The following is a 46761-nucleotide window of genomic DNA, read 5'->3' as shown; positions in this document are numbered from 1 at the left end:
ACACTCATCATTTTAACAGAAGGCAGAAGGGTGTTGCTTTGCTTAAGCATTGAATCCCACCCGCATAGCGGGCGGTTTTTTGTTCTCCAGGCTAAAACCATGCCAGGAGAACTTACTGAAGTATAATAAAAATAACTTGGGTACCCGGTACCCAAGTTACTAAGTTTTCCTGGAGGAAAATCTCCAGGTTTCTCTTTTGCACAGTTTTAAGACTATTAATGCTGTCCTCCTGTAGGGCGGGATTTATCCCGCCATTCCAATCGGGGATTAATTGAGTCGTGGTTAGTGTGTCTCAAACGGTTTGTCCCCGTTCCTCAGTCCGGCTTTCATCTTGTAGGGTCGGATTTATCCGACATACGTTGGGGACATTCCTCAGCCTTAGAGCCAAGCTTCAAATAGAGGTGTGTCCCCTTTCCTCTAACCGGCTGAAGCCGCACCTACATTCCCACGTCCCACGTCCCACGTCTCACGTCTCACTTCTCACTTCTCACTTCTCACAGCCCGGCCTCCGGCCGGGTTTTAGACTCCTCATGTCCCGCCGAAACCTATCCTTATGTTTCCGCCTTCCACAATTACCGGTACCTTTTGGGATCCGCCGGTTATTTTAAGCATCACAGCATAAGCTTCCCTGTTTTTTTTTACGTTGTAATAATGATAAGGAATTTTTTGCCGGGCAAATTCTTTTTTTGCTTCCACTGTGTAAGGGCAATCATCTTTGCCGTATATTAAAATATCGCCGGGCATTTTATATCCTCCATCACTTATTTGTTTTTCAGCTCTATTTTTCCCACAGCCGCCGCGGCGAGGGCCACTTCCTCCATCTCGTGGGTTTTACCCCTCGTCATGAGCCTTTTTACCGCGACAGCGGGAGACAGCCCTTCAAAAAGCACCTGGTGTATCTGTTCGGTGATGGGGATCTCCACCGCTAAACTCTGTGCCAGGCGCCTGGCGGCCCGTGTTGTGCGCACACCCTCAACCACCATTTTCACTTCAGCCAGGGCTTCATCAACAGATTTTCCACTGCCTATTGCTATACCGGCGCGGCGGTTGCGGCTGTGCATGCTGGTGCAGGTGACAATCAGGTCTCCTACCCCGGCCAGGCCCGCGAATGTCAGCGGGTTGGCGCCCATCGCCATCCCCAAGCGGGATATTTCCGCCAGCCCCCTGGTCATCAGGGCCGCCTTGCTGTTGTCGCCGTAACCGAGGCCGTCCGCGATACCGGTTCCCAAAGCGATAATATTCTTAAGGGCGCCGCCGAGTTCAACCCCGGTAACATCAGGATTTGTATATACCCTGAAAGTTTCACACATAAACAAATCCTGGACATACACCGCGCTTTCCATACAGGCAGAGGAGGCAACAACAGCGGTCGGCACCATCCGGCCAACCTCTTCCGCGTGGCTGGGGCCGGAAAGGGCTACATACCGCCGGGTCATATCCAGGCCCGCTTCCTGTAGAAAGACCTGAGACATGCGACTGAGGCTGTCCTCCTCAATGCCTTTGGCCACGTTTATTATTATGGCGCCTGCAGGTATATATGATACCGCTTTGCGCACGACTTCACGAAAAGCGTGTGAGGGAACGCCAAATATTACCGCTTCAGCGCCGGCAACCGTCTGCTCAAGGCCGGCCAGCGCTTCGACACCTGAAGGAATAGTTACACCTGGCAAGAAGGATTTATTCTCCCTGGTCTCGTTAATTTCTGTAACTTGTTCAGGCATGATCGACCACAGTTTTACCTCAAGGCCCTTTTGGGCCAGAAGCACGGAAATAGCCGTCGCCCAGCTTCCCGCACCCAGAATGCCTATTTTTTTGCCCACACCAAAAGACCTCCGTTTAACTCTTTTTAAAAACGACTTTAGGCTCTGTCCCGGCTATAAGCCGTTTAATATTCGGGATATGCTTGTACACGGCAAAAACAGCGGCAAACCCGCCGAGTACCAGGAAAGGAGGCTCCAGGTGAAAAGCATACATTAAAAACGGTATTAGTACAACAGCTGTTATAGAGCCTACCGATACGTATCGGGTAATGCCAGTAACCATGATCCAGGTCAGCATAGCGGTTATACCAACATGTAGCGAGATAGCGGTAATCACGCCAACACCGGTTGCGACCAGCTTGCCCCCCTTGAATCCCAGAAAAACGGGCCAGCTGTGCCCAACCAGCACCGCTATACCGGACAGCGACACGATCAAGTCGTTTCCGTACTGCCTGGCCAGCCAGACTGCCAGCATACCCTTGCCGAGGTCCAGGACCAGCGCTGTTATGCCGGCCGCAGGCCCGGCATTTCGCCAGACGTTGGTCATGCCCACATTACCGCTGCCGCACTTGCGGATATCAACCCCCGCCCACAAGCGTCCCACAATGTAGCTGAACGGTATTGACCCGATCAGATAACCCGCAATGATAACCCAGTAATCTGTCATATCTCTCTCCCATCATAAGCACACACGTAAACACACGAGGACGGTTCCCGTGTGCTAATTCTATGCAATGCAATTTTCATAAGCACAGAGGGACTGTTCTCTTGTGTTGAATCTATGAAATATAAGTTTCATTATTAAATTTGTAATTGCCTTAGGACTTTTTACCTTTCTATATCTATGAATTAGTAATTTCATTATTAATAATGTATATGGGGACGGCTCACACCGTCTCCCTGGTCCTTTTGCGAAGGACAAAACGGATCGGGGTCCCCTCAAAACCATATGCTGACCGCACCTGGTTTTCCAGGTAACGAAGGTAAGAAAAATGCATCAGTTCCGGGTCGTTTACGAAAATTATGAATTTCGGCGGCTTTACCCCACCCTGGGTTACGTAAAGAATTTTAAGACGCCTGGTTTTATCAGTCGGCGGCGGTGTCTGCATTACCGCTTCCTTGAAAAGGTTGTTTAAATCCGGAGTAGCTATACGCGTGGCGTGCTGCTCGGCAACAAAGTCCACAAGCTCCAACACTTTGGCAACTCGCCTGCCTGTAGTGGCAGATATGAAGATCACCGGTGCATACTTCATAAAACTTAATTCCTGGCGTACTTTTTCAGTATGACGGTTCATAGTCCTGTCATCTTTTTCCACCAGGTCCCATTTGTTCATTACCAGAACCGCTGCCTTGCCGGCCTCGTGGGCATAGCCGGCGATGCGCTTATCCTGATCGGTTACTCCCAGCGAGGCGTCCAACATCACCAGGACTACGTCGCACCTGTCCACAGCCCTCAGCGTGCGGATCACGCTGTATTTTTCCGCGGGTATTTCGATCCTGCTTTTGCGCCTGATGCCTGCCGTGTCAATAATGACGTAATGCCTATCTTCCAGCTGGAACAGCGTGTCCACGGCATCCCTCGTTGTTCCGGGAATATCGCTGACTATAACTCTCTCCTCACCCAGGAGGGCATTGACCAGAGACGACTTGCCTACATTCGGACGGCCGATTACAGCGATCCTTATCACATCCGGCGGATAATCTTCCTCTTCGGTGTCCGGCAGCAGTTCAACAATCCTGTCCAGCAGGTCGCCGGTATTCAATCCTTCCGCGGCTGAGACCGGTATCGGGTCGCCCAGGCCAAGCCGGTAAAAATCAAATGTGTCGTTTTTATTGAAATCAAAGTTTTCCACTTTATTAGCAACAAGTATGGCTGGCCTGCCGGAACGCCTGATGATAGAGGCGACTTCCTCATCATCCGGGTTGAGTCCGGCCCGGGCGTCCACTACAAAGAGGACCGCGTCAGACTCGGCTATGGCCAATTCCGCCTGCCGGCGTATCCCAGCTGTTATCTCTCCGCTCTCCTGAAAATCCAGACCTCCGGTGTCAACCAGGGCAAAGCTGCGTCCCGCCCACTCGGCGTCCTGGTAAAGTCGGTCCCTGGTCACACCCGGCTGGCTTTCCACAATAGCCACCCTGCCGCCTACTATTCGGTTAAAAAGGGTCGATTTGCCGACATTCGGCCGCCCTACTATCGCCACTACCGGCTTAGTCAATATCTCATCCTCCAAAATAGATATCACATGATTAAAAGGATTATCTAGATTTACAAGATTATTATATAATATTTAAAATCATAATTTCTTACTTGATTTAGCATAAAGAAGCATAGGATTATAAAACTGCGGTATTCACTTTTTTATAATATAATTAATATTTTTTAAATCCTGTTAATCTTATTAATCTTGTAAATCATGTGAAAATTGTTTTTGTTAATCCTATTAATCTTGTTAATCCTGTGAAAATTATTCCTGTCAATTTGTTTTTAATGTTTTATATCTTTATATTTTACCCCGGATTTATGTGAAACTAACTTCTTTTATCTATAAATATTTCGGCTTTTTGTGGGCCCTCGACTAAAACATCAACCAGTTGGCGAGGCCCAGAAACAACAGCCGCCGCTGCTTTCATCCGTTCAGCCAGGTCTGCCAGGCTCACGTTGTCCAAAAACACTGTCTCGTCCTTTTTAAGCATCACAGAAGGAAGCACAAGCAGGCCGCCGGCTTCATCCGGCGTCACCTGTTTTAAAATATCACTCCCGGTTACCAGTCCGGTTGCCGTCACCTGTCTCCCGAAGTAATCGTTTTCAATAACTCTGACCTTAACCTGCAGACCTGCAATTTTATTTAATCTTGCCGCCACCGGTTTTAGAATTTTTCCTCCCAGCACGCCCGTGGCCAGGATAATTTTTTGTTTAGCAGCCTCACGCGGCAGGCTGGCCTCCGCCTCAGCCCATTCATCCAAAAAAAGCCGGGCCAGGCCGACCCCGTTTTCAATTTGCGGGAAACCATCGTATTTGTCCGCTCCGGGTATTGGTTCCCCAGCCAGCAGGTAAAATTCGTCCGAAGCAAAAATAAAGGGGTGTTTGAACCTGGTTATGTATTCTTTTTGCCTGGCATGGATCCAGCGGACAAGAGCGCGGGCCTGATCAGGGGTAAACATATCCAGCGGGTACAAGTTTTCTCTGAAACTGGTCAGCCCCACCGGCACTACGGCCAGCGACCTTACAGCAGGCCACAGGGCGGACAGGTCACCCGCGGTCCTGTCAAGCTCCCCGGCGTCATTTAATCCCGGGCACAGCACTACCTGGGTGTGCATCTCGATGCCGGCTTCAGCCAGAAAACGCAGCTGCTCCATTATGGACCCGGCCCTGGCGCTCCCCAGCATCTTTTCCCTGAGCGAGGGGTTTGTAGTGTGGACCGATATGTAAAGCGGGCCCAAGCGCTGCCTGGCAATTCTTTTCAGTGAATTTTTACTGAGGTTTGTCAGTGTTATAAAATTGCCGCTCCAGAAGGAAAGCCGGTAGTCGTCGTCCTTCACATAGAGGGTCTTGCGCATACCCGGAGGCATCTGGTCGACAAAACAAAAGACGCATTTATTTGCACATCGCAAGGTTGGCCCAAACCCATCCGGGCCGAAATCTATCCCCAGGTCCTGGTCGAAATCCTTTTCTAACTCCAGCACCCACTCATCCCCGCCGGTTTTTGTTACATCGATATATAGCAATTCATCGGCTGCCAGATAGCGAAAATCTATTAAATCCCGCACCGGTTCTCCGTTGATCGCCGTTAACCGGTCACCCGCTGCAAGGCCCATTTCATCCGCGATGCTGCCAGGCTCCACCATGAATATTTTTAACCCGCGGCCCTTCATGGGACGACCTCCCGTGTTTACTCTTAACAATTATCTATAATTTCCATTATATAGTCAAGGAAGATTTGCCCCGCCCGCTTTTACTTCGAGCGCCCACCGGGCCAGCCCGCCATATAAATATTTAATGCCGGTCCTGGCCAACAGGAATCCCAGCGGAGCTAGAACTGCAAAGCGGCACAACATTTTGCCGGACTTTAAAAAAATGTTTTCTTTGAACTTACTGTCCACCATCCTCAGTTCAGCTTCCGGTATTTTATAAATACTGAGGAAGCTTTCCACCAGCCGGTAGACCATACCCCGCTCACCTTTTACGGAAAGAGCGTACACTTTGTTTCTGTAGTCGTCCTCCCCCAGCGAGATAATTTTCCCTTCCCCGCCTCTTGTATTCAAAGACAACAGGTCCCATAACTGTTCCCGGGACGGCAGTTCTCCCGCCGGTATCCTGCCCGTGTGGATCGCTCCGGCCAGTGCCGCCAGCGGAAACTTGCTGTCGCTGAAGTAAAGTATTTTCAAAACGCCCACCCCTCACCATGTCTTTAACTTTTCGGACAAGATTTACCACACGAAAATAAGCGATCTGTGTCCCCATTGTTACGATCGGCCGGCCGAGATCGATAAATCCCCAGCGGCGGGAGAGAAAACCACCGAATTTCATGGTCAGGTTAACATTATTCATTACATTTACAAGCAGGTAGTCATCTCCGGGGACGGCAAAAACATCCGCCAGTCCTTCAAAAACGTTTTCCAGTATCTGAGGCCTGCCGCGGCGCGCCGACAGGTAAATTTCATTTCCGTATTCGTCTTGGCCCATGTAATAAATATGCCCGTGCTGATCGGCCTCCTGGCGGTCAAAAAGCGGTAACTTCCAGAACATTTCCCGGCTGGGAACCCGATCCACAGGCAGCAGTCCCAAATGAACAGAAGCGGCGGTAACGGAAGAATGGCTTCCGCCGTAGCAGTGGTATATGATTTTCATTAATGCCTCACCACGACATAGCTGCCGTTGCCCAGATCATGCACCATGGCGTCCAGAATTTTTGACAAATGTCCTGCTACCTTTTCCATCTCTTCCTCGTTCCGGGCAAAAAAAATGGGCGCTCCCCCGCTTACCAGTTCCATATTAAGGGTTATCACTGCCAGGATATTGCTTACCTCAATTTCCAATGATTAACCCACCTTCTTTTTGGCTTTTATAATTGAAGAACCGGCTAAGAGCGGCTTGCTGCTGGCGCTTTCCAGGACAGGAGTCAGTTTGACGGCGGCGATCAGCTGCTCCATGTCCCTCTCCACAGGCATGATATAAAGCCCGGCCTCCCCGGTGTCAGGGTTCTTGCGCACCAGGGGCGTGTATTCAGGTATATCCACGTCTTTTTTAGTACCGAGGATTACGGCTGCTGTAAAAGCTATGGCTTTCCGCTGGCCCATGTCATGGATGATCGCCCTGGCGTTGCCGTCTTTAGGCTTTAGTTTTACTGCCAGGCCATTTTTTAATATATCTTCGCGCATTTCTTTTAAGCCTACATTGATCAAGCCTATTTCGTCCACCATCAGTACCGGTCCTTCGAAGCTCAGGCGAGCAGGCACGACTTCACAGATATCTGCCAAAATATCTCCCGACATCAGACTGCGGCTGAGGAGGATTGTAATAACAGCCACAATCCCTCCAGCCACCAGCCCGCCGAACTGTGTCGCCAGGCTGGTGGCAAACGCGGTCGCCATGACCAGGTAGTTTCTGGCCTCAAAAGTCCGGGCAATCCCCTCGATGTAATCCAGCCCTCTCTTGATTAATTCGGTCCTCTCCAGGCTTTCCAGGGTGCGCCGCTCCATGTCCCTGATCTCCCGGAACTGCTGGGCCGCCAGGGCTAGAAAAGTGACCGCCGTATATTCCGGCTTCAAAACCGCTGGTACTGCCACTGCTCCCAGCGCTGATGCGATAAAGCCCAGGAGCAGGTGGGACAGGTATCCGTGCGGGTAGCCTGGATATTGCCTGTAGTCGCTCCTGAGCAGTATGATCCGTGAAATAGTGCCTGCAAGGATGCCGGACGCTATCACGATAAGGTATTCAGGCATATAATCCGGCATCCTCCTCTTATAGTTCTAACTTTCCTTGTCTTTATCCTGGTCCCCGCCCGACATACCGGGTTTGCGCGCGGCGCGGCGAGGGAACAACCCGGTAATCTCCCTGGCGAAACCGGAAATGTTATTTTTCGCGTTACCCAGGCTGCCGGAGTTGATCAGGATAAAGCCCAGGCCCAGGACCACCGTAATCCCAAGTATCCAACCGGCCGCTTTCCATCCTCCGCCCGCCCCCGTGGTCCTGCCCGGCTCTGTCGGGGCGGCAGCCGGAGCACCGCTTATGCCTAGCGCTGCCGGAACAGCCTCGGTAAAAAATGCGACTCCCTTTTCAGCCTGCTCTTTGCTGTTTGTGTGAGTTCCGGCTTCAATCAGAAGGGCTGTAGGCGAAAGATCCTGGTTATAATCGCCCTTGGCGACGAATATTTCCTTAACCACTTTCGGGTGCAAATTATTGGCTGCCGCCATCATCCGCTTGGCAAAGTCCATATTTGAATCCATGCGGGGATTTTGCCTGCCTACAACCAGGCGCAGTTTCGCAACATCTTTCCCGCTTACTTCCGCCCGGTAGTAAGCCGGATCCGGAACACCGTCGCGGTGTACGTCAAAAATGGCGGCAGGGTTGCTTTTCATTAGATTTGCGGCTGTCCTTCTGGAACGGACATATGCGTTGTTATCATGCGGGTCGTGAGCGGTCTGATCATAATTTACCGTAACACCCTTGCCCTGGAGTTTGTCGACCATGGCTTTGCCCACCTGGTAGATGCCGCCCTTAAAAGGGATAGTTTCGGTACCGTCCGAAGGCACATAGGACTCATCGGTATGGGAGTGATAGACAGCTATGTTTCCTTTTTTCTCTGCAACATTCGTTGCCACCGGAACTTCCTGGGCAGAGAAAAAATCATTATAAGCGACAATTTGGGAGTCCATCCCCAAAAATACCGCTTCCGCAGTGTCACCCTGCACCTTACTTACCCTGTAGCTATTTCCTTCCGAGGTGTATAGCTCGTCACCTACATAGGCGTTCCGCGACATCATGCTCAGCATGTTCCCCTGCTCATCCAGGATTGTAGTGAAGGTGCCGCCGATGTGGTCAGGAGTTTCTTTATTGAAAAGCCCCGCTGTATTAACAACCGGCCAAAGCTGCATATCCCTGTTTGCGCTGTATATAAGGAGTGACAAACCCACCAGCAGAACCCCCGTATAAAAGACGAAACCGTACCTGCTGTTTTTCATCTCAATTCGCCCTCCTTTTCGCTTTCCGCCTCATAATTTTCTTTATCTTCGCCGAAGCCCGCCTGAACAGGCCGGCCCGGTTTCTTCAGGCCTTTAACCAGTTCCGGCGGCCGACCTTCAGTCTTAGGGCCGCCTGTAAGTCTCTCCAGCGACTCTCCGATTAATTCGGCCAAAATTACCGCCACAATACCCGCGAGCACAATTGCGTCAAACGCCCCGGCGCCCCCTATAATCATAGTATAGCTGGCAGGAGCGCCCTGGTTTATAAGCCACACATACTGAAATATATCCACCAGCAGGACGCCGAGAGTGGCTGAGATAAACGCGCCCCGCCTGGACCTCCCGAACAAGTAGGCGACTATGCCGCCCACCAGGGGATAAAGATAAATAGCGTCAATTACCGCCCAGCGGCCGGCCGGCTCCATCGTAGATCCGGAATTAATCAGGGAGCCTACGACATAGACAACAACGGCCGTGGCGGCTGTGCCCACCAGAGCCCTGATCCACTCTTTGCTGGTGCCCGCCCTGGCCAGAAGGTAAATTGCCAGCCCGACCGGGATCAGCGCTCCCCCGACATTCAATGATGTGTTGTAAGGAAGAAACGGCAGGGGAATATTGATAAATCCTCCCAGTATTATTAAGCCGATCACCAGTAAAGCGCCCCTGTCGGACAGCCTCATCCGGTCAAGTGCCCTTTGGGCCAGACCGAGGTAAATGAGTATGGAAACGACAATTAGAATAATAATACCTATGGAATTCTGTTCCAAAATATCCGCCCCCTTATTCATGGAAATTTCATGAATAGGCTGTCCAATCTGACTAAAAATATGCAAAAAAAAAGAGCGGTTATTCACCGCTCAGGAATCCTTCTATACTATTCTTGTTCTCCTTTTTTTTCAAACAGATCCCCGACCATGTCGCCTATGGTAACGACGTCCGCCTGCTCCTGCGCTTTGGCGGAGGTGTTTTCCTGGTATTCCCGCTCCTGTTTTTCCTTCATTACTTCCCGGATCGAGAGGCGGATCCTTTTTTCACCGGTGTCAATGCTCAGCACCTTGACATTTACTTCTTCCCCTTCTGAAACCACCTCATCAGGCTTGGCTATATGCCTGTCCGCCAGGTGGGATATATGGACCAACCCCTCCACACCGGGCTCCAGCTGCAGGAAGGCGCCAAACGGCGCAAGCCTGACGACCCTGGCCGTGATAACAGAGTCCACCGGGTATTTTTGTTCCACTGTATCCCATGGGTTTGGCAGTACCTGTTTCAAGCCGAGGGATATCTTTTCCTTTTCCCTGTCTATTCTTAAGACCTTAACCTCGATTTCGTCATTGACCTTAACCACTTCAGACGGGTGGTTGATACGGTGCCAGGACATCTCGGAAATATGCAGCAGGCCGTCAACACCGCCGATATCCACAAAGGAGCCGAACTGGGTCAGCCGGCGGACTATACCTTTAACGACCTGGTTTTCCTGCAGGTTTTCCAGCATTTCCTCCCGCAGCTTGGCGTATTCTTCTTCCAAAACTGCTTTGCGGGATAAAATCACCTTTTTCCTGCCCCGGTTCATCTCGATGACCCTGCTGGTAATATTTTGGCCCAGGTATTTTGAAAGGTCCTCGACATAGCCTCTTTCTACCAGGGACGCCGGTAAAAACGCGCGCACCCCGACGTCAACGAGCAGGCCGCCCTTGACCACGTCCCTGACGACACCATCGACCGGCTCGCCGGAATTCATTGCTTCCTCCAGCTTTACCCAGGCTTTTTCAGCATCGGCCTTTTCTTTTGAAAGGATCAGGCGGCCCTCGTTGTCTTCAGCTTTTAACACATAAACTTCTATTTCATCCCCAAATTTAACAATGTCCTGGGGTGAATTAACTTCGCAGCATGACAGCTCTCTTATAGGTACGACTCCTTCGGACTTGGCCCCGATGTCCACCATAACTTCATCCGGGCCAATATGGACAACCGTGCCCTTTAAAATCTCGCCGTGACGAACAGCTTTTACCTCAACTGTGTCTTTCATTTCCTCTTCTTGTTCCTGGCCGTTCAGATCTTCAATCTCACTCATACGTCTCCTTACCTCCTCTATAATCCAGTCTGGTGTGGATGCCCCCGCTGTCAACCCTGCGCACTCAACCCCTTGAAACCAGGACGGATCAATTTCATCCGCCGTCTCAATGAGATAAGTTTCAGTCCCGGACTTGCGGCAGATGCTGGCCAGCTTCCTAGTGTTGGCGCTGTTCGCACCGCCGACCACGACCATCGCACCGACATCCCGGGCAAGTTCCAGCGCGGCCTGCTGCCGTTGGTTTGTAGCGCTGCAAATGGTATTGCACACCTTGTAACCAACGCCTTTTTCCCGAATTACCCCGACAACAGCCTCGAAGTTCTCCAGCGTCTGAGTTGTTTGGGCTATGATCCCAAATTCATCATCGTTATTTAAAAGAGCCGCTTCTTCCGGGTTCTCCACAACCACTGCCTTGCCGTTCGTCCATCCCACAATTCCCTGCACTTCCGGGTGATCCCTGTCGCCCACAACCACAACCTGTATGCCCTGTTCAGTGAGTTCACGGGCCAGGTCCTGCGCTCTGCGCACAAAAGGGCAGGTTGCGTCCACAATATTTATACCCAGCTCCCTGGCCTCATCCAGCACTTCCGGACTCACGCCATGAGATCTGATAACAAGAGTGCCCTCATGAATATCTTTTACATCGTTAATTTCACTTATGCCCATCTCAGCCAGAGACGCCACAACCTGCGGGTTGTGGATCAGCGGCCCCAGGGTATAAATAGGGCCTTTATTTTCTCTGACGGTATCCTTGGCCAGCTCTATAGCTCTCTTGACGCCGAAGCAGAAACCGGCTTTAGAGGCTATCTTTACTATCATAACATCACCGTTTTTTAGTCATCAGAAAGGATTCGCTCAAAAACATATATTTTCCTTCTTATATATCGCTTAATCTGCAGAGTTTTCATATTATTGTTTCACTTACTATTTTTGATCATGGAGGCAATCTGGTCCATTACCAGGTCACTCGCTTTTTCCAGGTCAGCTTTGCTGCTTTTCTTTGATTCCTGGCTGACAATGGGTGTGCCTACAATCATCTTGATCCTGCCGAATACTCCCCTGGTCCCGATCAAAGCGATGGGGACCATGGGTACCTTTGCTTTTGAAGCCAGCATAGCCGCGCCGAGATGAGGTTTTAGAAGTTCACCGGTGTTGCTTCTGGTCCCCTCGGGAAAAACACCCACTACCTGTCCTTCTTCCAGCAGCCTTACCGCGGTCCTGATCGCTTCGCGGTCTGATTTGTCCCGCCGCACAGGAAAAGAACCGGAAATCCTCAGGACATACCCGATCACCGGTATATTGAAAAGTTCCGACTTGGCCATAAAATACACATTTCTTCTTAAAGCGCAGATAACAACAACCGGGTCCCAGTAACTGGTGTGGTTCGCCACCAGGAGGACCCCGCCGCTGGCGGGAATGTTTTCCCTGCCCCGCACATCCCAGCGTCTTACTGTTATCAATATCATCCTCGCCATAAATTTAAGCAGCCTGTATATCATGGCCGCTTTTCTTCCGCTGTAACAAGGGCCATAATCATGTCCACAACTTCTTTCACCGAGTAGGATGTGCTGTCAATTGCCACCGCGTCCGCAGCCTGAACGAGCGGGTCCGCTGCGCGGGTTGAATCAATCTGGTCCCTCCTGAGGATCTCCTTTTCCATCTGTTCCTGGTCTATTAAATTACCCTTGGCGGCCAGCTCTTCCCTTCTTCTTTTCGCCCTTTCCACGGAAGAAGCGGTCAGAAATATCTTGACCGGGGCGTCCGGCAAAACAACCGTCCCTATGTCGCGCCCCTCCATTACAACGCCCCCGCGGGAGGCCATGGCTCTCTGAAGTTCAACCAGCCGTTTCCTCACTCCCGGCACCATTGCCACCAGGGAAACATTTTTTGACACTTCCTGGCTGCGGATATCTTCAGACACGTCATCACCGTTCAGCAGCACCTTCAAACCGCCGTTACCGTCAGGCATAAGCACTACCGAAACTGACTGGGCCAGCCTGGTTAAACCTGCCTGGTCTGTCAAGTCAACGCCTTCACGAAGCGCCATCAGGGTCACAGCGCGGTACATTGCCCCGGTGTCAATATATATAAAGCCAAGCTTATTGGCCAGCGTCCTGGCGACTGTGCTCTTTCCGGCGCCGGCCGGCCCGTCTATGGCCACGTATGGATTTGAAATCATTACAGCACTCCTAAAATATTGTCAGTTTCCACTTGTAATATAGATTATTTATTTTCGACATTGAATTTATTTTTCCTTTATTTTCATGATAAGAAGTCGGGCCGCTGATATACAGTCCAGTATTATTTTACCCGGATTATTGGCGATCCAATTACATGCAGGGCAAGGCTTTTATTCAGCCGTTAAGCATAATGGGGACATACCTTTTGAGACGTGCAAAAAAGAGACGTGAGAATGCATGACATTTTAAAGGGTTTTAAGACCCTGAAGAAATGCAGGATATACTCACGACCCACGACCCACGTCTCGATCACTTCACGTCCAACGTCTCACGACCCACGACTCATATAATGTCCCCGATTGGAATCGGGTTAACCCCCCCAGGTTGTGAAGTCTCCATGGTGTTGAATCCGCTTGGCTCCGTGCTTCGCGCCGAGTAAACTTAGCGCTTGCTTCGGGCTCAAATGGGCCGGCCTTCAATTCGCCATCCGGGCGATGAAGGCCTTTCGCTGTATTCGTTGGGGACATTTCTCGGCCCCAGAGACAGGCCTCAACTTAGAGATGTGTCCCCTGACCGCTGTCCAGCTCACCCAATTTCACACCTCAGCTTCGCTTAGTTTACTTTCGACGCTGCCGCAATGGAGCAGTCGGTTTCAACACCATAGATTATCCAGTATTATTTTGTCAACACTCTGTGGCGGGTTAAAACTTGCTCTACAATGGAATACCTTCGATACTCATAACTCACGCCCCATGTCCCATGACCCAGTTAATCCTTTGACTTAAAGCACTGAAGAAAGTCCCCGATTAAATGAACAGGGACATATCCTTTCTGTGATATGTCCCCGGTATTTAATTGCTATATGACTGTGACGCTCTTTAATAATTCGCTGAACCCGGGGAAAGAGACGTCGATGCACTCAGCGCCGCGCACCACGGTCTTGCCGCCTGCTATCAGGCCGGCTACAGCGGCTGCCATCGCCATGCGGTGGTCACCCTGGCTATCGCAGAAACACCCTTCAAGAGCACGCCCACCCCTGATCATCAATCCGTCATCCAGTTCTGCCACAACAGCCCCGAATCCGGACAGCATCCGGGCCGCGGCGGCAATACGGTCGCTCTCCTTAACTTTCAGCTCAGCCGCGTCACGTATCTCTGTTTTCCCTTCCGCTGCCGCGGCGGCAACAGCCAGCACCGGTATTTCATCTATCAGGCGGGGGATTATTTCCCCTCCTATACTGATTCCCCGCAGGCTTCCCGCGTAACGCGCCCTGATATCCGCCACCGGTTCTCCGCCGTCTTCTCTCGGGTTAATTATCTTTATATCCGCACCCATCATTTGCAGCACTTCAATGATGCCGCTTCTGGTTGGGTTTACCCCCAATCCCCTGACAGTCAGGTCCGATCCGGGCAGCAAAGCGGCAGCCGCCAGCAAAAACGCGGCCGACGATATATCTCCCGGAACCCTTAATTTTTTCCCGGTCAGCCGGGGTCGGCCGTTGATATATACGGACTTATCTTCAATACCAAGGACAGCCCCAAAATATCTGAGCATCAATTCTGTATGGTCCCTGGACCGGTATGGCTCTGTAACCGAGGTCTGACCGTCCGCGAACAGTCCCGCCAGCAGCATAGCTGATTTCACCTGGGCGCTTGCCACCGGTGAAACATGTGAAACAGCCTTTATACAGCCGCCCCGCACTGACAGGGGCGCGCAGCTACCGCCTTTTCTTCCGTCAATGGAAGCGCCCATCTTTTTCAGAGGGCCTGTCACCCTGGCCATGGGGCGCCGGCGCAGGGAGTCATCACCGGTGATCACGCTGAAAAACTGCTGTCCTGCCAGGATGCCCAGCGAAAGCCGCATGGTAGTGCCGGAATTCCCCGCGTCCAGAATGTCAACAGGTTCTCTCAGCCCATCAAGGCCTCGTCCGGCAATTCTGACGACACCCCCCCGCGGACCTTCAATTTCAATGCCAAGTTTTCTAAAACAGCCGATTGTCGACAGGCAGTCTTCACCCGGAAGGAAGTTTTCGACCACTGTTTCGCCCTCGGCCAGGGCGCCGATCATAACCGCCCGGTGAGAAATGGATTTGTCGCCCGGCACGCTTATATCGCCCCGCAGGCAGCGTGCCTTTTCAATTCGCAGGTCCACAAAAACCCTTCCTTTGCTGAAATCGTGTCAAGAGCGTGTCAAGAGAACCGTCCCCATGACACGATCGTGTCATGGGGACGGTTCTCTTGACACGATTTATTTTTTTCGGACTGTGTAACCTTTCTCTCTGAGTACCCGGATGGCGTTTTCCTGCTCCGGCTCAGTGGCAAACCCCACCCGGATCGTGCCGCCTTCACCCTCGCGCACCCTTAATATTTCAATTTCAGTAATATTGACGCCGCTTTCAGCCAGGCAGATCGTAAAACCGGCGATAATGCCGGGCTGGTCGGGCACTGTCAAAATTACTTCAAAAAGCGATGGCAGGTAGCCCCTGGTTTTTGCCGGCAGTGCGGTCCGGGCAGCCCTGGCGTCTTCAAGAGCGGACTGGATTAAGTCCATTTCTCCCTCCTGGAGAAACCTTTCCAAAAGGTCAAGTTCACCCCTGAAGTTATGGATCATTTTAAGTACCTGGGCGCGGTTGGACGCGAAAATATCGCGCCACATCAGCGGGCTGCCGGCAGCTATCCTGGTGGTGTCCCGGAACCCCCCCGCGGCGAAAGGCAAAACCGACTCGCTTTCAGGCATGCGCGCCACGGTGTTGACCAGGGCCGCGGCCAGCAGGTGAGGCAGGTGGCTGACCGCCGCCACAGCCAGGTCATGCCTTTCCGGGTCGATCTCAACGACTTTGGCGCCGACACCAACGGCCAGTTTTTTTACTTTTACCAGCGCCTCCTTTTGTGTTGCAGCAGTAGGCGTAATCAGGTAAAACGCGTTTTCAAACAAATAGGGGTCGGCGCCGCTGACACCGTTATGCTCCGAGCCGGCCATGGGGTGTCCGCCCACAAAACTGATCCCGGGCGGCAGTATTTTTTCCGCCGCCCGCACTATTTCTGACTTGGTACTCCCGACATCAGTCACCACCGCTTCCGGCTCAAGGTACGGCAGTATATCACGCAGTACAGGCAGGGTGGCGCTTACCGGTGTGGCGATGATTACCAGGTCCGCACCGGCCACTCCTTCTGCCGGGGAACCGGCATACCTGTTCACAGCGCCAAGTTCCACCGCCAGGCGCAAATTTTCCACACGTGATCCGGCTCCCACGACCTCTCCGGCCAGCCTCCTGCTGCAAAGGGACATGCCGAGGGAGCCGCCGATGAGCCCGACGCCTATGATTGCCGCCCTTTTAAAAACAGGGTTCAAGGCATTTTCCTCCCCATAACACCGGCAATATTCTTCAGGTTTGCCATCATCGCTTTAAAATTTTCCGGGGTCAATGATTGCGGGCCGTCACAGAGAGCTTCTGACGGGTTGGGGTGCATCTCCACGATCAGCCCGTCAGCCCCGGCGGCAACAGCTGCCCCGGCCATCGGTGAAACAAACCTCCACATGCCGATGGCGTGGCTGGGGTCAACAATTACCGGGAGGTGCGACAGGTGCTTTACCACCGGCACCGCCGTCAAATCCAGGGTGTTCCTGGTGTAGTTTTCAAAACTGCGGATACCGCGTTCACAGAGGATCACGTTGTAGTTGCCGCCGGACATGATGTATTCCGCTGCCATCAGCCATTCTTCAATGGTACCGGACGGCGCTCTTTTCAAAACGACCGGTTTATCGATCTTGGCGACCTCCCGCAATAAAAAGAAGTTCTGCATGTTGCGGGCGCCGATCTGTAAAATATCGGCGTACTGTGCCACCATGGGCACCGTACGCACGTCCATAACCTCGGTGACAATTAAAAGCCCTGTTTCCTCACGCGCCTCTGCCAGGAGCTTCAGCCCCTCCTCCTCCAGGCCCTGGAAGGAGTATGGCGAAGTCCTCGGCTTGAAAGCGCCGCCGCGCAATATGGTGCCGCCTGCATCGCGCACCAGCCTCGCCGCCTGCATGAGCTGTTCCCTGCTTTCCACGGCGCAGGGCCCGGCCATTACGTGGATGGTGTCACCGCCGATTTCCAGGTCCCCCACCCTGACCACGGTATTCTCCTCCTGGAAGGTCCTGCTGGCCAGCTTGTAGGGCTGCAGGATCGGCACTACCTTCTCCACGCCGGGCATGGACTCCAGGCTTATGTCGCCCAGTATGTTCCTGTCTCCGATGGCCCCGATAATGGTGCGTTCAACTCCGCGTGAGAGGTGGATTTGAAACCCTACTCTCTCCAGGCGGACCAGCACCGCTTCTATTTCACCATCACTGGCGCGATGGCTCATCACAACGATCAATTTATAACACTCCTTTAATCCATTTTATAATTTATTAATACCACCAGAAAATAAAAAAACACTCAAAGAGGAGTGCTAAAACAGACTATAAGCAAACAAACTTATCGCCTCCCCGCCGTACTGCCGTTCTTCAAATGTCCCGCTTGCCGTAAAAATCCCGGAAACCGTCCGCCGTACTAACCATCCTTCAAAGAACGTGCCGCTAAACCCTAAGCCCAAAGGCACATCCTTCCTTCGTAGCGCTACTTAATTCTAGCATACATGCCATCCTCTGGCAATGTTTTGCTATTTTACAACCATAACCGGGCAGTCAAGATCAGCCGCCAGGTGGGCTGACACGCTGCCCAGCAAAAATCTTTTTACAGCATGCCTGCCGCGGGCGCCCACGACAACCAGGTCGAACTTGTTGTCCACGGCAAAGCGATAAAGCGTATCCGTGACACCGCCCCTCAGCATGTGAGTCACTACCGGCACATTCTCCTTGCGTGCAATTTCAGCCGCCCTCTCCAGCTCACCCTGGTAGGAGGTCCCTTCTCTCCTTAACTCATCACCCGCAGGCATGTCGGGAAGATTTACCGCCATGGCCACATTGAGCAAGGCGCCGTATTTTTTGCACAGATCTATAGCTATTTTCAAGGCTTTTACCGCGTGTGCGGACCCGTCGTAGGCTACAAGAACTCTCTGGAACATAATAATTCACCACGCATAAGGACATCGCTCATGCTTATATTATAGCACCATGAATGGCAATTATTACCGCATATTATTCTTCACTTCAAATATTTTATTACCGACTCACCCAGCTTCGCTATCAAAAATCCATAGCCAAAATACCTCAGCGATTTTCCCAGCGTGAGAAAAGAAATGACAGTCAATGGTCTTTGTTTGAGACAGCCGGATATTATTACCAGGATCCGGTACGGAAACACCGGAAACATTGACGCGATAATAAGAGCCCAGGGACCGTACCTGGAAAATATGGACACCCCGTTTTCAATCTTTTCCTGTGAAATATATTTTTCAATAAGTGTCTGGCTGTAGAAATAAGAAATGAAATACGTCACCATCAGGCCAAGTACGCTGCCGATCACACAGTAGGTGGCGTAGGGTATGAATTTGCTGTAGCTGACCATAAGAATAGGTATAAAGGCCACTTCGGGTCCGACAGGCAAAAAAATAGCGTTGGCGAATGATAATACAAACAAAAATATCCCCTGGTCAGTGTTTTGCAGCCAATTCAAAAATTCCACAAATATTCACCTTTAAAACCTTTTTATACCGAATTTCTATATAATTTCTATTAATCCTTTTTTATTTCGGTACCGGGTACCTAAGTTATTAAGTTATTTAGCTTGAGCATTGAAAGGGACATGCCCCTTTTCAGGGAATGTCCCTTGTCTTCACTTGTTTACCGAAATAATCAACAGCCAAGATGCGCGCGGATGAAGTTTTTGCAACTGAAGTAACCGCGTCCGTTCAGATCAGTCTTTTTTCAGGTCATCTCTCAGCCGGACTGCTTCCTTCAGATATATATGCTTTATATCCCGCTGCGGCTTATCGGTATTGACATGGACCAGTATTCTGATGCACCTGGCCAGGCTGCCGGGAACATTTATTTCTAAAGCGCAAAGAAGAGGGACATACTTAAAACCCTTATCCCTTGCGGCCTTAGCCGGAAAACAGGCGTCCAGGTCCGCTGTCACCGTAAAAATAATGCTGGCTATATCTTCCGGGTCAATGTCGTTTGCCTTGACCACGGCATCCAGCAGTTCGCCGGACGCGGCAAGGATCTCTTCCGCTGCATTCCGCTCCACCGTGATTGCCCCACGGACGCCTCTCATAACTATTTCAGCCAAACTGCCGTCCTCCCTGCTATTAAGACTGAACGGCCCTGTGCCCCAACCCGATAGCGACCTCGTCAAGGTGCAGCAGTCCCACTCCAAAGAATATGGCCACGCTGATATGGTCCTCTCTCCTGGCAATACCTATTTTACCGCCGACGTTAAAACCTATCGCTTTTGGCATTACCTGTGAAAGAGCTTCCCGGGTGGCGCCGGCCACAGCGCCCTCGTCAGCGTGCTGCTCCTTGATTACGCCTTCTCTCTTTGATGCTACAACAGCGCGTTCGATGATTTTGTTAACCGATGAAATAAAATCACCGCCGTAATCTACCGCCGCCGTTTTAAATCCTTCCCTGGAAAAACGCTGCTTATATTCTTTTTCCTGTTCCCTGCTGTCGGTAAGGGCCATCTCTATCGCTACACTTGCTACCTTGCGGCTACCGTATAGTGTCATTAGATACCACCTTGTCTTGTGAAATTAAAATACACTCCGCTTAAGGAGTGCTGGAGCCTTTTTCTGGCGTCTCCTAGAAATATTATACTTTAGAGGCGTAACAAAAGCAAACCAACCATATTTATCTGGACATACGCACCACGCCGACAGCACCCACGCCACCATTGACCTTGACACTCAACCCGGGCTGCGGATCAACCACTCCCCTGCCTACATCCAGCACTTCAATTTCAAAGGGGCGGTTATAACGTGTCCCGTCGATTTCCAGAGTATCTCCTTCCCCGACAAAAACAGTAACATAACGCTCGCTGAAAACCCCTGCCGATTTACCGTTTACAAGCACCCGAGCCAGCGGCAGCGAAGAAAAACCCTTCAATTTAAACGTGACAACGGGCCTGCTAAAGTCCCTTGCGGCGGCAGCACGCGGCGGCGCAGTAAATTCACGGGACATTACAGGTTCAACATTCTGCTCAAACGGGTCGCCGGTTAAAAAAACCTGCGCGGCCAGCACCAGCAAAGCCACCACGACCACAACCCTGACCAGATATATATCCAGTTTTTGATCCCAGGGCTTTGAAGGCTGTATTCTCACCCTGACTTCCCCCTTAAAAACTTACCAGTAAAATTGTATGAATTTTACTGGTAAAGTATTCCTCGGGAGAAGGTATGCAAACTTACTTCAGATTATACTTTTTTTCCAGCCTGGACCTGGATTCTTTCATCTCTTCGTGTACTTTAAAAAGGAGCCTCTCAATTTCCGAATGGTTCAATGTAATGAACGCCGGATCAAGTATTTCAATTTTTCTGAAATCGTCCCTGGTAATAAAACGGATTATACTCTCCAGGGCATCCGCTTTAATGGTGAGAATCAACGGGGCATAAGCGGTGTCGCTGTTGTTTATATCGTCATATACGGTGTAAACATCAGCGCTCACATCAATATCTATGATCTGCATGCCCTGCAGCGGCACGTTGCGAAATATGGCAATCTGCTGCTCCCGCGCTTCTTCCGCGGCTTTGTCCGTAGGTTTGCCGCCAAACAAAAACCGTCCCGGCTTGCCGGCGCCTTTAAAATCAAGTCGTACTTTTATTAAAATACCGTCCCTGTCGCCTGTGCCGTCAGCAGCCTGGCTTATTGACAACAGAATCCCTCCCATCGCCGTTGGGTGTTATATATTGTAATTCTATTTTACAGAAGGAATTCCTTCTTAATCCCGCCAGTATATACTATTTGAGCCGCATTCCGATCAATATTTATCTGTATTCCCCAATCCGGATTTTTCTTTGAGCATTTTCAGCTCATCACCGCTCAGGGGTCGGTACTGACCCGGTTTAAGCCCATCAATATTTAGATTTCCGAACTTAATTCTTTTTAAACGAATTACCGGATGGCCGATGTGCTCGCACATACGCTTGACCTGGTGCTTGCGCCCCTCGTGGATAGTAATCTCCAACAGGGCGTTTCCTTCTCTCTGGCTTTTTAACCTAACCCTGGCCGGGGCTGTAAGGCCGTCTTCAAGCGGCAGGCCGGACTCCATTTGTTTTAGCTTAACCGGTTCCGGCACTCCCGACACCCGCGCCTGGTATGTCTTCGATACCAGGTGCTTCGGGTGGGTCAGGGCGTAGGTCAAATCCCCGTCGTTGGTCAGAAGGAGTAATCCCTCGCTGTCATAATCCAGCCTGCCCACCGGGTAGACCCGGCCGGTATTGTCTTTTAAAAGAGCAGTGACCTTTTTCCTGCCCTTCTCGTCACTCATGGTCGTAATGTAACCCCTGGGCTTATACATTAGTATGTACTGCCTGGCCGGCGAGAGTTCGAGAGGCTCACCGCCTACCCTGATCCTATCTGTGGCCGGATCAACTTTCACTCCCGGCTCCGTTATAACCTTCCCGTTGACTTTTACCATGCCGGAGGCGATCAGTTCCTCGCAACGCCTGCGCGATGCCACACCCGCCCTGGCCATAACCTTGTGCAGCCGTTCCATTCAAACCACCTTTCAAAATTTGGGGTCAGGCTTGAATTATTTACTTATCTGTTCCCACTTTAGAATAACATCACTTACAAATGTACCTTTATTCTCGCCTGATTTTATTTTTGAGATCATTGATGGAGATAAATTAAGCTTCTGAGCAAGTAATGTATTGCTAATATTACAGTATTTCTCACTTAGAAGCACTATAGCTTTTCGGATATCTGATATTTTTTGAATTTTAGTTTTTTTGGTAATCTCACTAATTCTGACATTTTCATAAGTACATACTTTTTCTATAATCTCATCAATGTTTATTTCCTTTAATGATCCCTTGTTTTCCCTCTTTACCCCCTGATTCTCAGGCTCATCTTCTTCTATATGCTTATATATTATTTCTTCCTCTTCTTGTTCCATAAACTGTAGGTATTGCTTAATAGCTCTTGTTCTATTCTGAGAAAAAATACTTAGTGCCTCCTTGGTATCGACTATATTACTTTTCTCTTTACCAGTATAGTATACGTGACTGCTCCATTTATAATCCATTTCTCCCAGGTTTGCCTTTACCGGATTATTGTGAATATATTTTATAAGCAGCAGTAAGTAGTTTTCTTTGTCGCATAACAATGCTTTGTACCTCTGCTGAAAAACATGACCTGTCCTGTTGTATTTTCGGTTAAACCATTGGGTATAGACCTGCTGAATCCGTTGCATAATTTGAGAAAGTGTGACCTCATCTACTTCCATCAAAAGATGCACATGATTATCCATAATGCAAAAAGCGTATAATAGAAAACATAATTTTTCTTTATAAAATGCTAATACGTCAAGATACTTACTTTTATGTATTTCTTCATTAAGAACTTTTTCCCCATTGTTTCCTCTAACCATTACGTGGTACAAGGCTCCTGGATAGTGAATCCGTGGTTTTCTTGGCATATTAATCACCCAGGATAATTCTACCATCGGCAAGTATCATCGGCAAGTAAATATTTCAAGCCTGACCCCCTAGAACCCTAAAGCCTGACCCCCTAGAATATCATCTTAACGATAAACACAGAAGCTACCAGGGTGGTCAGGTCTGAAACCAGCCCCAGAATAACTGAATAGCGGTATTTCCTAATGCCGACCGAGCCGAAATATAAAGTCAAAACATAAAAAGTCGTGTCACAGCTCCCCTGCATCGTGGAGACGAGACGGCCCAAAAAGCTGTCCGGACCGTAGGTCTTAATTATATCTGAAGCGATGCCCAGAGCTGCTCCGCCTGAAAGAGGCCTCATCACGGCGTGAGGCAGGACCTCGGCCGGCAGGCCGACGTAATTGAGTGCCGGGGAGATCGCCGCCACCAGGACTTCCATGGCTCCGGAAGCCCTGAAAATACTTATGGCCACCAGCATAGCCACCAGGTACGGGATCGTTTTTATCGCGGTGGCAAACCCGGCTTCGGCCCCGTCAACAAAAGTTTCGTATACCTTGACACCGCGCAGCACCGCGATCAGAGGCACTACCAGAAGGATTGCCGGGATAGCCCAGCGGGAGAGTTCAGCGATGACCTCAAACACCCGCTATTCACCTCCTGCCCGAGTAAACCAGGCGCAGGAGCCTGTCTACCACGATCGCGACAGACATGCTGAATGCAGTGGCCATTATGGTAGGTCCCACGATATCAGTGGGATCGGCCGAGCCGTAAAGAAGGCGAATGCCGATGATTGTCGTGGGTATTAAAGTAATACATGACGTATTTAATCCCAGAAAGGTGCACATGGCCTCCGAGGCGGTGTCGCTGTCCCGGTTCAGCTTTTGCAGTTCCCGCATGGCGATCAAACCCATCGGCGTGGCAGCGTTGCCCAAGCCCAGGATATTGGCGCTCAGGTTCATCACTATGGCTCCCATGGCCGGGTGGTCTTTGGGCACACTGGGAAAAAGAAACCGCATCAGGGGACGCACCAGCCAGGCCAGCGCCCTTACCAAGCCGGCTTCTTCAGCCAGCTTCATGATCCCCAGCCAGAATGTTATGATGGCAATCAGGCTGATTGATATTTTGACGGCGTCATTGGCTCCATCGAGCGCTGCTTTGGTTATGACCTCTATATTGCCGTTCGCCGCGGCTACTATTATGCCGAAGACCATCATCAGCAGCCATACAATATTTACCATGCCAGTCCCCCCGCCCCAGGGTTGTCCTATGTTACTTTATGAATCCGGCTGGACAAATAGAACCGTGTCAAGGGGACGGTTCTTCTGACACGTTTATTGGGTTTTCTCAGGAAAAACGTGTCAAGAGAACCGTCCCCTTGACACGTTTTTGCTGAAAATGCCGGTTAGACCTGTTTTGGCCACCCTTTCTCTTATTTGTGCGATATCAGTAGTATACAGTCCTAACTCCAGCATCCGTTCAAAATAGACAGAGCCGGAAAAGGTATATTTCTTGCCCATCCCCTCTGTTTTTTTCATTTCCCTCTGCATAAATGTAATAATATCGCCGCAGGCCAGCTCGGCGGGCAGCAGCAGCGGTTTACTGCCGCAAAGAAGCCGCACCGCGTTGTGTCCCGCCAAAAAACCTGTCGCAATCGCTTCCGTATGCCCCACCAGCAATCCCGTCTTCTCACCAGCGCAAAATAAATTTTGCGCGCCGTCAACCCGCAAACTGGCATCACATGGCGCCATAGCCATAAATCTGACAGAGTTGCCCCTGCCCCCTGAGTAGGGGTCCGCGTAGCGTGCGTCTTGAAAGCCATCCAGAGTACGCAGGATCTCCAGGGGAAAATACGGCGCCATCAGTTTAGCGTGACCGGTATCAAGAATAACCAGGTTTTCCGCAAAATCGTTTGTCGCATACTGCTGGCAGGCCTTTTTTTCAAGCTGCCCGGTCTTATGTAAATGCTCCGGCAGCGGTACCACCAGCACGCCTTCCTTTTCCAGTTTTTTAACCAAAGCCGGGGCCAGGGACTTCTTTTCCAGCTTGCAGGAGCCGCTCATCGCCTCAAAATGAGGGAAACCCTCACCCGCTCTTATCTCCGCGACGCCCACCCTGTCTGTCAAGCTTACCCTGGGGCCGAATGTGGGACAGCGCAGGACGCACATGGCGCAACCAGCGCCATAGCGGGCGCAGTTGCCGGACGGTCCGGCCGTGCCGGTACAGTCTATAAAGACGTCGCCCCTGATCTTTTTACAGTCCGCTGTATGCAAAGCTACGATAACATTTTCGCTCTTGTCAACTCCGGTTATTCGTTTCTGCATCTTCAGCTGTACGCCTCTGGAGAGAAGCATGGTTTTGATAGCGGGCTCAATTCTTGTGACGTCGTATAGCATGGCGTGACGGTGGCCGGGGAAGTTAACATCCCGGTGAGTGACAACTCCTTCAATAACCTTGAGGAATTCCCCGCCTCCCATAGCCCAGATCTCTTCCATAGCAGTGTAGCGGCCATTATTGCGCATAATACCGCCTACAAGCCCGGTCCCCAGTAGCATGTCTGTTTTCTCTATCAGGACGGCTTCAGCTCCGGCCGCCCTGGCAGAGTAAGCCGCCGCGCATCCCGCCCAGCCGCCGCCAACTATTACAACGCGCATAAAAAATCCTCCCTCTTTTATCAATATATTCAGGAAGGATCCTAAAATCTTATATCTTTCCAAATAAAGGTTTTTACAGGAACTTTTTGCTGCACTTTTCGCCGTTGTATGAGAAAAGAACTGGCTTCTCGTCCAGCACTGTTTCCAGGTGCGCCGGCCGGCCCCACAGCGTGTAAACATGAGGAAGCGTCTTTTCCAGGTAGAGAACATCAAGCTCGGCGCCCTCGTAATTGTGCTTCAGGTACAGCTCGCCCCTCTTGTTAAAGTCTCCGTCCTGCACCACGATATACGGATAACTGCAATTTGTCAGGCTGTTTACTGTCGCGTCGCGCACTTTTTCCCATTCCTTATCGACTATTTTCCAGTCGTACCCGACCTTCTTATATAAATACAGGTCCATCTCTTCAACCAGTTCCCTGGTCAAGTAATTACGCAAAAAAGATATATCATTGTCGACCGCCCGCACTTCAAAAATTTTCTCGCGGCCCTGCCCGCCCGGGCGTCCGTATTTCTCCTTTTCCTCCGCTGTGGGATCGTCCCATCTTTTTTCGATGTCTTCAAAAATTTTAAGGCCCAGCGCATATGGATTTAGACGGCTCCGGGAAGTCTGTATTATTCCCGAGTGCATCTTGGCGAACTCCACAGCTTCAGATTCATCAAGTTCGATCTCCCGCATTATCTTGAGGTGCCAGTAGGAAGCCCAGCCCTCGTTCATAATTTTTGTTTCCATTTGCGGCCAGAAATACTGCATTTCCTGCCGTATAACCGACATAATGTCACGCTGCCAGTCTTCCAGTTCCTTACTGTGTTGTATTATAAACATGACCAAATCTTTTTCGGGATTTTCAGGAAACACCTTTTTCTTGTCACATCCCTCACAGTGACATTCCGCAGCCTGATCTAAAGACCAAAGGTCGTCATAGGGGGTTTTCGGGCCCCCTGCGCGGCAGGTTTTTTCCTTTCCCGCCCCCCCGGTTTTCACATCTTTCTTCAGGTCTCTCGGTTCAATGTGCTCCTGAATAGCTATGGCGGCATCTATGAAAGATTCCACCCTGGCATGCCCGTATTTAAATTCATAGCCGCGAAAACGGTCTGCAGCGGCGGCCATGGATTCCACCATGACCCTGGACGTTTTTTTAAAATAAGCGTTGTTTTTAAAAAAGTCACAGTGTCCAAGGACGTGGGCCATGACCAGTTTGTTCTGGATCAGGGTGTTCCCTTCCAGCAGGAATGCGTAGCAGGGATTGGAGTTGATTACCATTTCATAGATCCGCCCCAGGTTATAATCGTATTGTGTTTTCATTTTGTGGTAGGCCTTGCCGAACGTCCAGTGCGAAAAGCGGGTCGGCATGCTGTAAGCGCCAAACGTGTAAATTATTTCTGCCGGGCATATCTCAAAAAACATATCGTAGAAGTCAAGGTTGAACTCCCTGGCTTTCCCTGAAATCAACCTCAAAGCTTTCTCCAGCAGCTTTATTTCCTCATGTGGATTCACCGGTCATTCCTCCCCTGCCTATACAATATGCCGGGCAGAGTCTTAAATTGCCAGCTTAACGTTTAATTATTCCAAGCTGATTAAAGCTTATTTTTTGATTGTAAACTCAACAAATTACTTGAAATTATATATACTTCTGGATTATTCATGTTTTTAAATAAAAAATTGACATTACAAATTATTGTAATGTATAATCAAAATAGAAAAAATATTACAAAATAATGTGTAAATTTTAAGTATTTTATTATTATTTGTTAATAATTTAATAATATTTAATTATTATGCTAATTAAAACTTTCCTTACAGAAACAGAATTGGGACTATAGTCCCAAGCAAAAATGTTAAACCTATTCGCATTTTGCGCAACTAGTTGAAAACTTAAAAATTTTGGAGGTAATGAGGCACAGTTTTGAACTTGGGCGCTTGAACTGTGCCGAACCAGTAGCGCAACCGGCCGTACAATAATTGTACGGTTTTTTTGTCCAAATTATAGTAGGATATTAGTCCTATCATTCCTATTACTTTCAGATACCTTAAAGTTATCCTTTAGTATAAATGTAATTCGTTCTAATGAGCAATTACATTCAAATTAACTTATGCTACTATGCACATAACATAACAAATCAAAACCGGAGGTAATGAAGCACAGTTTCTATTTGGGCGCTTGAACTGTGCCGAACCAGTAGCGCAACCGACCGTACAATTATTGTGCGGTTTTTTACATTTAGGAAAGCGTTATATTGTTAAAACGTTATTAAGGAGGTGGTTTAACCCTCATTTAAGGATATTTTGAGTGAGAAATACATAAGAAAGAGAGGTGAAAAATTATGAAGAAAAGGAACCATTTAGCGCCAATAATAGTTGTCTTAGTTGCAATAACAATTTTAGCGATAAGCTTTTCAACGGTCTTTGCCGCATCTGTTTCACCAACGATAGTCAGTGGTAATGATCCGAGCGACTTAACACCTCCGGATGGTTGTACAGAACTCAAAGTTTTTAAAATCGACCCTCCGAATAGCGACGTCTATAGCCCGGGATCCGACAAGGAACTTAGTGTAACATTTAGCGTATATGATGGTGAACAGTATCTTGATTGGGAATCAAACTTCACAGTCTATTACGTTTTTGTTAAAGGGGGAAATATAGGCGGTAATCTATACGATTACAGCCCCGATGGCACAGAATCAGATACCGGACTTCACACACCGGTCAATCCCAGTGGAAACTACGCAGGTATCAGCCATGTAACTTTTTATTACTGCGATTCCCCTGAATACGGCAGCCTCTGCGGCAAAAAATGGCTGGATGATGTGGCAAAAGAAGGCTGGACAATCTACCTTTATGACAAAGAATTAGATTCACTAGAAGATGTTGGAACTACTGATGGTCTCGTGGCACAAACGGTAACAGATGAGGACGGCAGCTACTGCTTCGAAGAACTCGACATGTCCAAGTCATATTACATTTACGAAGAAATCCGTGCAGGCATAAGTCCGTTTGAGCCTGAGTCAGGTTTCTGGGGCCCTGTCACACCAGATCAAGCAAATACCGACTGGCCCGAATCTTACGATTTCCTAAATGAAACCGTCGGCAGCATCTGCGGTCACAAGTACAGGGGAGCCGAAGGCTACACGCCTCTGGTATGGGATATCTACCTGTACCAGGACGAACAGCCTGAAGTTGTCGGCCAGGATTATTTCGCAAAGGCTACCACAGATGGGGAAACCGGTGGGTATTGCTTCCAGGATCTCGAACTAGGACATACTTACTACGTATACGAAGCCGAAACTACCGGAGACTGGTACCAGATTGAGCCTGTTGATCCCAACTACTTTACTGTCGTTCTCAATGAAAACAACAAGTGCGTGGGAGATAAAGACTTCCGCAACGATCAAGAGGAAGACGGGGACGGCGACATCTGTGTATTCAAGTACGAAGACACTGACGGCGACGGCGAGTTTGATTCAGAGACTGAGACAGGACTGGCAAATTGGGAAATACAATTGTGGGTACAGCAAGCGCAAGCAGTTTTATATGAAGCAGACACAGACTCAGATTTGGATTGGACGCTGGTTGACACTAAATATACCGGTTCTGGGGAAGGATTAGGTGAAGTCTGCTTCACGGACCTGCCGTACGGAACATACAAAGTCACAGAAACTCTTTTGGACGGTTATACACAAACTCAGCCTAAAGGCAGCTATTTAGGATTAGATCACTATATAGTAGTATTATCAGAACAAAATCCTTATGAGTACCTGTACTTTGGCAACAAGCCTGACGAAGATGATGATCCCGGCAGTATTTGCGGCCACAAGTTCAACGACAAAAACAAAAACGGTGAATGGGATCGCAGTGAACCTGGACTCAAAAACTGGACTATCAAGTTATACAAATGTACTGAATTAGCAAAAGCAGCAGCACAAATCGACGGGTGCCAATGGGAACTGCTTGACCAAACAACTACAGGCGAAGGCGGAAGTTACTGCTTCAATAACCTGGAGCCCGGCACATACAAAGTTGCAGAAGAGTTAATGACTAATTGGAGGCAGACTGCGCCAGAAGACGAATTCTTTGTAGTAGAACTTGCAGAAGGACAAAACATTGAAGACCTCGACTTCGGCAACTACAAAGAAGAAGAAGGCGACGACGACAGCGACAGCGACAGTGACAGCGACAGTGACAGCGACAGTGACAGCGATAGTGACAGTGACAGTGACAGCGACAGTGACAGCGACAGTGACAGCGACAGCGACGATGAAGAAATCGTAGTACCGACACCTCCGATGGCGCCGCCACAACCGATTACAGTACCAGTTGTAGTACCGCAAGCACCACCGGCACTGCCGTTTACCGGCGGCAACGCGATGGCATTTGTCTATGCAGGATTTGCACTAACCGGCCTGGGCGCCCTGCTCAGACGCAGGTTCAAGTAAGATACCCGACACAGCTTACGCACATAAGGAAGACGTCTAGATGAACACTAAGAAGTTAATCAGTAGAATAATTATTTTGGCGGGGGTACTGCTTATGCTTTACCCCCTCTTTACTTACTTATACTCATCATACGAACAGTATAAGCTGAAGCAAGCATACGAGTTATCTTCGCAGCAAAACAATAATACAAGTGAAGAACAGGATCCACTCCTTACGAGCGGCCCACCCTCTTTGAGTTTTCCCAAGGACGGCGACTTTACAGGCACTATAATCGAGATACCTGCTATAAACCTGTCCGCGGCTGTGCTCCGGGGAACCAGTGAGGAAATTCTAAACAGGGGGCCGGGCTGGTACGAGGAATCCGCGCTCCCAGGCCAGGGCAACACGGCCATAGCCGGACACCGGACCATGTACGGAGCCTGGTTCCGCCACCTTGACAGCCTGAGCGCCGGTGACGAAATAAACCTTACTTTTGACGGATGGGTATATAAATACAAAGTGGAAAGGGTCTTCCCCATCGCCAACAACGACTGGAGCGTAATTGATCCAACAGACTCTCCAGCCCTCACCCTCACCACCTGTCACCCCGTCGGAAGCGCCGCCCAGCGGCTCGTGGCGCGCGCCGCGCTGGTAACATGGACTAAAAAATAGTGATATTTTTAGAAATACCCTGTTGGCCGCACACCCGACGTGCCACGCAGGGCTTTTTTATACCATGATAACTTCGAAGAATTTCCCGCCTTTTTGGGACTTTAATCCTGCATACCGGGATTTTAGTCCCATACCCTCTATTACCTTTTACTACTCCCTGACTACGCTTAAGATTAGATAAAAATATATCACCTGGCATATGGTTATATCGTCCTAATGTGGAATTACAGCCTCTTATCTTTATGTTATCATTCTCTTAACCTAATAATAATGGAGGTAATGAAGTACAGTTTGTATTTGGGCGCCTGAACTGTACCGAACCACTGGCGCAACCGGCCGTGCAGAAATTTTGTGCGGTTTTTTTGATCTCTTGTTGCTATAAGGAGGTGGACTAAACCGCCCTGTTATTTATGGCCTCATAATTAACTTAATTAATCAACACTACAGGAAGGTTGGGATTATAATGAGAGAAAAGAAAAAAATGCTTAGAAAACTGATCCTCGTACTTATGGCCATGGTTTTAGTTTTCGCGTACAGCTCCGCATGGGCCGGCCCTTCTCACCAAAATGGTCACAGCAATCAAGGCAGCCACGATAACGGCAACAACAGCAACAATGGCAACAATGGCAATAACGGAAACAGCGGCGGCACCGGCAATTCCGGCAGCGGCGATAGCAACGACAACAACGGTGACGGTAACGGAAACAACGGTAACAGCGATGTAAGCAATGACAGAAACGGCGACGGCAACGGAAACAACGGTAAAAATGGCGGTAAAGGAAACGGTAAAAACGGCGACACTAGTGACAATGGTGATAATGGCGATAATGGCGATAACGGAGATAACGGAGACAACGGCGACAACGGTGACAACGGCGACAACGGTGACAACGGTGACAACGGTGACAACGGTGACAACGGCGACAACGGCGACAACGGTGACAACGGTGACAACGGCGACAACGGCGACAATGGCGATAACGGCGATAACAACGATGACAACGGTGACAACGGTGACGACGGCGACAACGGCGACAATGGCGATAACGGCGATAACAACGATGACAACGGTGACAACGGTGACAACGGCGACAATGGCGATAACGGCGATAACAACGATGACAACGGTGACAACGGTGACAACGGCGATAATGGCGACAATGGCGATAACGGCGATAACAACGATGACAACGATGACAACGGTGACAACGGTGACAACGGCGATAATGGCGATAATGGCGATAACAACGATGACGGAGATAACGGCGACAACCATAACGGCAACGAGGATCCGGCATCACTGGAGGGAATTAACCTACCAGCAGTTTCCGATGTTAAAGCGCCTCCGGGAGCACCGGTACAACCAGCTGAGCCAGTTAACCTGAACAGTGAAGCGCCTGCTGCACCGTCTGAACTACCTTATACAGGAGGCAATCCATTTGCATATATTATGGCCGGCCTCGTCCTCTTGGGTTTAGGTAGTTTGCTGAAACGCAGGGAACTGGCATAACCGGTAATATTATTTACAACAGATTAATTGCTTAACTTATTTGGGGTACAGTAAAAAACTGTACCCCTTAGCATCGTTTTTGACAATATTGCTGTACATTATCATTATACCGGACATCGTAAAATAAGTTTTTTTAGGTAAACGTTTCTGCTGTCAAGTAAATGTTTCATCACAAAAAAACAGGCCCTGTACGCTGCGAGCCCGGCGCACCGTACAGGGCTTGTTCTTGTTGAGAGCAGGGTTTTATCTTATCTGCTTCTTATTTTGTTAGACTAATATGATGTGTAGGCAGAAGCAAAGTGAGTTACCGCAAAATCTTCACTGTCAGGGGCGAAGTACTTGGTAGAAGGAGCTGCCACAAAACTGTTATTTTGTATGTACCCGGCGTCCCAGGTGGCGTCTACCGTTACCCATTTACCGTCCGCGTAGACTTCGTTCCAGGCATGGCTTTGAGATGTCCAGCCGTTGCTTTCCCATGTCTGGCCGTGCACAACTTTTGCCTGGAGGCCTGCCGCCCTGGCTAAAGCCGCGACCAGGAAGGAATAATCCCTGCAGACACCCTTTTTGCTTTTAAGTGTCTGGCTGGCAGGGATCAGTGTAGTGTCCCCTTCCAAAAACGCGTTGTAATCATAGGCAATGTTGCCGGCCACCCAGTCGTGAATAGCCTTGACCTTTTCCGTTTCACCCATCTGAGGCATTACGATCTGGTTTGCGAGATCAATAACTAACTGGTTATCGCTGTCCACATAAGCTGATGGGGATATGTAACGGGTGTCCTTATCCAGTTTATTGTTCAACTCAAAGCGTATTACACCGTCGAACCTGGTAGGGTTATCCCCGGCCCATATGGTATATTTACCAGGGCCAAAACGAAGCTCAATATTTAACTTGAAGCTACCGCCCTGGACATCGGCTGGATGTGTAATTAAATCACCCGCGGGACCCCTCACACAAAACCAGACTTGGTCAAGATCTGATGTCCCTTCTATGGTTAAATTACCCTCACAATTAAAACCGCTGCTTGACGGTGACGATATTTGGATTACAGAATTACTAAAACCAATACTGTAACCGGCACTCGCGGGCACGCTGAAAATTAATAAACTGACAAGGATAACTGTGCTAATGAATAAAGCTTTTTTAGTAAAACCCATTAATTTCATAAGGCACCCTCCAAGTTAGTTTTATAAAAAACAAAAAGACCTGTTCGCCAGTGTCGAACAGGTCTTTTCAAAACCTGATACGGCAACTGGCTGGCATAGCGGTGATGACCGCCTTAGCCCCTCTAGCTTTGCGCCGCCACCTTTCGGTGACTTTGCCTTTTTCGTATAATATTCAATTGCTAAAATAAAATAACCACCGCCAGTCGGGTGGTATCTCATCTGTAAATAACTTTAGACTTGAACCCGGCAACTGGCTGGCATAGCGGTGATGACCGCCTTAGCCCCTCTAGCTTTGCGCCGCCACCTTTCGGTGACTTTGCCTTTTTCAATTGTACAAGCTTTTATCAACTAAATTATACATACTATAAGTTTTGCGGTCAAGTATCAATATATTAAACTTAATACTACTTTAGGGTAATATTTATAGGACTAATTTACCATTATTCTTATCAAATTTGCAACTAATTGAGGTTTTAGGACAATAGTCCTATTTCATTTAGGACTATTGTGCCATATTACCACATACTTTTATCTTATTTAAACTAGTCTTATAGTCATAGCAGCTTGGACATTTTTTTAATATTATATTAGTGTATATTTATTTTTGCTGCTGTAGATTATTACCACCCTTTTTAATATTTTTTCGGGTAATCACAAAAGGAAATTTTCCATTCTTATTGAATAAAAATGGTAATGTTTATTATTTTCCACGTTTTTAGTAACAACTGTATTATTACGGCTTTAGCAAGGAGGATTTTATATGAAACATCTGGATGCAAGAGTTTTTAAAACATACAGACAGATGGTTGAGAAAGCATATCCCGCTGAGGTCGATAACTGGCCGATTATAAGCGGATACAATCTCAAATTTGGGAAATACCGGGGTTGGAATATATTACTTTTTGAACATACGGGAAACCCCATACCGCTGAAAATACCCCTCGAGCATTTGACATCGTCTGTCGTCGGTGTTGAAGATATTGGAAGCGATACTGAACTGGCACGCAAAAAGCTTACCCGGTACCTCCGTTTATCCAAGAATGACATGCTGGTCCTTCTGAATCCCAGGGGCTCTAACCTGGAGCAGGAACTTGACGTCGTGTTTAGGCAGCATGAAAGTATTGTTAGAAAACAGGCGGAATATGCCTCAAAAAATGAACCCCCAAAACCACACCCTTTGCCGGATGCCAGTGAAGAGAAAATAGAAGATGGACAAGTAAAAACTCAATATATACAAACAGCCGAACATGCTGCCGTAATTATTGAACTTCCACAAGCAGAGATTAAAAAGGAATTGGAAACAGAGGAGCAGCAAAAAGTTACCGCTGTAAAACAGGAAGATTTAAAAGCAAAATTACAACCATACAAAAACAAAGTCCTAATTATACACGGCGACAACGAGAAAATTAGGAAGTCTTTGCGCAATTTTCTGCTGAGCCTGGGCCTGCAAGCTGTGGAGTGGGCTGAGGACCTGCTAATGGCCGAAAAGCCCGATCCGGACCACAGTGACGTGATCAGGGTTGCTCTTGAGCAATGCCAGGCTGCTGTAGTTATTCTAACCAACGATAAACAGGATATGACTTTCCCGGACGAAGAACCGGGGCTAAGGTTCCTGCCTCAGGCTGAACTGAATGGTCTATTTATCGCGGGCATGGCGGCAGCTATCGACCGTCACAGGACTGTAGTAGCCGGGCTGGGAAATCCAGTACCGTTTCACAGTATACCCGGTTTGTACATTACCGATCTAGACAATACGCTGGAAAAACGCAAAGCTTTTATCGAACGTTTAAGGGCTGTTGGCTGTGAAATTAAAACTAAAGGCAAGGCCTGGCAGATCAGCGGTGATTTCGACATTGATCTAAAACCTGTTTTTGCTGAAAAACAGCCTCCCTCACAGCCAGTTGATATTGAACCAGTTAAAGAAACCCAGGCCCCTCAAATTCAACCTGAAACAGTTCCCCATGAAACAGTGGGAAGATCAGACGAAGACAAGTCTTTAGAAAAACCTCAGGCTGAAGGTTCGGCAAAAATTGAACCTGATATAAAGGAACAGCCGACCAGGAGCAAGTCTTTAATCGAATCCCTGCCTCTAATAAGTATATTAAGAACCAAAAAACAGCCCAAAAAAGAAAAACCTGCTCCGGAAAAAGCCACTCAACCACAGCCCCGGGAAAAGGTAGAAACTATATTAAAAGAGTTAAAAACCACAACACCTGTTGCCAAGAAGCATCCGCAGAAAAAGCAAGAACCTCTTCCACCTGCTCAACAACCAAAACCTGAACATTCGCTAAAAAAAGAGCAAAGACATACAGCATCGCCAGAGGCCAGGTTTGAGCCAAGAGAGCCACAAAAGCCAATAAAAGAACCCACGCTTAAAAAAGCTGAACTTTATCCAGATGAGAATGATTTTTATAACAGGATTAAGGAGCTTGAGGGAAAACTGGAAGCTCTGAAAAATCGAGGCGGCAGACTCAACCAGCGAGCTGTTGATGAGTTAGAAAAACAAATACAGGCTGAAAAATACCGCCTGCGCACTATCCAACAACTTGCAAACATCGAAAATTTGAAGAAAAGCTATGAAGACTATAACAAAAAAGGAAAAAAAGAAGACAAATAATTTATTAGCTTTCTAATGTATTCCATTTACACGGAAGCCGGGACACTCCCAAAGTAGGTGCGGCTTCAGCCGCACAAATAGCCAAAAAAAACCCGCTCCAGTTGAGCGGGATTTTTCATTGCACTTAGCACTTTCTGGTATTCCTTTTAATCAAGTTCCCCTTCGCTCACATCATAGTCGAAACTATTCAGTGAAGCGTCGTCCTCATCATACAATGATATTTCGATGGTATCAAGGGTGATATCCGCGTCATCCTCGAAAGCATCGGCAATTTCATCGCAAATATCAACTACGTCTTCTTCAATATCACTGTCGCTTAAGTCTTCCCATTCATCGGCCGCGTCGCTGTCTTCATCCGCATAAAGTTTAGCTGTGACAGTATCATCATCTTCATCATAAGTAAGGTTTAAGCTGAAATCTATGCCACCCACGGAATAGGCGCCGTCCTCAAGTTCGCTTATAACTTCTTCCGCATCGGAATCCGAGTCACTGTCATTATCACTGTCGCTGTCACTGTCATCATCACTGTCATTATCATGCTTATCTATGAACAAATCAATCTGGCCGGTCAGTACTGCCATTTCAGCTCTCTTAATGCCGCTGTTCACATTCAGGTTGCCGTCGCTGCCCTTGATAATACCGTCCAGGTGAAGCCTTATCAGGTATTCATAGATTTCGGCCGGTGTCAGGTCCAGTTCCTCATAATCTTCACCAGCAAACAGGTTCTCGTAGTCGTCGAGGTCCGCAAAGGGATTTACAAAATCATCCGGAAGTTCTGATAATAGATCTTTGTCTTCCAGCATTTTAGCATACAGAACGAATATATACGCTCTTTCACATTGTTTCTCAGAATGGAACCGCTTGATGTAGCCGTGGTAGACGGCTTTTTTCACCGATTGCTTCGCCCATCCCGGAATACCGTCGGAATCATCGTCTACATCAGCGTCGTCATCCTCATCATCCGCGTCATCGTCTTCATCGTCAGCATCGTCGTCTCCGTCTTCGTTATCCGGTGACAGTTTGTCCAGCAGGACCATGGCCTGCGCCTTGGTCATTACGTCTTCAGGCCCGAATGTGCCGTCGCCGTAACCTTCAAGATACCCTTTGGTCTGTGCTTTTTTAATCGCCCACTTGGCCCAGTGGTTTTGAACGTCAGTAAACTCCTGTGTATCAGCCTGCTGCAGTTTCATCTGCTGCCCCGGGGCTTGTCCCAGCCCTTTGCCGTTGTCTGACTTAGCGGACGCAACTCCGGCGCACAGCCCGATGATCAACGCCATTATTACTACCACCAACAGTGTCTTCCTCAAATTGGTCATTCCTCCTTTTTTGTTTGATAATTAATTATACGACAGGGTTTTAGGATTTTTGAGGGTACATTTTCCAGGATGCTTATTTATATGATTAGGTCAATTCTGTTTTTTGCTGCTGTAATCCGGTATCCGGAAGCTGGTTACATTATTATTTAACCAGTTAACAACTTCCTCCGGTCTTGAAAATTCATTCTTTAAAATAGCAAGAATCAGGTCATGAATAACAACTGTATTGAATTTTTGATTGTAATTCAACAAATCATTCTGGCCGGCCATTTTTATTATAAAAGGCACCCGGTGATCTTTTTCACCGGTCAATGACGCTAATTCGTCTTCTTCAGTCCATAACAATTTTGAACTCCACATATCGCTTCTCCACCAGTGATCTGAAGTAATTATAACATTTGTGTTTTCCCAGGTACCGGCATCCTCCATGACTCGCCTTAACTCACCCAGAGTTTGGTCTGCCAAAACCAAATTATCCAGGTAACTGCCGCCTTCTAATCTAAAAGCGTTCTTAGTGCGATCATATATTCCGGGAGGATGCGGCACCGGCCAGTGCGCCAAAATTAAACCATAGTCAGGGTTACATACCGCTTCTTTAGTATCTTCCATTATATCCAGGTAGTTATTATACCTACCCTGCTGTATCAAAATATCCGAGGCAAATATATTGTTTGATAAACGCAGCCGCTTTCCAAAAGGAATAATATCAACTAAATTTTCTACTTGCACAGCGAAACTCTCGGCTAAGGACATCTGACGGAACGGACCGTATGGATACCATGAACAGCTTGTCACGATGCCACCAAAAAGTCTCCCGTAAGGGTGGTACCAGCCGACTACCGATGTGTTCAGGCTCATTTCATGGACCTTTGAAAATATATTGGGTATTGTACTCCAACCTGACTGCCGGCTTTCTCCCTCAAATGTTATCATAAGCTCATTTGGTTTAATTGGTTTAAATTCAGATACCATCCTGCCTGTTACTATGGACGGCAGTGATATATCAGTTTCACCCCCGGGCGGGTAGGCGTTGTTTGCATACAGCGCTTGATTTTTAAAACGGTCAAACTCCGTCAGTTCTACTCCTGCCGGACGACTATCGAAAACCATACCCTGGCTCATTTCATCAAAGATCAGCAGCAGCACGCGTGGGTGTGACAATTCACCGCTCATCAGGGGTGCAGATGCTTTATCGCTGAAAACCGACGGATCCATCCTGGCTAACTGCCAGGCCGTCTGAAAAATATTAAACAACAAAAACGCGGACATTATTAGCAGGGCTTTATTAAGGAAGCTGAATATATCAAAATAAAGTTTCCTGCTTGGATTTTTTTTATATATCTTTAACACTAACAATAATTCCAGCAAAACAAGGGCAATTAATACAAGGTATAAATTATTCTGCACGGAAATCTTGTAATTAGATAGAATACCGTTTACAGGAATAGTCAGCGTGAGTAAAAATGCAACCCGCGCTGCTGTCATTAGAGCGGGATATTTTGAACGGCGGGCAAGTGTTATCGCGACAAAAAACAATGCCGCCAGCAGCAGTATCATTATAATTACTGCAGTGAAGTGGTTGACTGTGGACGGGTACTTCATATAATAATGGCTGGACGGAGATAGGGTGAAAGATACATAGCTCCACCCTCGAATCATGCACAGGTTTGCAAGAGATAACGCAATTATCAAATCTTTAATCATTTTTTTAACCGCTTACCTTTTTCCGCATTAAATACAGCCAGCGTTCCGTATTATCCAAATGCTGCACGCGGATTATTTCAAAATGCCGCCTGCATGACGTTTCAAAAACATCGGTGCTTAAATATTCAAAAAGGTTATCCCTTCCCCTGGTAAGCCGCCTGAACATGGAATCTTGCGGTGAAACATACTCGATCACCAATATATCTGTGGTAATCTCAGCTGCTAAATCCACTATCTCGTCCAGAGGAATTCTCTCAGTAACCAGCATGTGGTGGATTACAGCCAGCATGAAAACCGCGTCAAACCCACCCCGAGCCCGGTCAAGAAACGACTGGCATTCCAGATTGCGCCAGCCGGCAGCCGGGCTGGGCCTGGTGATATTCACCACCAGCGGCAGTATATCAAGTCCCTCCTTGCTGGCTTTTCTCCATACGCTGCCGACTACCACCGGATCGTAATCAATCGCTACAACAGCGGCTCCGCTTCTGGCGACTATGGCGCTGAAATAACCTGTGTTGCAGCCAACATCCAAAACCATTTTTGGCTTGCATTCTGCCAGCAGGTTTTCAATAAAAATCTGCTTTGCGCCTATATGTTCAGTAGTGTAGTTATTTGAACACATATAGTCCGACCAGGCTGAATCTTTTCCTTTTACAGGTTTTGATTTGTTTAAATTTTTACGCAGCTGAGCAAATAAAGAACTAAGGATGTAACGAGCTTTCTCGAAATTATCATCGTGCTTCTTATGATAGATTGCGGGGTTGTCTTTTTTTTCACCCGCGGCCAGCCAGGTTGGTATGGATGCCAGTGTTAAGAACGGAGATTTTAATCGTTTAAGCGGGCTGAGCAGGCGGTATGCCTCCTCCGGTTCAAGTCCGTCGCGCCTGGTTAGGAAAATCTGGTCCAGCGGCAGACCAAGGTGCTTGTTAATCAAAAGAGGCAAGAGAAAAGTGCGGACAAACTGGGCATAAGGAGACCAGATCGGGTCGCCCTGGTCCCTGCGTTCTACTGAGAGCAGGTCGATAAAAACAGGGTGGCAGCCGCGAAACAGGATGTTGTACGGCGTCGCGTCCTTGATCCCGAAACCTTCTTTAAGCAAGTCAACTGCAAAATCAAGTGTGAGGCGTCCCGAGGCATAAAGCATTTCAGCGGGCCACTCGTATGGAAATGATTGAAATGTTATCCTTTCATGTTCTACAACCATGCTGGAATTATTAAAAATATGGCTAATATTATTAATTCCTTGTAATTCCTTTATTGACTCATCGCCCAGGATAGTTGTAATAACCAGGCTGCCGGATTTAGTATTCTTCTCTGCCGCGGCAGAACTTAAAAAGTCTTTCAAATCTTGTTCTCCGGACTTATTAACAACTCTGATTATCCGTCCTTCAATGTTTAGCAAACGCCCCGCAGGGTCACGAAACGATATGTTTTCAGCAGATTTGTTTACTTCGTTTTTCATAATTTACCTATGGCCTGTCATCACTTTTTTTAAATCTTGAAAACACACCCGCAATAAATTTACGGAAATAAAAAGCCATCCCTATAAATGCCGAAACCAGGAGTTGCCAGATCATTGATCCAGAACCGGGATCAATGTAGCAGTAAGCCGGTTGCGCGGTAGCGATTAAGACAGCTGAACATAAAGTTAACATCTTAACTGAATAACGAAGCCCTGAAATTATAAATGAATGACCTTTGGTTATTCCTCTGTTATTAAATGGTTTTATCAAACGCATTAAATTCATCCTTCCTGTATACCTTTATTTAGGGAAAATAATTCACTATTAAGGCAAAACAATTTTTCTCCCTTCATTAATTTGTAATTATGGTATCTATAAGATTATCGGCTTTTACAGCCATTTCTGCACAAATTAAACATAATATTAATAACATAATTCAATGCTTTTTAAGTTTCTTTTGTTCTCTGTAATCCGGCATCAAATAATTAGAACATTTACTATCGATCAATTTTGTCACATCACCAATGCTGGATACTTCGTTTTTTAATACTGCTAATATCAAGTCATGAGTTAGAACTGTATTAAAAACCTGATTATAGTTTATTCCATCACTTTGCCCGGCTAGTTTAATCATATATGGAACCCTGTAGTCCATACCTTTTTTAAAAGATTCTATGTTGTTATCATTTACACCCAAATCATTCTTGCTCCAAATATCATATCTTAACCAGTGATCTGAAGTAATTATCACTGTTGTTTTTTCCCACAAACCGGAATTCTCCATAGTTTGACGAATCTCACCTAATATTCTGTCAGCCAGTACTAGATTGTCCATATAACCGCCCCCCTTTATTACATAATCATTTTTCGCGCTATCATATAAGCCGGGCGGGTGCGGTATCGGTATGTGTATTAACGTCAAACCAATTTCAGGAGCAACAGCAGCCTCTAAAGATTCGTTCACAATTTCTGTACAAGATTTAATTCGATCCTCCAGTTTTAATTCATCATAGAAACTTATTTGATTCATGATTTTAAACTTTCCAACCAGGGGAAGAAATTTAAAGAAATATTCTGTTTGCTGAGCCATAGCTTCAGAAAATGTTGCTTTTCTGCAATTATTAAAAGTATGCCATGAACAAATTGTCAAATTATTTCCAATTACTCTTCCATAAGGATGATACCAACCAATTAAAGTAGAGTTAAATCCCATATCGTATACTTTTGAAAAAACATTGGGAAGTGTGCTCCAACCTACAAATTTGTTTTCACCGCTTATTCTTATTAATAAATCATTAGGCCTGTCATACTTAACCTCCGATATCATCTTCCCCGTAGTTAAGGAAGGCAGAGACAAATCAGTTTCGCCGGCGGGAGGGTATGCGTTGTTTGCATACAACGAATGACTCCTGAAACGATCCAATTCAGGTAATTTTAGAGCAGGTGGCCTATCCTCAAAGGTCAGGCGCTGATCCATTTCATCGAATATAATCCAGACTATGCGTGGGTTTGTTGGACCTTTTATTGATTGAGTTTTAGCAGACGGTTTAACTTCAAATTCTGAAGGATTAAGTGTTAAAAAGGTATAAGCCGGCTGAAATAAATTGAATAAAAAAAAAGGGAATAAAATTAAAACTGCTTTGGCTAATAAACTAATCACACGGCTGCGATAATATAAAAACATTCTTATTGATAAAATTAGTAATAAAAGAATAAAAATAATAACCAATATATTAGAAACATTATTTTGTTCCTTAAAATAATAACTTGTAACAATTGCATTTATCGGAATAGTAAGTGTTAATAAAAAAGCTCCTCTCGAAATATTTTTGATTGTCTGGTTTCCAAATTTCCTGGTTATAGTTATTGCAGTCCAAAATATTAAAGCCAGTATCAAAACATCTAATATAACAGCTAAATAATAATTTATGTTGGGAGGTAATTCACTATGGTACTGGATGTTCAAAAGCAAGATATAATTTACATATAACCAAGCTTTTATAAAACACAAGTTAGCGAGAGAAAGCGCAATTACAAAATCTCTTACCATATTGGTAACCTTTCATTTGTACAGCATTTATTTTAAAATATATTATGTAAATATTCGCCATTAATTGATAAATTCCTTTATTTTGTTTATTAATTCTATGTTTTAGATAAGACAAAAGTTTTAAGATATGTATGATAATATAATTCAATAAAACTTTTAGGGACAAACTAATATATACGATTAAGTTTATAAATTATATATCTTCTGTAGAATTAACATCATTCCAGAAAACTCTGTTCATACTAAAAATTTTTTTAAAATACAAGGGAATGCTTTTTTCCATTAATCCTAACCTGTAGCCAGCGTATTTAGCCACTGTAACGGCTATTACGTTAGGTATCCAGCAGTACTGACCTTTTTTCAACAGGTAATTTAATTGTCCCTTTAGAAAACGGATCCCCTCACCTTCATTATTTATTCCATTAAAGAAATACCTGTTCATGCTAAAAAAAACACCAATATCAAAATAGCGGTTGAAATGCTGCAGTGATGAATAATTATGTGAATGCCACACTACCGCGGCAGGTGTATAGGCGACTTTATATCCTTTCAAAATAAATTTGGCTGCAAGCAGCATATCCTCGTTCATTATCGTATGTTCAGGAAATCCACCAACCTCTTCGAATTGACTTCGCTTAACAGCTGAACATACATTGCTAAAGAAATACGTCTTTATTCCCAAAGATGGCAGGTCCTCTTTACTTTTAATAACCGCTTTTACTGGATAGTTAAAAAGCCGCGCAAATTTCTCCGGCGGGCTTGCCTCTGGCCTCGGAATCTGGCGGCCAAAGGAAGCGGCAATTGATTTATCCTTAAGAGGAGCCACGAGATTTTCAACAAAAAAAGAATCAAACGGCAGCGCATCCTGCGTCATAAAGATAACAACATCGCCGGTGGATTCTCTTACAGCCAGGTTCCTGGTGCCGCCGTGATCGAAGTTCTTTCTTTCTATAACAATAGTCCTACATCCCATTTCCTTCACAGCATCAACAGTCCGGTCGTCTGAAGAAGAATCGATAATAATTATTTCCACCAGAGAAAAAGACTGTTTCATGAGGTTTGGGATTAGATTTGGCAGGAATTTTTCCGCATTTAGTGTTGGTATTATGAGAGATACCTTCATAATTAGTTCTCCATATTGAAATAATTATATTATCATTCTGCATAGAATTACTTCTTGAAATAAATAATGATATTATTGATTAGTATTTTGAATACTAATTTGCCAGTACAATAAATATGTGATGCTGTGATGTTCCCATCATTAAGTTTAAGAAAATGTTTTTTTAATATGATTTTTTGAGCAGTAATCAAAGATCTATTATCTGAAGAAATACAATTAGGTACAAAATATGAAAGCACCAATGGTTCGTTAACAAATCTAAATTCATAATTTTTTGATAATCTTATAAACAATTCCCAATCTTGAAGTCGAGGTAGCCTTTCATCAAAACAACCGTATTTATTAAAACATTCCTTTTTAATAATAGCTGTAGGTGTACCAATAAAATTTCCATTAATCAAAGATTTATAAACATTACCTTCTTTTTCAATAACCTTACCGGAAGGATAATAAATCTTTTTATTATTATTAAATCTCCAGAAACCACAATAAACAATTCCAACTTCATTTGGAGAATTATCTAATATTTCCACTTGTCTTTTTAACTTATTTGGCAACCATTGATCATCACTATCTTGAAATGCAAGGTACTTGCCTCTTGACTCTCTTATTCCAGTATTCCTGGCAGCTGAAGCGCCTTTATTTTTTTCATGTTTAATATACTTAATTCTCTTTTCATTGAATTCTTTAACTATTTCATAAGTATTATCTGTAGAACCATCATCAACAATAATAATTTCAAAGTCCTGGTAGGTTTGTTTTAAAATACTATCAACTGCTCTTTTTATAGTAATCGCTCGATTGTAAGTTGGTATAATTACTGTTACTTTGGTAATTTTTGTTCACCTCATAAGTCAACAATATAAAATATAGTAATATTATTTATAGGTATTATCAATTAATTCAGATAGTAATTTAGATGTTGCACTAAAGCTGTACATAATATTGCATCTATTACGGGCTTTTAATCCTTTGAGTTTTGCTTCTTCAGGATTTTTAAAAACATATTCAATAATATAAGATAATTTCCCAGTATCATCTGGATCATCAATTATCCAAGCACAATCTTCCAAAATAATTTGCATATCAGAAACATTTGTGGTTATTATAGGCTTAGCCATAGCCATTGCATCAAAAACCTTAGCAGGTATTTGACCCAAAGTAGCGCTATTATTCTTTTGTGGAATTACTACAACATCTGCGATAGCTAAAAAATCAGGTACTCTATTAAATGGTTGAAATCCAAAATCAATAAACCTATCTTTTAAATGGCTTTTAGCATATTTGATAACTGACTGAGAATATTTATTCTCATAATCAACTCCAACAATTACTAGTAAAATATTATTGTCTTTAATTAATTCAACTGCTTCAATTAAATTTGTAAGACCTTTATAGGGTCGAGGAGTACCAAAAAACATTACTATTTTTTTATCTTTGCTTATGTTTAATTTTCTCCTAACCAATTCACCATTTATTTTTGTGGGATCTAGGAAATTTGTATCTCTAACATGTGGAATAATTATTCCTCCAAATTTCTTCTGCAAAAATGTGTTTGAAACAGTAATATAATTAGCTATTTTATATAACTTTTCAAAAACATAACTATTCCAATAAGATTGGTTTTCATAAAAATATAACGTAGATTTGATCAAATACAATAAAAAATTTTTCTTAGAAATATACTTATGTAATTCTTTAACAAAACCAAATTCCCAATCGTCAATATCTAAAATTAATGGCTTATGGTTAAATGTTTTTATTAATAAGCCAATACCAAAACTAAAAAATAAAGGCTTTGAACAATATATAATATCACCGCTAATTAATCTGATTAATCTTTTCATATCGAACAATGATCTTGGAAATTTATTTATTTTAATATATTTAATATTTACTTTTTTTAAAGTCCTAACTGGTTCCCAAATATCTTCTCCAAACATAGGGCCTATTATTTCTACCTCATAATATTTTTGGAGTAGTTGTGCTAATAAATAAGATCTTCCTAAACAATTTTGAGAAACATCAGGAGTTAAAACTGAAATTTTCATTATTTTTCAACCTTTTTTGCTATAATTAGATATTGAAATGTTAATAGATCTTTAAATATAAATAGAGTTAAATATTTTGAAAATCTATTAACAGCGTAAAATGGTTTTTCAATAATTCTATAGTTGCGTTCAATATGAGTAGCAGTTAAATTTGCATAATTCAATAATTCCCTAATATTTTTTAATGTAAAAAATCTTAGATGTGATTTGTCATGTATACCTCTATCCCTATAAGGCCAATTTGATTTTACTAACAATTCAATAATAGTTGAATAATGTCTTACATTTGGTATGCTTAAAATTATAATACCTTCATCACTTAAATATTTAATAATTTTTTTTAATACAATCCAAGGGTTTTTTAAATGCTCTAATATATCTGCCAAAATTATACAATCAAAATATTTAACTTCTAAAATACTATCCAGTTCTAATAATTCGATGTCTCCGATAATCACTTTGTCTAATTTAACTAAGGCTACCTCTCCCATCTTCTTATCAAGTTCAATCCCTACTACCTCAGCAGAATATCGTGATTTTATTTGCTCACCGAGTTTCCCAATACTACATCCTACATCTAGTACTTTTTTTACATCACTTGGTATTAAATTTAATATGTCGTCCCTTACGCCTATATACGATATATTGAAAGGATCATCACCATTATTTATCATTTTATTCGTCATTAGAAACACCTTTATATATTGTTTTAAAATTATAGAATACATCTTTATTAATAAGAGAATCTATTTTATATGATAACAGAAGATAGAAAACCATTCCAAGAAATATTAAGATTATTAAAGTAAATATATTTATTAAAACTATGGATTCTAGTGTATTCAAAAATATGCAAATAATAATCGTACCTAATAAAGGAGATAAAATATTTCTTGTAAACGAAAATGAAAAACCAAATATACTTTTTATTTTATAAACTAGATATAAAAACACTAAAAGATTAGGAATTGTAACAGCCATAGATGTCCCAAATATACCGTATTTTATACTCAAAGGGTATATTATAACAATCACCAATAATATTTGTAATATTGATCCATAGGTAATAATTTCTGGTCGTCCAATTCCCTGAAAAAAAGACCCAAAAATTGCATTAACTGATCTTGATATCCCATAAATACTTAATATCATTAATGATGGAACCATAGGATTCCAATTATCACCAAAAAAGATGTGAACAATATTTGAGCCTAATACTAATATTATCCCGGATATAGGAAGAGACAAAAATAACGTAAGATGTAACACTTTAATAAAAGCTTCTTTTG

43 protein-coding genes, 1 pseudogene and 5 riboswitches are annotated in these 46761 nt (G+C 46.0%); of the genes and pseudogenes, 4 read left to right on the top strand and 40 right to left on the bottom strand.

Features of this window, described 5'->3' with window-relative positions; translation table 11 throughout:
• Positions 1-528: 528 nt before the first annotated feature.
• The 29 genes and pseudogenes from ACOBQJ_RS16085 to ACOBQJ_RS15945 all read right to left on the bottom strand — a co-directional run bounded on the left by ACOBQJ_RS16085 (position 529) and on the right by ACOBQJ_RS15945 (position 26887).
• A complete protein-coding gene (locus ACOBQJ_RS16085) occupies positions 529-744 on the bottom strand; it encodes a Uxx-star family glutaredoxin-like (seleno)protein (RefSeq protein WP_421072793.1) in 216 nt (71 codons plus the stop codon).
• 17 nt (positions 745-761) lie between these two features.
• Positions 762-1820, bottom strand: coding sequence for an NAD(P)H-dependent glycerol-3-phosphate dehydrogenase (locus tag ACOBQJ_RS16080; RefSeq protein ID WP_421072792.1), 1059 nt, complete (start codon positions 1818-1820; stop codon positions 762-764).
• Between the two features lie 16 nt (positions 1821-1836).
• On the bottom strand, positions 1837-2427 hold the full coding sequence (plsY, locus tag ACOBQJ_RS16075; RefSeq protein ID WP_421072791.1) for a glycerol-3-phosphate 1-O-acyltransferase PlsY: 591 nt from the start codon (positions 2425-2427) through the stop codon (positions 1837-1839).
• A gap of 220 nt (positions 2428-2647) precedes the next feature.
• On the bottom strand, positions 2648-3976 hold the full coding sequence (gene der / locus ACOBQJ_RS16070; protein ID WP_421072790.1) for a ribosome biogenesis GTPase Der: 1329 nt from the start codon (positions 3974-3976) through the stop codon (positions 2648-2650).
• 313 nt (positions 3977-4289) lie between these two features.
• Positions 4290-5633: a DUF512 domain-containing protein gene (locus ACOBQJ_RS16065; protein ID WP_421072789.1), complete on the bottom strand. Its 1344-nt coding sequence runs from the start codon at positions 5631-5633 to the stop codon at positions 4290-4292.
• Positions 5634-5687: 54 nt separating this feature from the next.
• Positions 5688-6155: a DUF3189 family protein gene (locus ACOBQJ_RS16060; RefSeq protein ID WP_421072788.1), complete on the bottom strand. Its 468-nt coding sequence runs from the start codon at positions 6153-6155 to the stop codon at positions 5688-5690.
• 25 nt (positions 6156-6180) lie between these two features.
• Positions 6181-6609 (bottom strand): annotated as a pseudogene (locus ACOBQJ_RS16055) (DUF3189 family protein); the annotation flags it as partial.
• On the bottom strand, positions 6609-6797 hold the full coding sequence (locus ACOBQJ_RS16050) for a capping complex subunit for YIEGIA (protein WP_421072787.1): 189 nt from the start codon (positions 6795-6797) through the stop codon (positions 6609-6611). The gene ACOBQJ_RS16050 and the pseudogene ACOBQJ_RS16055, both read right to left, overlap by 1 nt.
• 3 nt (positions 6798-6800) lie before the next feature.
• A complete protein-coding gene (locus ACOBQJ_RS16045) occupies positions 6801-7703 on the bottom strand; it encodes a YIEGIA family protein (protein ID WP_421072786.1) in 903 nt (300 codons plus the stop codon).
• A 27-nt stretch (positions 7704-7730) separates the two neighbouring features.
• Entirely contained in the window at positions 7731-8942 is a 1212-nt protein-coding gene (gene spoIIP / locus ACOBQJ_RS16040) for a stage II sporulation protein P (protein WP_421072785.1), read from the bottom strand.
• Positions 8939-9709 (bottom strand): DUF1614 domain-containing protein, encoded by a 771-nt coding sequence (locus ACOBQJ_RS16035; protein ID WP_421072784.1) that lies wholly within the window; start codon positions 9707-9709, stop codon positions 8939-8941. Before ACOBQJ_RS16035 ends, spoIIP begins: the two co-directional genes overlap by 4 nt.
• 107 nt (positions 9710-9816) lie before the next feature.
• Positions 9817-11832, bottom strand: a complete 2016-nt coding sequence (locus tag ACOBQJ_RS16030) for a bifunctional 4-hydroxy-3-methylbut-2-enyl diphosphate reductase/30S ribosomal protein S1 (protein ID WP_421072783.1) — start codon at positions 11830-11832, stop codon at positions 9817-9819.
• Positions 11833-11930: 98 nt separating this feature from the next.
• Positions 11931-12488: a lysophospholipid acyltransferase family protein gene (locus tag ACOBQJ_RS16025; RefSeq protein WP_421072782.1), complete on the bottom strand. Its 558-nt coding sequence runs from the start codon at positions 12486-12488 to the stop codon at positions 11931-11933.
• Positions 12489-12508: 20 nt separating this feature from the next.
• A complete protein-coding gene (gene cmk, locus ACOBQJ_RS16020; protein ID WP_421072781.1) occupies positions 12509-13192 on the bottom strand; it encodes a (d)CMP kinase in 684 nt (227 codons plus the stop codon).
• Between the two features lie 859 nt (positions 13193-14051).
• Entirely contained in the window at positions 14052-15344 is a 1293-nt protein-coding gene (gene aroA, locus ACOBQJ_RS16015) for a 3-phosphoshikimate 1-carboxyvinyltransferase (RefSeq protein WP_421072780.1), read from the bottom strand.
• Between the two features lie 96 nt (positions 15345-15440).
• Complete coding sequence (locus tag ACOBQJ_RS16010; RefSeq protein WP_421072779.1) at positions 15441-16544, bottom strand: prephenate dehydrogenase/arogenate dehydrogenase family protein; 1104 nt, start codon at positions 16542-16544, stop codon at positions 15441-15443.
• Positions 16541-17557: a 3-deoxy-7-phosphoheptulonate synthase gene (gene aroF / locus ACOBQJ_RS16005; protein ID WP_421072778.1), complete on the bottom strand. Its 1017-nt coding sequence runs from the start codon at positions 17555-17557 to the stop codon at positions 16541-16543. The genes ACOBQJ_RS16010 and aroF overlap by 4 nt, the downstream gene beginning before the upstream one ends.
• Before the next feature lie 285 nt (positions 17558-17842).
• Positions 17843-18247 (bottom strand): universal stress protein, encoded by a 405-nt coding sequence (locus ACOBQJ_RS16000; RefSeq protein ID WP_421072777.1) that lies wholly within the window; start codon positions 18245-18247, stop codon positions 17843-17845.
• A gap of 80 nt (positions 18248-18327) precedes the next feature.
• Positions 18328-18807, bottom strand: coding sequence for a YqaA family protein (locus ACOBQJ_RS15995; protein WP_421072776.1), 480 nt, complete (start codon positions 18805-18807; stop codon positions 18328-18330).
• Between the two features lie 231 nt (positions 18808-19038).
• On the bottom strand, positions 19039-19398 hold the full coding sequence (gene aroH, locus ACOBQJ_RS15990; protein WP_421072796.1) for a chorismate mutase: 360 nt from the start codon (positions 19396-19398) through the stop codon (positions 19039-19041).
• Positions 19399-19432: 34 nt separating this feature from the next.
• Complete coding sequence (locus tag ACOBQJ_RS15985) at positions 19433-19852, bottom strand: HutP family protein (RefSeq protein ID WP_421072775.1); 420 nt, start codon at positions 19850-19852, stop codon at positions 19433-19435.
• 121 nt (positions 19853-19973) lie between these two features.
• Entirely contained in the window at positions 19974-20444 is a 471-nt protein-coding gene (locus ACOBQJ_RS15980) for a hypothetical protein (protein WP_421072774.1), read from the bottom strand.
• Between the two features lie 82 nt (positions 20445-20526).
• Positions 20527-20994, bottom strand: coding sequence for a hypothetical protein (locus ACOBQJ_RS15975; protein ID WP_421072773.1), 468 nt, complete (start codon positions 20992-20994; stop codon positions 20527-20529).
• 105 nt (positions 20995-21099) lie between these two features.
• Complete coding sequence (locus ACOBQJ_RS15970) at positions 21100-21837, bottom strand: pseudouridine synthase (RefSeq protein ID WP_421072772.1); 738 nt, start codon at positions 21835-21837, stop codon at positions 21100-21102.
• A gap of 36 nt (positions 21838-21873) precedes the next feature.
• Positions 21874-22788 carry a transposase gene (locus ACOBQJ_RS15965; protein ID WP_421072795.1) on the bottom strand — a complete coding sequence of 305 codons (915 nt, stop codon included), beginning with the start codon at positions 22786-22788 and terminating at the stop codon, positions 21874-21876.
• A gap of 65 nt (positions 22789-22853) precedes the next feature.
• Positions 22854-23384 carry a spore maturation protein gene (locus tag ACOBQJ_RS15960; protein ID WP_421072771.1) on the bottom strand — a complete coding sequence of 177 codons (531 nt, stop codon included), beginning with the start codon at positions 23382-23384 and terminating at the stop codon, positions 22854-22856.
• Between the two features lie 7 nt (positions 23385-23391).
• Positions 23392-23979, bottom strand: a complete 588-nt coding sequence (locus tag ACOBQJ_RS15955) for a nucleoside recognition domain-containing protein (protein WP_421072770.1) — start codon at positions 23977-23979, stop codon at positions 23392-23394.
• Positions 23980-24099: 120 nt separating this feature from the next.
• Entirely contained in the window at positions 24100-25392 is a 1293-nt protein-coding gene (locus ACOBQJ_RS15950) for an FAD-dependent oxidoreductase (RefSeq protein ID WP_421072769.1), read from the bottom strand.
• 73 nt (positions 25393-25465) lie between these two features.
• Entirely contained in the window at positions 25466-26887 is a 1422-nt protein-coding gene (locus tag ACOBQJ_RS15945) for a SpoVR family protein (RefSeq protein ID WP_421072768.1), read from the bottom strand.
• Positions 26888-27267: 380 nt separating this feature from the next.
• Positions 27268-27352: riboswitch (cyclic di-GMP riboswitch) on the top strand.
• A gap of 157 nt (positions 27353-27509) precedes the next feature.
• A riboswitch (cyclic di-GMP riboswitch) is annotated at positions 27510-27591 on the top strand.
• A 606-nt stretch (positions 27592-28197) separates the two neighbouring features.
• Between ACOBQJ_RS15945 and ACOBQJ_RS15940 the strand changes: the two genes are divergently transcribed.
• The 3 genes from ACOBQJ_RS15940 (at position 28198) to ACOBQJ_RS15930 (ending at position 31985) form a co-directional block, all read left to right on the top strand.
• A complete protein-coding gene (locus tag ACOBQJ_RS15940) occupies positions 28198-29823 on the top strand; it encodes an MSCRAMM family protein (protein WP_421072767.1) in 1626 nt (541 codons plus the stop codon).
• Between the two features lie 40 nt (positions 29824-29863).
• Positions 29864-30475, top strand: coding sequence for a sortase (locus tag ACOBQJ_RS15935; RefSeq protein WP_421072766.1), 612 nt, complete (start codon positions 29864-29866; stop codon positions 30473-30475).
• Positions 30476-30738: 263 nt separating this feature from the next.
• Positions 30739-30822, top strand: a riboswitch (cyclic di-GMP riboswitch).
• 116 nt (positions 30823-30938) lie between these two features.
• Positions 30939-31985 (top strand): LPXTG cell wall anchor domain-containing protein, encoded by a 1047-nt coding sequence (locus ACOBQJ_RS15930; protein WP_421072765.1) that lies wholly within the window; start codon positions 30939-30941, stop codon positions 31983-31985.
• A 272-nt stretch (positions 31986-32257) separates the two neighbouring features.
• Here ACOBQJ_RS15930 and ACOBQJ_RS15925 read toward each other — a convergent pair whose 3' ends face one another.
• Complete coding sequence (locus ACOBQJ_RS15925) at positions 32258-33148, bottom strand: transglutaminase domain-containing protein (RefSeq protein ID WP_421072764.1); 891 nt, start codon at positions 33146-33148, stop codon at positions 32258-32260.
• Positions 33149-33226: 78 nt separating this feature from the next.
• Positions 33227-33315: riboswitch (cyclic di-GMP riboswitch) on the bottom strand.
• 75 nt (positions 33316-33390) lie between these two features.
• A riboswitch (cyclic di-GMP riboswitch) is annotated at positions 33391-33479 on the bottom strand.
• A 768-nt stretch (positions 33480-34247) separates the two neighbouring features.
• Here ACOBQJ_RS15925 and ACOBQJ_RS15920 point away from each other — a divergent pair.
• Positions 34248-35765: a TIR domain-containing protein gene (locus tag ACOBQJ_RS15920; protein ID WP_421072763.1), complete on the top strand. Its 1518-nt coding sequence runs from the start codon at positions 34248-34250 to the stop codon at positions 35763-35765.
• Positions 35766-35911: 146 nt separating this feature from the next.
• On the opposite strand, the gene ACOBQJ_RS15915 is transcribed toward ACOBQJ_RS15920, so the two are convergent.
• From ACOBQJ_RS15915 to ACOBQJ_RS15870, 10 genes are all read right to left on the bottom strand, one after another.
• Positions 35912-37072 (bottom strand): S-layer homology domain-containing protein, encoded by a 1161-nt coding sequence (locus ACOBQJ_RS15915; protein WP_421072762.1) that lies wholly within the window; start codon positions 37070-37072, stop codon positions 35912-35914.
• Between the two features lie 99 nt (positions 37073-37171).
• Entirely contained in the window at positions 37172-38785 is a 1614-nt protein-coding gene (locus ACOBQJ_RS15910; protein WP_421072761.1) for a hypothetical protein, read from the bottom strand.
• 4 nt (positions 38786-38789) lie between these two features.
• Complete coding sequence (locus ACOBQJ_RS15905) at positions 38790-40247, bottom strand: class I SAM-dependent methyltransferase (protein WP_421072760.1); 1458 nt, start codon at positions 40245-40247, stop codon at positions 38790-38792.
• A gap of 7 nt (positions 40248-40254) precedes the next feature.
• Positions 40255-40524 (bottom strand): hypothetical protein, encoded by a 270-nt coding sequence (locus tag ACOBQJ_RS15900; protein ID WP_421072759.1) that lies wholly within the window; start codon positions 40522-40524, stop codon positions 40255-40257.
• A gap of 160 nt (positions 40525-40684) precedes the next feature.
• Entirely contained in the window at positions 40685-42298 is a 1614-nt protein-coding gene (locus tag ACOBQJ_RS15895) for a sulfatase-like hydrolase/transferase (protein ID WP_421072758.1), read from the bottom strand.
• A gap of 193 nt (positions 42299-42491) precedes the next feature.
• Positions 42492-43421 carry a glycosyltransferase family 2 protein gene (locus ACOBQJ_RS15890; RefSeq protein WP_421072757.1) on the bottom strand — a complete coding sequence of 310 codons (930 nt, stop codon included), beginning with the start codon at positions 43419-43421 and terminating at the stop codon, positions 42492-42494.
• Between the two features lie 47 nt (positions 43422-43468).
• Positions 43469-44236: a glycosyltransferase family 2 protein gene (locus tag ACOBQJ_RS15885; RefSeq protein ID WP_421072794.1), complete on the bottom strand. Its 768-nt coding sequence runs from the start codon at positions 44234-44236 to the stop codon at positions 43469-43471.
• A gap of 63 nt (positions 44237-44299) precedes the next feature.
• Complete coding sequence (locus ACOBQJ_RS15880; protein ID WP_421072756.1) at positions 44300-45472, bottom strand: glycosyltransferase; 1173 nt, start codon at positions 45470-45472, stop codon at positions 44300-44302.
• The gene (locus tag ACOBQJ_RS15875; RefSeq protein ID WP_421072755.1) at positions 45472-46158 is read right to left on the bottom strand and encodes a class I SAM-dependent methyltransferase; all 687 of its coding nucleotides are present in this window, start codon (positions 46156-46158) and stop codon (positions 45472-45474) included. Before ACOBQJ_RS15875 ends, ACOBQJ_RS15880 begins: the two co-directional genes overlap by 1 nt.
• Positions 46148-46761: polysaccharide biosynthesis C-terminal domain-containing protein (locus ACOBQJ_RS15870; RefSeq protein WP_421072754.1), on the bottom strand; the 614-nt coding region annotated here is incomplete at its 5' end. The genes ACOBQJ_RS15870 and ACOBQJ_RS15875, both read right to left, overlap by 11 nt.

It is taken from the genome of Pelotomaculum propionicicum, from assembly GCF_048984525.1.
Lineage (GTDB): Bacteria > Bacillota > Desulfotomaculia > Desulfotomaculales > Pelotomaculaceae > Syntrophopropionicum > Syntrophopropionicum propionicicum_A.
Note: the sequence above shows the minus strand (reverse complement) of the source record. Positions and strands in the feature narration are given on the sequence as shown.

Coding starts and splice junctions, on each gene's coding strand:
- ACOBQJ_RS15925 (WP_421072764.1), bottom strand. CDS start 33,148: ATGAAATTAATGGGTTTTACTAAAAAAGCTTTATTCATTAGCACAGTT.
- ACOBQJ_RS15970 (WP_421072772.1), bottom strand. CDS start 21,837: ATGGAACGGCTGCACAAGGTTATGGCCAGGGCGGGTGTGGCATCGCGC.
- ACOBQJ_RS16045 (WP_421072786.1), bottom strand. CDS start 7,703: ATGCCTGAATACCTTATCGTGATAGCGTCCGGCATCCTTGCAGGCACT.
- ACOBQJ_RS15890 (WP_421072757.1), bottom strand. CDS start 43,421: ATGAAGGTATCTCTCATAATACCAACACTAAATGCGGAAAAATTCCTG.
- aroH (WP_421072796.1), bottom strand. CDS start 19,398: ATGAGAGGCGTCCGTGGGGCAATCACGGTGGAGCGGAATGCAGCGGAA.
- ACOBQJ_RS16000 (WP_421072777.1), bottom strand. CDS start 18,247: ATGTTCCAGAGAGTTCTTGTAGCCTACGACGGGTCCGCACACGCGGTA.
- ACOBQJ_RS15905 (WP_421072760.1), bottom strand. CDS start 40,247: ATGAAAAACGAAGTAAACAAATCTGCTGAAAACATATCGTTTCGTGAC.
- ACOBQJ_RS16085 (WP_421072793.1), bottom strand. CDS start 744: ATGCCCGGCGATATTTTAATATACGGCAAAGATGATTGCCCTTACACA.
- ACOBQJ_RS15910 (WP_421072761.1), bottom strand. CDS start 38,785: ATGATTAAAGATTTGATAATTGCGTTATCTCTTGCAAACCTGTGCATG.
- ACOBQJ_RS15950 (WP_421072769.1), bottom strand. CDS start 25,392: ATGCGCGTTGTAATAGTTGGCGGCGGCTGGGCGGGATGCGCGGCGGCT.
- ACOBQJ_RS15985 (WP_421072775.1), bottom strand. CDS start 19,852: ATGACACTATACGGTAGCCGCAAGGTAGCAAGTGTAGCGATAGAGATG.
- ACOBQJ_RS15875 (WP_421072755.1), bottom strand. CDS start 46,158: ATGACGAATAAAATGATAAATAATGGTGATGATCCTTTCAATATATCG.
- plsY (WP_421072791.1), bottom strand. CDS start 2,427: ATGACAGATTACTGGGTTATCATTGCGGGTTATCTGATCGGGTCAATA.
- ACOBQJ_RS15935 (WP_421072766.1), top strand. CDS start 29,864: ATGAACACTAAGAAGTTAATCAGTAGAATAATTATTTTGGCGGGGGTA.
- ACOBQJ_RS16025 (WP_421072782.1), bottom strand. CDS start 12,488: ATGGCGAGGATGATATTGATAACAGTAAGACGCTGGGATGTGCGGGGC.
- ACOBQJ_RS15955 (WP_421072770.1), bottom strand. CDS start 23,979: ATGGTAAATATTGTATGGCTGCTGATGATGGTCTTCGGCATAATAGTA.
- ACOBQJ_RS15900 (WP_421072759.1), bottom strand. CDS start 40,524: ATGCGTTTGATAAAACCATTTAATAACAGAGGAATAACCAAAGGTCAT.
- ACOBQJ_RS15965 (WP_421072795.1), bottom strand. CDS start 22,788: ATGGTAGAATTATCCTGGGTGATTAATATGCCAAGAAAACCACGGATT.
- ACOBQJ_RS15930 (WP_421072765.1), top strand. CDS start 30,939: ATGAGAGAAAAGAAAAAAATGCTTAGAAAACTGATCCTCGTACTTATG.
- ACOBQJ_RS15880 (WP_421072756.1), bottom strand. CDS start 45,472: ATGAAAATTTCAGTTTTAACTCCTGATGTTTCTCAAAATTGTTTAGGA.
- ACOBQJ_RS15895 (WP_421072758.1), bottom strand. CDS start 42,298: ATGGTAAGAGATTTTGTAATTGCGCTTTCTCTCGCTAACTTGTGTTTT.
- spoIIP (WP_421072785.1), bottom strand. CDS start 8,942: ATGAAAAACAGCAGGTACGGTTTCGTCTTTTATACGGGGGTTCTGCTG.
- ACOBQJ_RS16065 (WP_421072789.1), bottom strand. CDS start 5,633: ATGAAGGGCCGCGGGTTAAAAATATTCATGGTGGAGCCTGGCAGCATC.
- cmk (WP_421072781.1), bottom strand. CDS start 13,192: ATGATTTCAAATCCATACGTGGCCATAGACGGGCCGGCCGGCGCCGGA.
- ACOBQJ_RS16030 (WP_421072783.1), bottom strand. CDS start 11,832: ATGATAGTAAAGATAGCCTCTAAAGCCGGTTTCTGCTTCGGCGTCAAG.